We start from the raw sequence: 57671 nt of genomic DNA, 5'->3' as shown, positions 1-57671 counted from the left end.
AAGGACCCCTCACTGCCGGACACGCTCTACGTCACCGAGCTGGTCGCGCCCAACACGGTCAACACCATGCCGGAGGCCACGCTCCGTGCCGTCGGCGACCACGGCGAGATCACCGGTGACACGGTCCGCGCCTCCTACGCGGACGCGAAGGCCGTCCTGGACGCCGTCGGCAAGCTCGGCATCTCCTACGACGACGTCGTGCAGGTGCTGGAGGACGAGGGCGTCGAGAAGTTCGAGGCGTCCTGGAACGAGTTGCTCGCGTCCACCGAGGCGGAGCTCAAGCGCCTCACGCCGAAGGAGGCGTAAGCGAGTTGGAGTACGCAGCCAATCCGCTGCGTGACGCACTGGACCGGCGGCTCCCGCGCATCGCGGGGCCGTCGGGTCTGGTCATCTTCGGCGTCACGGGTGATTTGTCACGTAAAAAGCTGATGCCGGCCGTCTACGACCTCGCGAACCGGGGCCTGCTCCCGCCGGGCTTCTCCCTCGTGGGCTTCGCGCGCCGCGACTGGGAGCACGAGGACTTCACGCAGGTCGTGCACGACGCCGTGAAGGAGCACGCGCGTACGCCGTTCCGCGAGGAGGTCTGGCAGCAGCTCTCGCAGGGGATGCGCTTCGTGCCCGGCGTGTTCGACGACGACGACGCCTTCCAGACCCTCAAGGCCACGATCGAGGAGCTGGACAAGTCCCGCGGCACGGGCGGCAACTTCGCCTTCTACCTCTCCGTGCCTCCCAAGTTCTTCCCCACGGTCGTCTCCCAGCTGAAGAAGCACGGCCTCTCCGAGGGCGGGGAAGGGTCCTGGCGCAGGGCCGTCATCGAGAAGCCCTTCGGGCACGACCTGCGCAGCGCGCAGGAGCTCAACGCGGTCGTGCACGGCGTCTTCAAGCCGGACCAGGTCTTCCGCATCGACCACTACCTCGGCAAGGAGACCGTCCAGAACATCCTCGCGCTGCGGTTCGCCAACACGATGTTCGAACCGCTCTGGAACCGCAGCTACGTCGACCACGTGCAGATCACCATGGCCGAGGACATCGGCATCGGCGGCCGTGCCGGCTACTACGACGGCATCGGCTCGGCCCGTGACGTGATCCAGAACCACCTGCTGCAGCTTCTCGCCCTCACGGCCATGGAGGAGCCCGCGTCCTTCGGCGCCAAGGCGCTGGTGACGGAGAAGCTGAAGGTGCTCAACGCCGTCCGTCTCCCCCGCGAGCTGGGCAAGCACACGGTGCGCGGCCAGTACACGGCGAGCTGGCAGGGCGGCCAGAAGGTGCGCGGATACCTCGAGGAGGAGGGCATCGACCCCCACTCGAAGACCGACACCTACGCCGCCATGCGGCTGGAGATCGACAACCGCCGGTGGGCGGGGGTCCCGTTCTACCTGCGCACCGGCAAGCGGCTCGGACGGCGCGTCACCGAGATCGCCGTCGTCTTCCAGCGCGCGCCGCACTCCCCCTTCGACGCGACCGACACGCAGGAGCTCGGGCAGAACGCCCTGGTCATCCGCGTCCAGCCGGACGAGGGCATCACCATCCGCTTCGGCTCGAAGGTGCCCGGGACGCAGATGGAGATCCGGGACGTGACCATGGACTTCGCGTACGGCGAGTCCTTCACCGAGTCCAGCCCGGAGGCATACGAGCGGCTCCTCCTCGACGTCCTGCTCGGCGACGCGAACCTCTTCCCGCGCCACCAGGAGGTCGAGCGCTCCTGGGAGATCCTCGACCCCGTCGAACGCTACTGGGAGAAGCACGGCAAGCCCGAGGAGTACCTGGCCGGCACCTGGGGTCCCCAGGCCGCCGACGAGATGCTCGCACGCGACGGACGGAGCTGGCGCCGGCCATGAACATCGACCTCACGGACACCACCTCGTCCCAGATCAACACCACCCTGGTGAAGGCGCGGCGAGCGATCGGCTCGCCCGCCGTCGGCATGGTGCTGACCCTCGTCATCGTCACGGACGAGGGCAACCACTACGACGCTCTGAGGGCCGCCAGCGAGGCGTCCAAGGAGCATCCGTCGCGCATCCTCGTCGTCGTGCGCCGTCCCGGCCGCTCGCCCCGCGACCGCGCGATGGCCAGGCTCGACGCCGAGGTGCGGGTGGGCACCGACTCCGGCACGGGCGAGACCGTGCTGCTCCGGCTGCACGGCGAACTCGCGTCCCACGCCTACAGCGTCGTACTGCCGCTGCTGCTGCCGGACGCCCCCGTGGTCGTCTGGTGGCCCGAGGACCCGCCCGAGCACCCCTCGGAGGACATGCTCGGCACCCTCGGCCAGCGCCGCATCACGGACGCCGCGGCCGCAGAGGACCCGCTCGCCACCCTCGCCGAGCGCGGTGAGACGTACGCGCCGGGCGACACGGACCTCGCCTGGACCCGCCTGACGCCCTGGCGGAGCGTCCTCGCGGCCGGACTGGACCAGCAGTCCGCCAAGGTGGTCTCCGCCGTGGTGGAGGGCGAGAGCTACAACCCGTCGGCCGAGCTGCTGGCCTCGTGGCTGGCGGAGCGGCTCAAGGTGAAGGTCGAGCGGCAGGCCACGGAGGGGCCCGGCATCACGGCCGTGCGGATGCAGACCGCGCAGGGCGAGATCTGCCTGGACAGGGCGGACGGCTCCCTCGCCGAGCTCGCCGTCCCGGGCCAGCCCGACCGCCATGTGGCGCTGCACCGGCGCGGCACCGCCGAGCTGATCGCCGAGGAGCTGCGGCGCCTCGACCCGGACGAGGCGTACGCCTCAGCCGTCCAGTACGGGATCAGGAAGGGCGCCAAGGGCGGAGCCCGGGGTTCCGGGAACGGCGGCGGAGCCGACGCCCGTACGCGTACGGGCGCGAAGGCCGAAGCACAGCCGGAGAAGGACACGGCGAAGCAGACCGCCGCCGCCAAGAAGAGCGCCAAGGCGCCCGCGAAGAGGGCGGCGAAGAAGTGAGCGGCACGCGCGAGGTCGCGGTCCACGGCGGCAAGGAGGAGATGGCCCGTACGGCGGCCGCCGCGCTTGCCGCCCGCGTCGCGGAGGGGCAGCGTGTACGGGGCACCGCCTCCGTGGTGCTCACCGGCGGACGCAACGGCAACGCCCTGCTCGCCGCGCTCGCCGCGTCCGGCGTGGGCGACGCCGTCGACTTCTCCCGGCTCGAACTGTGGTGGGGCGACGAGCGGTTCCTGCCGGAGGGCGACCCCGAACGCAACGTGACGCAGGCACGGGAGGCGTTCCTCGACGCGGTTCCCGCCGATCCCGCGCGGGTCCACGCCATGCCGGCGGCCGGCGGGGAGCACGGTGACGACGTCGACGCCGCGGCCGAGGCGTACGCGGCGGAACTCGCCGCGGCGGCGCGGCCGGAGGGCCCCGGCGCGCTCGTCCCGTCGTTCGACGTGCTGCTGCTCGGCGTCGGACCGGACACGCACGTCGCCTCCCTCTTCCCGGGCCATGCCGGGGTGCGGGAGACGGAGCGCACGGTCGTCGGCGTGCGCGGCGCTCCGAAGCCGCCGCCGGAACGGATCTCCCTCACGATGCCCGCGATCCGCGCGGCACGCGAGGTATGGCTCCTCGCGGCCGGCGAGGACAAGGCGGAGGCCGTCGCCCGTCTCCTCGGCGGTACGGCACCGGACGAGGCCGACGCGCCGGCGGCCGGGGCCCGCGGACGCGAGCGCACACGCTGGCTCCTGGACGAGGCGGCGGCGTCGTTGCTGCCCCGCGAACTCCGCTCGGCCCGGGACTGAGCCCCGTCCCGCGCCCACCGGGGCTCCGCGCCGTCCGGCCGGAGCCCCGGAACCGCCCCACCCGCCCCCGTCACGCCCCGGTCGCGGTCACGGCCCCGGACGGGCCGGGCCCCCGGCCCTCTGGCGCACACGCAGGCGTCCGGAGGCACCCACGAAGAGGCAGCATGAACCCCGGCCTCCCCGACCTGGAACCGTCCGGGCCGACACGGGATCTGGCGGCGCGTCAGGTGCGCACGTTCAGCGTCCGCGCAACTGCCGGTAGCGGCTGACCAGTTGCCGGGTCGACGCGTCCAGCCCCTCGATCTCCTCCCCGCCGGTCAGGGCGGGTTCGAGGCGCTTCGCGAGGACCTTGCCCAGTTCGACGCCCCACTGGTCGAAGCTGTCGATGTTCCATACGGCGCCCTGTACGAACACCTTGTGCTCGTACAGCGCCACGAGCTGGCCGAGCACTGCGGGCGACAGCTCCGAGGCGAGGATCGTCGTCGTCGGACGGTTGCCGGGGAAGGTGCGGTGCGGCACCTGCTCCTCGGGGACGCCCTCGGCCCGTACCTCGTCCTCCGTCTTGCCGAAGGCGAGCGCCTGGCCCTGCGCGAAGAGGTTCGCCATCAACAGATCGTGCTGACCGGCCAGTTCGCCGAGCTCCTCCACCGGCCGGGCGATACCCACGAGGTCGGCCGGGATCAACTTCGTGCCCTGGTGCAGCAGTTGGTAGTAGGCGTGCTGCCCGTTCGTGCCGGGCGTGCCCCATACGACCGGCCCCGTCTGCCAGTTGACGGGGTCGCCCTCGCGCTGGGTGGACTTGCCGTTCGACTCCATGTCGAGCTGCTGGAGATAGGCGGTGAACTGGGAGAAGTAGTGGCTGTAAGGCAGTACCGCGTGGGACTGCGCGTCGAAGAAGCCGCCGTACCAGACGCCCAGCAGCCCCATCAGCATCGGCGCGTTCGCCTCGATCGGCGCGCAGCGGAAGTGCTCGTCGACGAGGTGGAAGCCGGCGAGCATCTCGTTGAAGTGGTCGGCGCCCACGGCGACCATGAGGGAGAGGCCGATGGCGGAGTCGTAGGAGTAGCGCCCTCCGACCCAGTCCCAGAACTCGAACATGTTCTCCGTGTCGATCCCGAACTCGGAGACCTTCGAGCCGTTGGTCGAGACCGCCACGAAGTGCTTGGCGACGGCTTCCTCCGCGCCGCCGAGCCCCGCGAGCAGCCAGTTGCGCGCTGCTGTCGCGTTGGTGATCGTCTCGATGGTGGTGAAGGTCTTCGAGGCCACGATGAAGAGCGTCTCGGCGGGGTCGAGATCGCGTACCGCCTCGTGCAGGTCCGCACCGTCCACGTTCGAGACGAAGCGGAAGGTCATGTCGCGCTTCGTGTACGGCCGGAGCGCCTCGAAGGCCATCTTCGGACCGAGGTCGGAGCCGCCGATGCCGATGTTGACGACGTTGCGGATCCGCTTGCCGGTGTGCCCCAGCCAGTGCCCGTCGCGGACCTTGGAGGAGAACACCCCCATCTTGATGAGGACGGAGTGCACCTTCGGCACGACGTTCTCGCCGTCCGTGGAGACGGCCGCCGAGGCCGGGGTGCGCAGCGCGGTGTGCAGCACGGCGCGGTCCTCGGTGACGTTGATCCGCTCACCGCGGAACATCGCGTCGCGCAGCGGTTCGACACCGGTCGCGGCGGCGAGCTCGCCGAGCAGCCGCAGCGTGTCGTCGGTGACCAGGTTCTTGGAGAAGTCAATGTGCAGGTCGCCCACCTGCACGCCGTACCGCTCGGCTCGGCGGACGTCCTTCGCGAACAGTTCGCGCAGGTGCGTGCCGCCGAACTCCTCTCGGTGCTCTGCCAGCGCGTGCCACTCGGGCAGTTGATCGAGCGGAGTGCGGGGTGCTGCGTTCATCTGCGATCGTCACCGTCTTCTCGTGATCTCTGGTTCATCTCGTGCGGAGCCCGCCGCACCAACCTAGATGACCGTCGGCCCGGCCGCGCGCACCGCATGGGCGGTGGCGGCCGGGCCGCACCCGGGCGTTGCCCAGGAGAAGACAGTGGGCCGGCGGACGACGGGATCGCCGCTCGGCAGTGAGGAGGCCGCGCAGCCGTGGGAGACGGAGCGGAGCGGCCTCGGACGGGACGTGTGACCCCGCCGGAACGTACCGGCGCCGGAGGATGCCGACCGTGAGGACGGGCCGACCCGGCAGCGTGTGTACGTCAGAGTTCGCCGCGGAGCTTGGCCAGCGCCTCGGCCAGGATCGCCTCGCCGTCCTCGTCGCTGCGCCGCTCCCGCACGTATGCCAGATGCGTCTTGTACGGCTCCGTGCGGGGCGGGTCCGGCGGGTTGTCCTGGTCCGTGCCGGCCGGGAATCCGCAGCGCGGGCAGTCCCAGGTGTCCGGGACCTGCGCGTCGCTGGCGAAGCTGGGCTGGGTCTCGTGCCCGTTGGAGCACCAGAAGGAGATGCGCAGGCGCGGGGCGGACTCGCCGCGCTCGGCCTCCCCCATCGGCCCCGCTCCGACCCGGCTTCCCCGGATCGCGTTGCCACTTGCCACGGTCGTAACTCCCTGCCTCACGGTGCTGCGGAGCATCGGTAACGAGCTCCGCTGCGGGGGCGCCCTAGTGTACGTAGGGCCCAACGCGCGTCCAGTGACCGGAGTTACTGCGTCGGTCCGGACGCGAGCCTCATGATAGGCCGGGCACGCCGACTTGCGGCGGTTCTTGCAAGGCCTGTGGCAGGTCCCGCCGCCCCGTGGACGGCGGGGTTCCGGCTACTCGCCGAAGGTCCCGATCAGGTCTCCAGCTTCATCAGCAGGCCGAGCACCACGATGATGGCGAACCAGATCAGACCCACCGCCACGGTGAGCCGCGACAGGTTGCGCTCGGCGACCGAGGAGCCGCCGACGGACGACTGCATGCCGCCGCCGAACATGTCGGAGAGGCCGCCGCCCTTCCCCTTGTGCATCAGGACCAGCAGCACCCCCAGTGCGCTGAAGACGATGAGGGCGATTGAGAACCCCATGATCACGGCTGGACCAACTCTCTCGGACAGTTCGGAAGACTTCTGCATCTCTGGACGGGCACCGGCCCGGCCCCCGACAGGGTACGACGGGCTGCCGCCCGCCGTCATGCGCCTGCCGCAGGGCCGGTGCCGGCACGGGCCCGCCGGGGCCCGTGCCGTACGGACCTACTGGTCGCGGAAGCGCACGATCTTGACGAACTCCTCCGCGTCGAGCGAGGCACCGCCCACCAGCGCACCGTCGATGTCGGGCTGCGCCATGATCTGTGCGACGTTGCCCGACTTCACGGAGCCGCCGTACTGGATGCGGACCTTGTCGGCCAGCTCCTGGTCGTACAGCTCGGCGAGACGTCCGCGGATTGCGCCGCAGACCTCCTGCGCGTCCTCGGCACCGCACGTCTTGCCCGTGCCGATGGCCCACACCGGCTCGTAGGCGATCACGATGGTGGCGGCCTGCTCGGCGGGGACGTCCTTGAGCGCGCCGTCGACCTGGGCGAGCGTGTGGGCGACGTGCTGGTCCGCCTCGCGGACGGAGAGCTCCTCGCCGACGCAGAGGATCGGCGTGAGGTCGTGCGCGAAGGCGGCCTTGACCTTGGCGTTGACGAGCGGCTCGTCCTCGCCGTGGTACTGGCGGCGCTCGGAGTGGCCGACGGTCACGTACGAGCAGTTCAGCTTGGCGAGGAAGGCACCGCAGATCTCACCGGTGTAGGCACCCGACTCGTGGGCCGAGAGGTCCTGGGCACCGTACTTGATCTTCAGCTTGTCGCCGTCGACGAGCGTCTGGACGGAGCGCAGGTCGGTGTAAGGCGGCAGGACGGCGACCTCGCAGGCCTCGAAGTCCTTGTCCGTCAGCGCGAAGGCGAGCTTCTGGACGTGGGCGATGGCCTCGAGGTGGTTGAGGTTCATCTTCCAGTTGCCCGCCATGAGCGGGGTGCGGGTGGTCACTTTCGGCGTCCTCCGGTGTTCGCTGCGCCGCGGTCGCGGCTCATGTCAAGGGCGCCCGCGCGGGGCGGAGTTGCGGAAACAGGGGCGGTCAGCGGGCCGGCCGCCGCACGCGCGGCCGCGGAGGCCGCCGCACGGTCGCCGGTCACGAGTCCTCCAGCGCTGCGAGGCCCGGCAGGGTCTTGCCTTCGAGGTACTCCAGGCTGGCACCGCCGCCGGTCGAGATGTGGCCGAACGCGTTCTCGTCGAAGCCGAGCAGCCGGACCGCCGCGGCGCTGTCGCCGCCGCCGACGACGGTGAAGGCGTCGCTGTCGAGCAGGCCCTTGGCCACGGCCCTGGTGCCCTCGGCGTAGTCGGGGTGCTCGAAGACGCCCATGGGGCCGTTCCAGAAGACGGTGGCGGCGTCGGCGAGCTTCGCGGCGTACAGCTCCTGGGTGCGGGGGCCGACGTCCAGGCCCATCAGCTCGGCCGGGATCGCGTCCACGGCGACCGTCCGCGGTGCGGCCGGCGCCTTGGTCTTCAGGTCGGGGAAGCTCTCGGCGGCCAGCACGTCGACGGGCAGCACGAACTCCACGCCGAGCTTCTCCGCCCGCTCCAGATAGCCCTGGACCACGGGAACCTGGTCCTCCTGGAGCAGCGAGCTGCCCACCTCGTGGCCCTGCGCCTTGAGGAAGGTGTAGGCCATGCCGCCGCCGATGAGGATGCGGTCGGCCTTCTCCAGCAGGTGGTCGATGACGCCGAGCTTGTCGGAGACCTTCGCACCGCCGAGCACGACCGCGTACGGGCGCCGGACGTCCTCGGTGAGCTTCTTCAGCACGCCGACCTCGGTGGCGATGAGGCCGCCCGCCGCGTGCGGAAGACGGGCGGGGAGGTCGTAGACGGACGCGTGCTTGCGGTGCACCGCGCCGAAGCCGTCGCCGACGTACAGGTCGGCCAGAGCGGCGAGTTCGTCGGCGAAGGCGCCGCGCTCCGCGTCGTCCTTGCTGGTCTCGCCCGCGTTGAACCGCAGGTTCTCCAGCAGCGTGACACTGCCGTCGGAGCCCGCCTCCACGGTGCCGCGCGCACTCTCCCCGACCGTGTCGGCGGCGAACGCGACGTCCGTGCCGAGGAGTTCACCGAGCCGCTTCGCGACCGGCGCCAGCGAGAACTGCGGGTCGGGCGCGCCCTTCGGGCGGCCGAGGTGCGAGGCGGCGACGACGCGGGCGCCCGCCTCGGAGAGCTTCCGGATGGTGGGGACGGCGGCGCGGATACGGCCGTCGTCCGTGATGGTGCCGCCGTCGAGCGGCACGTTGAGGTCGGCGCGGACGAAGACCCGCTTCCCGGCCACACCCTCGCCGACGAGTTCGTCGATCGTCTTCATGCTTGCTGGACTCCTTGGACTTCGGACCCTCATGACACCGCTCGGACGGCGTTCACGGCCTCCCACGGAACAGGGCCCGCCGGACGCGTCGTCGCGTCCTGCGAGCCCTGCCGCGGTATGCCATGCGCCGGACGCTCCGCCGTTGTGGCAGCGGTCAGAGCTTGTCGCCGACGAAGGTGGTCAGGTCGACCAGCCTGTTGGAGTAGCCCCACTCGTTGTCGTACCAGCCGACGATCTTCGCCTGCTTGCCCTGGACCATCGTCAGCGACGAGTCGAAGGTGCAGGACGCGGGCCAGTTGACGATGTCCGAGGAGACGATCGGGTCCTCGGTGTACTCCAGCACGCCCTTGAGCTGCCCCTCGGCGGCCTTCTGGAAGGCGGCGTTGATCTCGTCCTTGCTCACCTCGCGGTCCAGCTCGAGGACGAGGTCGGTGACGGAGCCCGTCGGGACGGGGACGCGCATGGCGATGCCGTCGAGCTTGCCCTTCAGCTGGGGCAGGACCAGGGCGGTGGCCTTGGCGGCGCCTGTCGAGGTCGGGATGATGTTCTCGGCGGCGGCGCGGGCGCGGCGCAGGTCCTTGTGCGGGAAGTCCAGGATGCGCTGGTCGTTGGTGTAGGCGTGGACGGTCGTCATCATGCCCTTGACGAGACCGAAGTTCTCGTCGATGACCTTCGCCATCGGCGCCACGCAGTTGGTGGTGCAGGAGGCGTTGGAGATGACGTGGTGCTTGCCGGCGTCGTACGCGTCCTCGTTGACGCCCATGACGACGGTGATGTCCTCCTCCTTGGCCGGAGCCGAGATGAGGACCTTCTTCGCGCCCGCGGCCAGGTGCTTCGCCGCGTCGTCACGCTTGGTGAAGATGCCGGTGGACTCGACGACGATGTCGGCGCCGAGCTCTCCCCAGGGAAGCTGGGCCGGGTCCTTCTCCTCCATCGTCCTGAAGGTCTGGTTGCCCACCGTGATCGTGTCGTCGGTGTGGCTGACCTCCTGCTTGAGGCGGCCCAGGATGCTGTCGTACTTCAGCAGGTGCACCAGAGTCGCGTTGTCGGTCAGGTCGTTGACACCGACGATCTCGATGTCCGCACCCTGCTCCAGCAATGCGCGGAAGTAGTTGCGGCCGATGCGGCCGAAGCCGTTGATGCCTACGCGGATCGTCACGAACCGATCTCCTCGTTGGTACGCCGGTACGGACACCGGCAAAAGCTGTATGGGATGTCCCCGACCGCTTCCGACCCTACCGCGCCACACTCTTTACGGTGACATCGGCCACCCGGGGCATCGTGGCCTGCGAGGCGCGGTAGGGAGCCGGGCCGGTCAGCCGACCATCTCCTCGGTGAGGCTGGTCTCCGTGCCGGGAATGCCCAGATCCTGCGCCCGCTTGTCGGCCATCGCCAGCAGCCTGCGGATACGGCCGGCCACGGCGTCCTTCGTCAGGGGCGGGTCGGCGAGCGCGCCCAGCTCCTCCAGCGACGCCTGCTTGTGGTCCATCCGCAGCCGCCCGGCCGCCGCCAGGTGCTCCGGCACGTCGTCGGCGAGGATCTCCAGGGCCCGCTGCACCCGCGCTCCCGCGGCGACGGCGGCGCGCGCCGAGCGGCGCAGGTTGGCGTCGTCGAAGTTGGCGAGGCGGTTGGCGGTGGCGCGCACCTCGCGGCGCATGCGCCGCTCCTCCCAGGCCAGGACGGACTCGTGGGCACCGAGGCGCGTCAGCAGGGCGCCGATGGCGTCGCCGTCCCGGACGACCACCCGGTCCACGCCGCGGACCTCGCGGGCCTTGGCGGCGATCTGCAGCCGCCGCGCCGCGCCCACCAGCGCGAGGGCCGCCTCGGGGCCGGGGCAGGTCACCTCGAGGGAGGACGAGCGGCCCGGCTCCGTCAGCGAACCGTGAGCGAGGAAGGCGCCGCGCCACGCGGCCTCCGCGTCGCAGGTCGCCCCCGAGACCACCTGCGGCGGGAGGCCGCGGATGGGCCGCCCGCGGCTGTCGACGAGGCCCGTCTGGCGCGCGAGCTGGTCCCCGCCCGCCACGACCCGTACGACGTACCGGCTGCCGCGCCGCAGACCACCCGGCGCCATCACCACCAGGTCCGAGCTGTGGCCGAAGATCTCCAGTACGTCCTTGCGGAGGCGGCGGGCGGCGATGCCCGTGTCCAGCTCCGCCTCGATCACGATCCGCCCGCTCACCAGGTGCAGGCCGCCCGCGAAGCGCAGGATCGACGAGACCTCGGACTTCCGGCAGCAGGTCCGGGTGACGGGGAGCCGGGAGATCTCGTCCTTCACCGCAGCCGTCATCGCCATGGGCCGATCCTTCCATGCATCCGAAAAATACGGTCATACGCGGCGGCCAGCAGCTCCGGGTCGTGCCTGGCGGTGGATCCCCCCGGGCTTTCGGCCTGGGCGGCCCCTCCGACTGCCGCGACGGCGGACAACTCAGCCGTCGCACCGAGCCGCTCGGCGGCTTTTCGCAGAGATTCCTGGTCAGGGACGGCGTCCTTGTCGGCCAGCACCACGTCGAAGGCGAGTTTAGGGGCGTGTCGGGCCAAAACCTCCAAATGACGCTGCGGGGAGAAGCCTTCAGTTTCGCCGGGCTGCGGCGCGAGATTCAGCGAGAGCACCCTGCGCGCCTTGGTGGCCGTGAGGGCGTCCAGCAGATCGGGCACCAGCAGATGCGGGATGACCGAGGAGAACCACGAGCCCGGGCCGAGCACGACCCAGTCCGCGTCCAGCACAGCCCTGACGGCCTCGGTGACGGCCGGCGGATCGTGCGGCACCAGGTGCACCTGCTGGACCTCGCCCGGGGTGAGGGCGACCGTCGCCTGGCCACGCACCGTCGACAGCTCGTCGGGGCGGCGCGGGTCGTGGCCCCTGACCAGGGCCTGCAGCTGGAGGGGGACGGCGGACATGGGCAGCACCCGCCCGTGCGCGCCGAGCAGCTTCCCCACGAGGTCCAGCGCCTGGACGTGGTCGCCCAGCTGCTCCCACAGTGCGACGATCAGCAGGTTGCCCACCGCGTGCCCGTGCAGGTCGCCGCGGCTGACGAAGCGGTGCTGGACGACCTCCGCCCAGGTGCGGCCCCACTCGTCGTCGCCGCAGAGCGCGGCGAGCGCCTTGCGCAGGTCGCCGGGGGGAAGGACGCCCAGTTCGTCGCGGAGCCGGCCGCTGGAACCGCCGTCGTCGGCGACCGTGACGACGGCGGTGAGGTCCCCGGTGATGCGGCGCAGCGCCGTCAGCGAGGCCGACAGGCCCGCTCCCCCGCCGAGCGCGACCACTTTCGGCTGGGTGTTGCGCCGCCCGGCCCGGGTGCCGGGCGGGCGCCGGAGCCGGATGGTGGTCCTACGAGCCATTCGCGCTTCTCACGTCCTCATTCACGTCCCATGTCCCGGTGCACCACGACGGTCTCCACCCCGGCGTCGGACAGGCGCCGCGCCAGCTTCTCCGAGACCGCCACGCTGCGGTGCTTGCCGCCCGTGCAGCCGACCGCGATCGTGACGTACCGCTTGCCCTCCCTGCGGTAGCCCGCGGCGATCAGCTGGAGCAGCTCGGCGTACCTGTCGAGGAACTCCTTCGCTCCCGGCTGGTTGAAGACGTAGTTGGCGACCTCCTCCGTCGTGCCGGTGAACGGGCGCAGCTCCGGCACCCAGTGGGGGTTGGGCAGGAACCGGCAGTCGGCGACGAGGTCGGCGTCAACCGGGAGCCCGTACTTGTACCCGAACGACATCACCGTCGCCCGCAGCTCCGGCTCCTCCTCGCCGGCGAACTGCGCGTCGAGCTTCGCCCGCAGCTCGTGGACGTTGAGGCCCGAGGTGTCGATGACGAGGTCCGCGTCGCCGCGCAGCTCCCGCAGCAGGTCCCGCTCGGCCGCGATGCCGTCGACGATGCGGCCGTCGCCCTGGAGGGGGTGGGGGCGGCGGACCGACTCGAAGCGGCGCACGAGCGCGTCGTCGCTCGCCTCCAGGTAGACGATGCGCCGCTTGACCTGCCGCTGCGCGAGGCCCGCCAGGGACTCCTTGAGGTTGTCGAAGAAGCGGCGGCCTCGGACGTCGACCACCACGGCGATGCGGGCCACGTTGCCCTGGGAGCGGGCGCCCAAGTCCACCATGGTGGGGATCAGCGCCGGCGGCAGGTTGTCCACGACGAACCAGCCCAGGTCCTCCAGGCACTTCGCGGCGGTGCTGCGGCCCGCGCCGGACATGCCGGAGATGATCACCAGTTCGGGGATGACGGCCTCGTCGGTTTCGGCCGCGAGTTCCTTGCCGACGGGCGGGTCGGCGGTTCTCGCGTCCTGCTCCGTGTCGCCGTGCCCGTCCGGCCGCTGCACCGGCCGGGCCGGTTCCGCCGCCAGGTCCTCGTGCTGCCGGTGTTCGCTGCTCATGTCACTCGCCCCCCGTCGTCACGGTGCTCACTCTTCTTCAACGATCTCACCGGTCGCGGTGTTCACCGCCGCCGCGGAGGGCTTCGTGCTGAGCGCCGCCGCGACGGTCTCCGCCGTCTTCCGGCCCACGCCCGGCACCTCGCAGATCTCCTCGACCGTGGCGGCCCGCAACCGCTTCAGGGAGCCGAAGTGCTTTATCAGCGCCTGCTTGCGGGACGCTCCCAGGCCCGGGACGGCGTCGAGCGGGCTCGCCTTCAGCGCCTTGGAGCGCTTGCTGCGCTGGTACCTGATCGCGAAGCGGTGCGCCTCGTCGCGCACGCGCTGGAGGAGGTAGAGGCCCTCGCTCGTACGGGGGAGCACGACGGGGTCGTCCTCACCCGGGACCCAGACCTCTTCGAGGCGCTTGGCGAGGCCGCAGACCGCGACGTCGTCGACGCCCAGCTCGTCCAGCGCGCTGCGGGCCGCCGCGACCTGGGGCTTTCCGCCGTCGACGACGATGAGCTGGGGCGGGTAGGCGAACTTCTTCGGCCTGCCGTCCTCGTCACGCGGCGCGCCGCCCTCGACCGCGCCCTCCGCCGGCTCGGGGCCCTCGCCCTCGGCGGCCTGGCCCCCGTCGCCGCCCCACTCGCCCGTACGGCGCTTCTCCTGCAGGTAGCGGCGGAAGCGGCGGCTGATGACCTCGTGCATGGAGCGCACGTCGTCCTGGCCGTCGACGGACCGGATCTGGAAGCGGCGGTACTCGCTTTTGCGGGCCAAGCCGTCCTCGAAGACGACCATGGACCCCACCACGTCGTCGCCCTGGAAGTGGGAGATGTCGAAGCACTCCACGCGCAGCGGCGCCGAGTCCAGGCCGAGCGCCTCGGCGATCTCCTCCAGGGCGCGCGAACGGGTCGTCAGGTCGGAGGCGCGCTTGGTCTTGTGCAGGGCCAGCGCCTGCTGGGCGTTGCGCCGCACCGTCTCCATCAGGGCGCGCTTGTCGCCCCGTTGGGGCACGCGCAGGCTGACGGCCGAACCGCGGCGCTCGCTCAGCCACTGCGTCACCGGGGCCGCCGGGTCGGGCAGCGCGGGGACCAGCACCTCCTTGGGGACCGCGTCGCCGCGCTCCTCGCCGTAGAGCTGCTGGAGGGCGTGCTCGACGAGTTCGGGGGTGCCGATCTCCTCGACCCTGTCCGTGACCCAGCCGCGCTGGCCGCGCACCCGGCCGCCCCGCACGTGGAAGATCTGGACCGCGGCCTCCAGCTCGTCCTCCGCGACAGCGATGAGGTCGGCGTCGGTGGCGTCGGTGAGGACGACGGCGCTCTTCTCCATGGCCCGCTTCAGCGCGTCCATGTCGTCCCGCAGGCGGGCCGCCCGCTCGTACTCCATCTCCTCGGCGGCCTGCTTCATCTCCCGCTCCAGGCGGCGCAGGTACGCGCCGGTGTGCCCGGCGACGAAGTCGCAGAACTCCTCGGCGAGTTGGCGGTGCTCCTCCGCCGAGACGCGCCCCACGCAGGGGGCGCTGCACTTGTCGATGTAGCCCAGCAGGCAGGGCCGGCCGATCTGCGCGGAGCGCTTGAAGACGCCGGCCGAGCAGGTGCGCACGGGGAAGGCCCGCAGCATGAGGTCGACGGTCTCGCGGATGGCCCAGGCGTGGGCGTACGGACCGAAGTAGCGCACGCCCTTCTTCTTGGGGCCGCGCATGACCTGGACGCGCGGGAACTCCTCGTTGAGCGTGACCGCGAGGGACGGATAGCTCTTGTCGTCGCGGTACTTGACGTTGAAACGCGGGTCGAACTCCTTGATCCAGGAGTACTCCAGCTGGAGTGCCTCGACCTCCGTGGAGACGACCGTCCACTCGACCGAGGCGGCGGTGGTGACCATCGTGCGCGTGCGCACATGGAGGTTCGCCAGGTCCTGGAAGTAGCTCGCGAGCCGCTGGCGGAGGCTCTTGGCCTTCCCTACGTAGATCACCCGGCCGTGCTCGTCGCGGAACCGGTAGACCCCCGGGGAATCGGGGACCTCACCCGGTTCGGGCCGGTAGCTGGAGGGGTCTGCCATGCCGCACACCCTACGTCCGTGCGGTGACATCCCCGTCGGCTACCGGCCCCCTCACCGGCCGCGCGTCACCAGCCGCGCTCGCGCCATTCGCCGATCTTCGGCCGCTCCGCACCGAGGGTGGTGTCGCCGCCGTGGCCCGGGTAGACCCAGGTCTCGTCCGGCAGTTGGCCGAAGAGCTTGGTCTCCACGTCGTGCAGCAGGCTCGCGAACGCCTCGGGATCGTCATGGGTGTTGCCGACACCGCCCGGGAAGAGGCAGTCCCCCGTGAAGAGATGGGGGTGTCCGTGCGGGTCGTCGTAGACGAGGGCGATGGAGCCGGGGGTGTGGCCGACGAGGTGCCGCGCCGTGAGTTCGTTCTGCCCGACCCGGACGGTGTCCCCGTCCTCCACGAGCACGTCCGTCTTCACGGGGATGCCCTCGGCGTCGAAGCGGCCCGCGTACGTGCGGGCGCCGGTGGACTCGACGACGGGAGCGAGTGCCTGCCAGTGGTCGCCGTGCCGGTGGGTCGTGACGACCGAGGCGATGCCGTCGGAGCCGATGAGCTCCAGCAGCGTCTCCGCTTCGTTGGCGGCGTCGATCAGCAGCTGCTCCCCCGTCTTCCTGCAGCGCAGCAGGTAGGCGTTGTTGTTCATGGGGCCGACAGCGACCTTGGAGATCATCAGGTCGGTCAGCTCGTGCACGTCCGCAGGTCCCCCGACCTGCACCTCTCCGGTGTAAGCCATGGCGCCACCCTAGACGAGTGGGCGCCCGGGTCCACCAGAGTGCGCAAGGCGGTTCCTGCGGCGGCCGCGTGACCGGCGCTTCGTCCCGTCGCGCTGTACCGGGTCCCGCTTGGTGACGTCGCGCTCGGTCGAGTGGAGTGCCTGTCCGGCCGTACATCCCTACAGTGCGACGCATGATCGTCGAACCGCTCGTGCTGACGGACGGCGCACTGCCCGGGGCGCTGCTCGGTGAGATCACCGGGCTCTACGCGTCCAACCGCGAGTTCCACCGCCTCAGCGGCGACTTCCCAGACCCGGACGACATCCGCCCGGGGCAGGTCGCCCGGTCGCTGATGGACGAACTGGCGCAGCCGCACGCCCGGGTGCTGCTCGCGCGATCCGGCGGACGGCTCACCGCGGTCGCCGCCACGCTCGCCCACCACCCGGACCCGGCCGACCCCGACCCGTGGATCGGGCTGCTGATGGTGCACGCGGAGGCCCAGCGGACGGGCGTCGGGCGGGAGTTGGCGGCGTACATCGAGGCCGGCTTCCGGCGTGAGGGCCGGGAGGGCGTGCGTCTGGCCGTGCTGGAGAACAACCCGGCGGCGCTCCGCTTCTGGACGGCGGCGGGCTACCTCGTGACGGGGCGGAGAGAGGACCGGGAGCTGCACAGGCCGTGTGCCGTGATGCGCAAAGCGCTGTGACGGCACAAGGCGCGCGGTGACGGCCACACCCGGGCCCGCGCGGCCCGCGGGCGGGACTGACCGCGCCCGCAGCCCCGTACCGCCGTACCGCTGCCCCGCCCCGGGACCGGCCGCTACAGCGAGGGCAGGACGGGCAGCGGTTCCGGCGCCGCGAGGCCGCTTCCCGTGCTGCGTCCCGTGAGCCAGCCGACCAGCGCGGTCGGGCTCCCCGCCACGACGAGCGAGCCGGAGCCGGTGCCCTCGGGTGCGCCGGTGTACCAGGTGCCGCCGTATTCGCTGCGCAGCACGAGGGTGAGGGGGACTCCCGGGTGGCCGAGGAAGCGGCGCGCCATGTTGTCCAGTTCCCGCTCGATGAAGGCGCCGGGCAGGTCGTCGAGGCCGTAGCCGATGCCGAGGTCGACGTGGTGCAGCTCGATCTCGATCCAGCGGCGGAAGGGCAGGGAATTCGCGAGGTCGGTCACACCGTTACGCATTTCGACGGTGCGCTCCCAGGCCGCTTCGCTCTGCGCGGCGAAGGCGCCGTCGAGGCGGAGCGCGGTGTCGCGCAGGTCCTCGTAGTGGTCGGCGGCGGAGCGGTGCGCGTCGCGCTCGATGTCGGCGTCCCGGACGTCGCCGCTGGCGTACATGGGGCGCGCCGCGAGGACGTTGAGCAGCGCGTCGGCGTTGCGGGCGAGGTGCGCGAGCACGTGTCCGCGGGTCCAGCCCGGCAGCAGTGAGGGCTTGACGGCGGTGGCGTCGTCCAGCTGTGCGACGGCGGCGAGGAGCCGGTCCGTGGCGTCTCTCACGGAGGCTGCGTCGGCGGCGGGACCGGGCGCGGGAGGAGAGGGGTTAGCGGGCTGCGTCATGATCCCAAAACTAGCCCCGCCACTCCTTCGGGTGGAAGACGGCACGAGAGGGCCGTATTCGAATGCACGTGCTATAAGCTCGACGGGCGGCAGCGCCACGGTCCGGGACACACTCGGTCCGCGCCGCCTCTACTCTTGTCCGGGGGGCTCCTGCGCAGCGGGGCACCCTGCTTCTCACACGAAAGGTGCCAACCGGCGTGGCCTCAGACCGTCTCATCGTCCGTGGCGCTCGCGAGCACAATCTCCGGAACGTCTCGATCGATCTTCCGCGCGACTCGCTGATCGTCTTCACCGGCCTGTCCGGGTCGGGCAAGTCGTCGCTCGCCTTCGACACCATCTTCGCGGAGGGGCAGCGCCGCTACGTGGAGTCGCTGTCCGCGTACGCACGGCAGTTCCTCGGGCAGATGGACAAGCCCGACGTCGACTTCATCGAGGGGCTCTCCCCCGCGGTCTCCATCGACCAGAAGTCGACGTCGCGCAACCCGCGTTCGACGGTGGGCACCATCACCGAGGTCTATGACTACCTCCGCCTGCTGTTCGCCCGCATCGGCAAGCCGCACTGCCCCGAGTGCGGCCGCCCCATCGCCCGCCAGTCGCCGCAGGCAATCGTGGACAGGGTGCTGGACCTGGAGCCGGGCAGCCGCTTCCAGGTGCTGTCGCCGCTGGTGCGCGAGCGCAAGGGCGAGTTCGTCGACCTCTTCAACGAGCTGCAGAGCAAGGGCTACAGCAGGGCGCGCGTCGACGGCCGGACGATCCAGCTCTCCGAACCGCCGAAGCTGAAGAAGCAGGAGAAGCACACCGTCGAGGTGGTCGTGGACCGCCTCACCGTCAAGGAGAGCGCGAAGCGCCGGCTCACGGACTCCGTCGAGACGGCGCTGGGCCTCTCGGGCGGCATGGTCATCCTGGACTTCGTCGACCTCGACGAGGACGACCCGCAGCGCGAGCGGATGTACTCCGAGCACCTGTACTGCCCGTACGACGACCTGTCGTTCGAGGAGCTGGAGCCGCGCACCTTCTCCTTCAACTCGCCGTTCGGCGCCTGCCCCGAGTGCACCGGCATCGGCACCCGCATGGAGGTCGACCCGGAGCTGATCGTCCCCGACGAGGACAAGTCGCTGGACGAGGGCGCGCTCCACCCCTGGTCGCACGGCCACACGCGCGACTACTTCGGACGTCTGATCGGCGCGCTCGCCGACGCACTCGGCTTCCGCACGGACATTCCGTGGGCGGGGCTTCCGCAGCGCGCCAAGAAGGCACTGCTGTACGGCCACCGGACGCAGATCGAGGTGCGCTACCGCAACCGGTACGGACGTGAACGGGCCTACACCACGGCCTTCGAGGGCGTCGTGCCGTTCGTCAAGCGCCGCCACCAGGAGGCGGAGACAGACAGCAGCCGGGAGCGCTTCGAGGGGTACATGCGCGAGGTCCCCTGCCCCACATGCGAGGGCACGCGGCTGAAGCCGATCGTGCTCGCGGTGACGATGCAGGGGAAGTCCATCGCGGAGATCTCGGCGATGTCGATCAGCGAGTGCGCCGAGTTCCTGCGCGAGCTGACGCTGAGCGACCGCGACAAGACCATCGCCGAGCGCGTCCTGAAGGAGGTCAACGAGCGGCTGCGGTTCCTGGTCGACGTCGGCCTCGACTACCTCTCGCTCAACCGCGCCGCCGGGACGCTCTCCGGCGGCGAGGCGCAGCGCATCCGCCTTGCCACACAGATCGGTTCGGGCCTGGTCGGCGTGCTGTACGTACTGGACGAGCCGTCCATCGGACTGCACCAGCGGGACAACCACCGGCTGATCGAGACGCTGGTGCGGCTGCGGGACCTGGGCAACACCCTGATCGTCGTCGAGCACGACGAGGACACGATCAAGGCGTCCGACTGGGTCGTCGACATCGGCCCCGGCGCGGGCGAGCACGGCGGCAAGGTCGTGCACAGCGGCCCGCTCAAGGAGCTGCTGGGGAACGCCGCTTCGGTGACCGGCGACTACCTGGCCGGCAAGAGGAGCATTCCCCTTCCGGACGTGCGGCGGCCCGCCGACCCCGAGCGTCAGCTGACGGTGCGCGGGGCGCGGGAGAACAACCTGAGGGACATCGACGCGTCGTTCCCCCTCGGTGTGCTGACGGCCGTGACGGGGGTCTCCGGATCCGGCAAGTCGACGCTCGTCAACGACATCCTCTACACCCACCTCGCGCGGGAGCTGAACAACGCCAAGTCGGTGCCGGGACGGCACGTCCGGGTGGACGGGGACGATCTGGTGGACAAGGTCGTGCACGTCGACCAGTCGCCGATCGGCCGCACGCCGCGCTCCAACCCGGCGACGTACACAGGGGTCTTCGACCACGTGCGCAGGCTCTTCGCCGAGACGACGGAGGCGAAGGTACGCGGCTACCAGCCGGGCCGGTTCTCCTTCAACGTCAAGGGCGGCCGGTGCGAGAACTGCTCCGGCGACGGCACCATCAAGATCGAGATGAACTTCCTGCCGGACGTGTTCGTGCCCTGCGAGGTCTGCCACGGCGCCCGGTACAACCGGGAGACCCTGGAGGTCCACTACAAGGGCAAGAACATCTCCGAGGTGCTCGACATGCCCATCGAGCAGGCCACGGAGTTCTTCGAGGCGGTGCCCGGCATCGCCCGTCACCTGCGGACGCTCAACGACGTCGGCCTGGGGTACGTGCGGCTCGGCCAGCCCGCGCCGACGCTCTCCGGCGGCGAGGCGCAGCGCGTGAAGCTGGCGAGCGAGCTGCAGAAGCGCTCCACGGGCCGCACGGTGTACGTGCTCGACGAGCCCACGACCGGCCTGCACTTCGAGGACATCCGCAAGCTCATCGCGGTGCTGGAGGGCCTGGTCGACAAGGGCAACACGGTGATCGTCATCGAGCACAACCTGGACGTCATCAAGACCGCTGACTGGGTCGTCGACATGGGGCCCGAGGGCGGCAACGGCGGCGGGCTGATCGTCGCGGAGGGAACGCCCGAGCAGGTCGCGGCCGTCCCCGCGAGCCACACGGGGAAGTTCCTGCGGGACGTGCTGGGCGAGCGGGTGAGCGACGCCGCGCCGCCGGCGCGCGGGCCGCGGGCCGGCGGCCGCGCCGCGGGCAAGGCGAAGACGAAGAAGGCGGCAGCGGGTACGAAGGCTGCGGGTACGAAGGCGAAGCGGGCGGCGAAGTAGCCGCCCGGGGCGGGCACTTCGCCGCTCGCCCCGGTGCGGGTCTCGCTCGGCGAAGCCTTGGAGTCCGGGCAACGGTTGGAGCCCCGGTACGGACCGCGTCCGTGCCGGGGCTCCACCACGTGTGCGATGCAGGTGTCGGCGTAATGCAGGTAGGGCGTAATGCGGGTGAGGGCGCGACCGGTGAGCCGTAGAGTCCGCGCATGCGTGCGGAGAGCTCTCTCGTGCCCGGCGCCCTCCTGATCAACGGCACCGTCGGCGTCGGCAAGACCTCGGTGGCCGGGGCGGTGGGCGGTCTCCTCACGGACGCCGGAATTCCCAACGCCGTCATCGACCTGGACTGGCTGCGTCAGTCGTGGCCGTCCCCTCCCGGAGACCGCTTCAACGTCACGATGATGCTGCGGAACCTGCGCAGCGTCGCCGGCAACAACCTCGCTGCCGGTGCGGCCCGGCTGGTGGTCGCCGGGGTGGTCGAGGACTCCGACGGCCGAAGGCAGTGCGGCGACGCGCTCGGCGTCGAGCTCACGGTGTGCCGGCTCCGGGCCGAACTGGCCACGGTCCGCAAGCGGCTGAGGCGCCGCCACGAGAACCAGCCCGACGCGTTGCGCTGGCACCTCGCCAGGGCCGGCGAACTGGACGGGATCCTCGACCGGGCGGGCGTCGACGACTTCACCGTCGACGCGACCACGCGCCCGGTCGGCGAGGTCGCCGCAGACGTGGTCGGGAAGGCCGGCTGGCTGTAACCCGGATCGCCGCGTCACGACCGGCCCCGGACGAGTTCGTGGACGTCCCCTGGGCCGGGGCAAGCTCCGCGGGCAGGGGCGGAGTTGACGGCCTGACGGCTCGTACCCGTCAAGATCACGCCGGGCCGGCCGACGGCCGGGACCGCCCGGGCGAATTCAACCTCCTTTTCATGCATGGCAGTTGAGTGCTGATTTCCGTGGATTGCGCCGCACCGTCTGGTGCAGTCCGGTATCCGCTGGGACTCTTCGCGACGGTGTGCGCAGATAGCGCACGAAACTCCCGTGTTTGTAGGGGTTGCTGTGATACGAGTTCACGTACACCGAAGAGTCCTCGCCCGGCCGCTGCTTCCCGCAGTGGCCGTTCTTTCTGTCCTGACGCTCTGTCAGGCGCCCGCCGCCGGAGCCGCTTCGGCGCCGCCGGGCTCCGTCCGGACGACCGCAGCGGTCCACTCCGCTCCGCTGCCTGCTGCCGCAGGCAGGGCCGGCGTGCCGGACGGCGACGGCATGGAGCTCTCGCGCACCAGCCGGCCGGTCGCCCCCGGGGCACGGTTGACGTCGTTCCAGCGGCTGGAGTCCGACAAGTGGCTGCGGGCCGACGCGCTCAGCGTCGAACTCGGCGGCAGCGGCGGAACGCAGGCCGACTACCTCTCCTCCGGTGAGGTCTCCACGCCGAAGACCGTCACCGAGCAGGTCAAGGACCACGATCCGGGGAAGGGGCGGCGCACCGTCGCCGCGTTCAACGCCGACTTCTTCGACATCGACGAGACAGGCGCACCGCTCGGCCCTGGTCTGCGCGAAGGACGCGCCACCCACTCCCCCGCCGCCGGCAACAGCGAATCCCTCGGCTTCGGCCCCGGCGCCGCGGGCCGGATCCTCGACCTCTACTTCGAGGGCTCCCTCAACCTCCCCGACGGCAAGGAGCCCCTGGCGGCGTACAACGCGGCCAATGTGCCCGAGAACGGCATCGGCGCCTACAACTCCCAGTGGGGCAGGGCCGATCGGGCGCTGACCACCGACAGCGACCCGGACGCCGCCGAGGTGACGCTCCGGCGGGGCCGGGTCACCGGTGTCGCGGACGAGCCCGGGGACGGCCCCGTCGAGAAAGGGACCACGGTTCTCGTCGGACGTGACGCAGGGGCGCAGAAGCTCTCCGCGCTGGAGAAAGGCGACAAGGTGGGGATCGAGTACCGCGTCCGCACGGACGACGGAAGTCCCGTGCCCCGTACGGCGGTCGGCGGCCGCGGTCTGCTCGTCGTGGACGGGCGTGCGCAGGACTGGGAGGGCAGGCCCAACAACGCGACGGCACCGCGCACCGCGGTCGGGTTCTCACGGGACGGCTCGACGATGCACGTGATGAGCGTCGACGGGCGCCAGGCAGCGTCCGGCGGCGTCACCCTCACCGAACTCGCCCTGATGATGCGGGATCTGGGCGCTTACAACGCCATCAACCTGGACGGCGGAGGCTCCGCCACCCTGCTGGCCCGCGAACCCGGCTCCGGAAGCCCCCAGTTGGAGAACGCCCCGTCGGACGGCGAGCAGCGCGAGGTCCCCAACGGGATCGCCGTGACCGCGCCGGAGGGCAGCGGCAGCCTCAAGGGCTTCTGGGTGGAGACGGCCGCCGACCCGGCGTCGGCACCCACTGCCGGCAACGTCCCCGGAGGACACCCGGAGCGCGTCTTCCCGGGCCTCACACGGAAGTTGACGGCTGCCGGGTACGACGAGACGTACGGCCCGGCCGAGGGCAGCCCCCGCTGGAAGGCGGCCCGTCCGGACGTCGGCAGGGTCGACGCCTCCGGTGTCTTCCGCGCCCGGCACGCCGGTACGACGGACGTGAACGCGTACGAGGGACGTGCCCGCGGTTCGACGCAGCTGACCGTCATCGGGGAGCTCGACCGCATCCGGCCCACCCGGGAGCGGGTCGGACTGGCGGGCGACCGGGCGCAGGGCTCCTTCGGCCTCGTCGGCTTCGACGCCGGAGGCACGAGCGCGCCCGTGGACCCGGCCGACGCCCGGCTGGAGTACGACCGTTCGCGCTTCGTCATCTCGCCGGACCCGGCTCGCGGCGGCTTCACCGTCAGGGCCCGGCCCGGGCAGGACTCGGCGTCGGACGTCGTCACGGTGAAGGTCAAGGGCCGGACCGCGCGTCTCGCCGTGACGGTGGGCCTGCGCGACCAGAAGGTCGCCGCCTTCGACGACGCCGCCGACTGGAAGTTCAGTGCCGCACGCGCGGAGGGCTCGCTGGCCGCCGACCCCGGAGGCCGCGAGGGCACAGGTCTGAAGATGACGTACGACTTCACCCGGTCGACGGCGACCCGCGCCGTCTACGCGGGCCCCCCGCAGGAGGTCCCCGTCTCGGGGCAGCCGCAGAGCTTCACCATGTGGATCAAGAGTGACGGGAAGGGAGCGTGGCCGTCGCTCCATCTCAAGGACGCGGCCGGCACCGATCAGGTGCTGCGCGGCGCGCACCTCACCGAGGAGGGCTGGCAGCAGGTCGTCTTCGAGGTCCCGGAGAGCGTCTCGTACCCGCTGCGGCTGCAGCGCTTCTACCTGGCGGAGACCCGGCCCGCCGAGCAGTACACCGGGGAGGTCGTCGTCGACGAGCTGGTGGCGCGTACGCCTCCCGACGTCGATCTGCCGGCCGCCTCCCGCCCGCAGGACCCGCTGATCTCCACGGCGTCGGACGTCGCGGGACGTGACTGGCGCTTCGCCGTGATGTCAGACGCCCAGTTCGTGGCGCGCGATCCGGACAGCGCCGTCGTACGTCAGGCACGGCGGACGCTCAGGGAGATCCGCGCGGCCGGCCCCGACTTCGTGCTCGTCAACGGCGACCTGGTCGACGAGGGCTCGGAGGAGGACCTGCGCTTCGCCCGCCAGGTGCTGACGGAGGAGCTGGGCGAGGACGTGAAGTGGATCTACGTGCCCGGCAACCACGAGGTGATGGGCGGGAGCGTCGGCAACTTCGTCAAGGAATTCGGCCCGGCACAGCGCACGTTCGACCACAGGGGCACGCGGTTCGTCACGCTGGACACGTCGTCCCTGACGCTGCGGGGCGGAGGGTTCGCCCAGATCCAGGAACTGCGGCGGCAGTTGGACGCCGCGGCGAAGGACCCGTCCGTCACGTCGGTGACCGTGGTGCAGCACGTCCCGCCGCGCGATCCGACGGGGCAGCAGGCGAGCCAGTTGACCGACCGCATGGAGGCCGACCTGCTGGAGAAGTGGCTCGGCGACTTCCGCACCCGCTCCGGCAAGGGGACCGCCTTCATCGGCTCGCACGTGGGCGTCTTCGACGCCTCCCGGATCGACGGCGTGCCCTACCTCGTCAACGGCAACTCCGGGAAGGCGCCGGCCGCTCCGCCCGGGGAGGGCGGCTTCACCGGGTGGTCGCTGCTCGGCGTCGACGAGGACGCGGCACGTTCCGGGGGGCCAGGGAGCTCACCGGACGACGACTGGATCGCGGCCCAGACGAGGGCCCACGTCGACAAGCTGACGATGCGGGCTCCCGATGAACTGAACGTGGGCGAGACAGGGCGGGCGTCGGCGTCGGTCGTCCAGGGGACGGGCGAAGCCGCCCGCGAGGTACCGGTCGGCTGGCCCCTCAGCGCGGACTGGTCCGGTTCCGGCGGTCTCTGCGTCCGGGACGACGGGCCGCCGCGGCGTGGCGGGAAGCGCTGCGCTGCCTCGTACGACCCGCGCTCCGGCACGCTGACCGCGCTGCGGCCCGGCACCGTCGAGCTGCGGGTGACGGTCAACGGCGAGCGCACGGAGAGGAAGGTGAAGCTGGTCCGGTAGGCCGCCGGGGCGGGCGCCCCTGACCGGCCAGGAAGCGGGAATGCCCGGACGGCACCCGGTCCGGTCACCTGCCGTCCCCCTGCGGAGCGTCGCGGCTTCGCAGGGGGACGGCCGGGCCTCAGACCCCCGCGTCCTCCTTGCCGCCCTGGCCGCCGCCCGGCCCCTTGCCGCCCTTGCCTTCGCGCTCCGCCTTGCGGGACGCGGCGAGGCTCGTGACGGTGGTGACCACCAGCACGGCGCAGATGACGCCCAGGGACACCGGAATGCTGATCTCCGGCACGTGCACCCCGGCCTCGTGCAGGGCGTGCAGCACCAGCTTGACGCCGATGAAGCCGAGGATGACGGACAGGCCGTACGACAGGTGCACGAGCTTCCGCAGCAGCCCGCCGATGAGGAAGTACAGCTGGCGCAGACCCATCAGGGCGAAGGCGTTGGCCGTGAAGACGATGTACGGGTCCTCGGTCAGGCCGAAGATCGCGGGGATGGAGTCGAGCGCGAACAGCACGTCCGTCGAGCCGATTGCCAGCATCACGATCAGCATCGGCGTCATCAGCCGCTTGCCGTTCTCGACGACGAACAGCTTCGTGCCGTGGTACTCCTCCGTCGACGGGAAGCGCCGCTCGACCATCTTCAGGAAGCGGTTCTCCTCGTACTCCTCCTCGTCGTGGTCCTGCCGCGCATCCTTGATCAGCTTCCAGGCCGTCCAGATGAGGAAGGCGCCGAAGATGAAGAAGACCCACGAGAAGGTCGAGATGACCGCCGCACCCGCCGCGATGAAGACGGCCCGGAGGACGAGCGCGATCAGCACGCCCACCATGAGGACGCGCTGCTGGTAGACCGACGGCACGGCGAACTTCGCCATGATCAGGACGAAGACGAAGAGGTTGTCGACGCTGAGCGACTTCTCCGTGACGTAACCGGCGGTGAACTCGCCCGCCGACTCCGCGTCCGCGAACAGAAAGAGGCCGACCGCGAAGAGCGCTGCCAGCACGATCCAGACCGCGGTCCACACCCCGGCCTCCTTGAGGGAGACCTCGTGGGGTTTGCGCCCGCCGACGAAGAAGTCGACGGCGATCAGGGCGCACATTCCGACGATCGTCAGAACCCAGACGTTCAGGGAGACATCCATCTACGCATCCTCCGGCTCGCGTACTCGCATCGGCCGGAGGTCTCTTCCGCCCGGCGTGCTGCGGCGCCGTTGCGCTCACTGCTGTGCCGGGCCGGCGCCCCGGGACCGGTCACATCCGGTCCGTATTGACGAGCACGCCGCAAAGGATGGCGGGAATACTCCCCTCCGCAAAAGAAGAGTAAAGCAGCACCCCAAGAAGCGTAAAGAACGACTGGTCGGTGCACTTATCGGACCCGACTGCGCCCGGCCCTCACCGCCACACCCTCAGCCGCCGCCGTACGTCCTGCGTGCCTGCACCACCTGCTGGAGCACCTGCGTCAGCACCCTGCTCCTGCGCGGCACCAGCGGCGGCTCGTACGTCCAGTGATGGCCCACCCACGGGTCGGCCAGATGATCGTCGGGGACAGGGGTGATGCGCAGCAGAGCCCGCCACAGAGGGCTCAGCACCGGCCCGTACGAACGTGCGTCCTCCCGGTCGGCGACCATCAGCAGGTTGACGCCGACGGACGGGCCCTCGTCGGCGAGGTACCGCAGCTGGTTGACCGCGCGGTCGTCGAAACCGTGCGGGAAGTCGTGGACGACGAGGAGCTGTTCGGCCGTGTCGAGATCGGGCGGCAGCGCGTCGGTGGCGCCGCTGCGCACGGCCATCTGCACCAGATCGACGCGCTGGGTCAGCCTCTCGAGCGTCGCGCTCACGCCCGCAGCGCCCGCTGCCGGCTGTTCCGGCAGCGCGCCCGTCTCCAGCAGCGGTGCCAGCGCTTCCGCCGCCGAGCCCGCGGGGTCGATCACGTTGAGCGTGAAGTCGTCGACCGGGTAGACCGCCGCGAGCCGTGCGGCGATCGCCGTGGCCGTCTCGGCCGCCATGTGCCGCAGTTCGTCGGCGTCCACGAGCGCGGACGCCCCGGAGCCCTGATGTCCGCAGTCGATCCACAGGCCCCGCTCCAGCGGCAGCCTGACCAGCATGGGGATGCGCAGGCCCACTCCCTCCGGCAGGCTGAGGTCGCCCAGCCGGACCGCCATCGGAGTCTCCATCGGGCTGGAGTAGCCGTGCCAGACGGGGTTGTCCCAACGGGCGAACGCCGGGGGAAGGGCGGGCTCCACGACGTCCGACTCCGCTTTGAGCTGCGCCAGGTCGCGGTCGAGTACGCCGCGCGCCCGTTCCACGAGCTGGGCGTGCTTCTCCCGTGCCTCGGTGCGTGCCGTGTCGGCGGCCTGGCCGAGACGGGTGCGGGGGTCGCCGAGGACCTTCTCCAGCTCCTGCTCCATGCGCGACTCGGCGAAGTCGACCGCCGAGCGGTACGCGGCGACGCTCCGGGCGAAGTCCTCGAACATGTCCCAGATCTGGTTGTACAGGCGCTCGTCCATGCTCCAGCCGGAGGCGTCGCCCGCGACGGGTTCGTACGCGCCGTCCTCCCCCGGCGGCGGAGCAGGAGAGGGCGCGGAGGCGCGCCCGGGGTGCTGGTAGTCGATCCGGCCGCCCCCGGCCGCGGAGCCTCCCGGCGCGGGCGACGCCTGAGCACCCGGCTGCCCGTGCGCCTGAGGGGCGAAGTCCCCGGACGCGGACGCGGACGCGTCCGTACCGGAGTTGCCCGGCCCGGTGGCGGCGCCGGCTCCCGCTGCCCCCTGGGCACCACCGACGGTGGCCTCGCGGCGGGCCCTGTCCTCCTCGGTACGGGGCGGCGGCGCTGCGACCGACCGCACCATCCCGGCAGCGACCGCGTCGGTGATCGTCGTGGCCAGCTCCTCCGCCGCGGGCAGCCCCTGGTCGGCGAGCATCGCCGCCAGCCCTCCGGCGTACCCCTGCCCGACTGCACGGACCTTCCAGCTGTCGTGCCTGCGGTACAGCTCCAGGGCCACCACAGCGGACTCCGCACCGAGGCCCGTCGCCCTGTAGGAGGCGACCTCCGTCCCGTCGAGTCCGGTGACGGCGACGAACGGGGCCGCCACAGCACCGAAGTTCAGCGGGCCGCCCACCCCGACGGGCAGCGCGAGGAGCACGTTGACCCGGTGGACCCCGGCGGGCAGCGCGTCGAGGTCGACCGCGAGACGGTGGTCCGCGGCCGCCTGCCGCGAGACCTCCAGGCCGGGGAGGGTGGGCTGCGCGGGGTGAGCTATCCAAGCCGGCTCGCGCATCCGGCCGTTCTCGTCGTTGAGCGTCGCCCCCGCGACGACGGGCCCGGCCGCGGACACCCGGATCTCCAGTCGGGCCCCTGGCAGCGGGTGGTTCTGCCCCCGGACCAGCTCGACAGCCATACTTCGTGCTCCCCCTCGCCGCGCCGCCCCGAGCGGGGCGGCGCGCTTCCTCACTGCTCGTCTGACGCCCTTCGCGCGGTGCACGGGCTCACTGCCGTGCACCCCGCACACCGGTCAGAGGTGCGGCACCATCGCCGGCATCAGGTCCTGGAACGTACGGCCGTTGGTCGGTGCGCCCACGGCGGTCATCTGCCAGCCGTCGCCCTGGCGGTGGACCTTCGCCATGATCTGCGCGGTGTACTGGCCCCCGCCGGTCAGCGTGTAGCGCGCCAGTTCCTGGCCGTTGGTCTCGTCGACGAGGCGGCAGAAGGCGTTCTCCACCTCTTCGAAGGTCTGCCCCGTGAAGGAGTTGACGGTGAAGACGATCTGGTCGATGTGGACGGGGACGCGCTGCAGATCCACCATGATCGCCTCGTCGTCCCCGCCCTGCCCCGCGCCGCCGACCAGGTTGTCGCCGGTGTGCTTGACGGAGCCGTCGTCACTGACGAGGTGGCGGAAGAAGACGACGTCCACCGGCTGCTTGTCCGCGAAGAGAACCGCGGAGGCGTCGAGGTCGATCTCCTTGCTGCGCTTGCCGAACAGACCGCGCCGGGGGGCCGCCTTCCAGCCGAGACCCATCCGCACCGCCGACAGCGTGCCTCCGTCGCTCTTCTGCAGACTGATGGCCTGTCCCTTGGACAAGTTCACCGACACGTGCGTTCCCCTCTCGACTTTCCGCGGCCGTCCTCCACTCCCGGCGGCCGTCACTCTCCAGAACCCTACGCATCGGCGCGAAGGGGCCGGTCAGGGCGACCGCCTTTGTGTCGCTCTTGCAACACTCCGCCCGATCGCCGTGCACCACTGGCCACCGGTGGCTACTTCAGCCCCGCCTCCTTCATCTGCCGCAGCTCCTTCTTCAACTCCGAGACCTCGTCCCGCAGTCGGGCCGCGACCTCGAACTGCAGCTCCGCGGCGGCGGCCCGCATCCGTTCCGTCATCTGCTCGATGGTCTCGGCCAGTTCGGCTGCCGGACGGTCCGTCAGCACCTCCGTGCCGCCGCGCTGCTTGGCGCTGGACGGCTTGACCGGGGTGGGCGCCTTGCCCTTGCCGGCGCGCTCGCCCGCGCCGCCCTTCCTCTCCTGCCGGAATCCGGAACCCAGCAGCTGCTCGGTGTCGATGTCCTCGCGCGCGATGTCCGCGACGATGTCGCCGATCTTCTTCCGCAGCGGTTCCGGGTCGATGCCCCGCTCCTTGTTGTAGGCGATCTGCTTCTCGCGGCGGCGGTTGGTCTCGTCGATGGCCTTCTCCATCGCCGGGGTGACCTTGTCCGCGTACATGTGCACCTGGCCGGAGACGTTCCGCGCGGCGCGGCCGATCGTCTGGATCAGGGAGGTGCCCGAACGCAGGAAGCCCTCCTTGTCGGCGTCGAGGATCGCGACGAGCGACACCTCCGGCAGGTCCAGGCCCTCACGCAGCAGGTTGATGCCGACCAGTACGTCGTACTCGCCCGCGCGCAGCTCCCGCAGCAGCTCCACGCGGCGCAGCGTGTCGACGTCGCTGTGGAGGTAGCGGACCTGGATGCCCAGCTCCAGGAAGTACTCCGTGAGGTCCTCCGCCATCTTCTTGGTGAGCGTGGTGACCAGCACGCGCTCGTCCTTCTCCGCGCGCGTGCGGATCTCGTGCACCAGATCGTCGATCTGCCCCTCGGTGGACTTGACCACGACCTCCGGGTCCACCAGCCCGGTCGGGCGGATCACCTGCTCCACGTAGCCGTCGCCCCGGGAGAGCTCGTACGCGCCCGGAGTCGCCGAGAGGTAGACGGTCTGGCCGATGCGCTCCAGGAACTCCTCCCACTTCAGCGGCCTGTTGTCGATCGCGGAGGGCAGCCGGAAGCCGTGGTCGACGAGGGTGCGCTTGCGCGCGGCGTCCCCCTCGTACATCGCGCCGATCTGGGGGACCGTCTGGTGCGACTCGTCGATCACGAGCAGGAAGTCGTCGGGGAAGAAGTCGAGCAGGGTGTGCGGCGCGGTGCCCGGGTCGCGGCCGTCGATGTGGCGCGAGTAGTTCTCGATGCCCGAGCAGGTGCCGATCTGGCGCATCATCTCGATGTCGTACGTGGTGCGCATCCTCAGCCGCTGGGCCTCCAGCAGCTTGTTCTGCTTCTCCAGCAGCGCGAGCTGCTCCTCCAGCTCGGCCTCGATGCCGGCGATGGCCCGCTCCATGCGCTCCGGCCCCGCCACGTAGTGGGAGGCGGGGAAGACGTAGAGCTGCTCGTCGTCCGAGATGACCTCGCCGGTGACGGGGTGGAGCGTGGAGAGGGCCTCGATCTCGTCGCCGAACATCTCGATGCGCACGGCGAGCTCCTCGTACACCGGGAAGATCTCGATCGTGTCGCCCCGGACCCGGAAGGTGCCGCGCGTGAAGGACATGTCGTTCCGCGTGTACTGCACGTCCACGAAGCGGCGCAGCAGGTCGTCCCTGTCGATCTCGTCGCCCACCTTCAGCGGGACCATGCGGTCCACGTACTCCTGCGGCGTGCCAAGGCCGTAGATGCAGGAGACGGAGGCCACGACGACGACGTCGCGCCGGGTGAGGAGCGAGTTCGTCGAGCTGTGGCGCAGCCGCTCGACCTCCTCGTTGATCGAGGAGTCCTTCTCGATGTAGGTGTCCGTCTGGGGGACGTACGCCTCGGGCTGGTAGTAGTCGTAGTACGAGACGAAGTACTCCACCGCGTTGTTCGGGAGGAGCTCCCGGAACTCGTTCGCCAGCTGCGCGGCCAGGGTCTTGTTGGGCGCCATCACCAGCGTCGGCCGCTGGAGCTTCTCGATCATCCACGCCGTCGTGGCGGACTTGCCGGTTCCCGTCGCGCCGAGGAGCACGACGTCCTTCTCGCCCCCGCTGACACGCTGCGCCAGATCGGCGATGGCGGTCGGCTGGTCGCCACTGGGCTGGTAGGGGCTGACGACCTCGAAGGGCGCCACGGTGCGTTCGATCTGGGTCTGGGGCCGCATGTTCCCCACCGTACGACCCGCCGCTGACATCGGACTCCGGCCGCCGAACGCGAAGCGTCGCGACACGTTCACACTCAAGACATTCCGCTTCTGCTTCCGTGTATCGCACAACGGGAACGCTTCTAGCTGACAGTGTTCGCACGAACGCGAGGAGTCCCGAATGTCGATGCGCCGTGCCGTAGCCACCGCCACTGGTGTGCTCCTGGGAATGGCCGCGCTCTCGCTCACCGCGACCCCGGCCCACGCTGCCCCCAAGCGGAAGAAGGCCGATGCACCACCCGTGACGGTCGCCCACCGCGGGGCCTCCGGTTACGCCCCGGAGAACACCCTCGCCGCGGTCGAGAAGGCCGACAAGCTCGGCTTCGACTGGGTGGAGAACGACGTACAGCGCACCAAGGACGGCGAACTCGTCGTCATGCACGACACCACGCTGGCCCGTACGACCAACGTGGAGAAGCTCTTCCCCGACCGCTCCCCGTGGAACATCCGCGACTTCACCGCCAAGGAGATCGGCAGACTGGACGCCGGAAGCTGGTTCAGCGACGACTACAAGGGTGAAAAGGTCCCGACGCTCAAGAAGTACCTGAAGGCGATCACGGGCAACCACCAGCGGCTCCTGCTGGAGCTGAAGTCGCCGGAGCTCTATCCGGGCATCGAACTGCAGACCCTCAAGGAGCTGTCCGAGAACGGCTGGCTGGACAGCAAGCACACCAAGGACAAGCTCGTCATCCAGAGCTTCAACGCCGCGTCGGTCAAGACGACGCACGACCTGCACCCGGCCCTCAAGACGGGCTTCCTCGGCAATCCGAAGGTCTCGGAGCTCGACACGTACGCGAAGTTCACCGACCAGATCAACCCGACCTACTCCGCCGCGACGAAGGACTACGTGAAGGCCGTCCACGCGAGGAAGGGCGCGCGCGGCGACCGGATGGAGGTCTTCACCTGGACGGTGAACGACGGATCGACGGCGCGCACGGTGGACAAGGCCGGCGTCGACGGGATCATCTCCAACTACCCGGACGTGGTACGGGAAGCCACACGCGGCTGAACGTTTCCTCATACGAGCCGATCCTCGGATCAAGACGGCTCTGACTCCCGCTCCCCCGCGCACTCTCTCCCCCGGCCCCGATGAGGGACGAACCCAACCCCCCACACCACAGTTCGGCACCCGGGCACCCGTGCATCCACGTCCAGTGACACGAGTGCAGGCCAGGGGAACCTCGCAGAACTCCCGACTCCCGCTCACAGCGGCCTCGGCCACTGCTGCCGTCGCACCGTGCCCGCACGGCGACGGCCGTTGTCAGTGGGCGCCTCTAGGGTGCCCGCATGAACGAGACACAGGCGAGCACGGTGGTCCGCACCTGGTCCTGGACGGTGCGGGACACCCCTGTCGGCCCCCTGCTGCTCGCCGCGACGGACGAGGGCCTCGTCAACGTCGTCTTCCACGCCGGGCAGGCGACCGTGGACCGGGCCCTCGCGCAGCTCGAGGGCCGCCTCCATTCGCCTCCCGTCCACGTCGGCGACGCCCTCTCCGGGGAGCGCGAGTCGCTGCCCCACCCCGCCCTCGGCCTCGCGGCCGCGGAGCTCGCCTCCTACTTCAGGGGTGAGCTGCACTCCTTCACCGTCCCGCTCGACTGGTCGCTCACCGGCGGCTTCAACGAACGGGTGCTGAGGGAGCTGGCCGCCTCCGTTCCGTACGGAGTCAGCGCCGGCTACCAGGACCTCGCCAGGAGGGTGGGCGAACCCGGGGCCGCCCGCGCCGTGGGCGTGGCCATGGGTTCGAACCCGCTGCCCGTCGTCGTGGCCTGCCACCGCGTGGTCGAGAGCGGGGGCGGGCTGGGCGGCTTCGGCGGCGGCACGGAGACCAAGCGCGCGCTGCTCGCCCTGGAAGGGCTGCTTCCGCGGCCGCTGTTCTGACGCGTCTGCCCCTCTCCTGCGGGGAGGGGCCCGGATCGACCGTGAAAGGGGGAGCTGACCGGCGGAAGAGGGGCGCGATACGCCGTAGGCGTACAGCCCTGCCGCTGGCAGACTGCCGCTCGTGACCGACATCGACAAAGACGCCGACGCACCTGACAGTGCCGTCGGCACTCCGGGCCTCGCACCCGGCGCACCGCCGCGCGGAGGGGAGCTCGCCGCGCTGCGGCGCCGCACCACTGCCGTGCTGGTGAGCGGGCAGATGCTCGGCGGCCTCGGCGTGACGACGGCGGTGACTCTGACCGCGGTCCTGGCCGAGGACATCAGCGGCTCGGAGGCGCTGGCGGGGCTGGCGTCGACCGCCGCGGTCGTCGGCTCCGCCCTGCTGGCGCTGCCGCTGGCGTCACTGATGATCGCCCGGGGGCGGCGCGTCGGCCTGTCGGTCGCGTACCTCATCGGCGCCGTGGGCGGCACGGTCGTCGTGGTGGGAGCGGCGATGGGCAGCTTCGCGCTGCTGCTGGCCGGTATGACGGTCTTCGGCGCGTCCAACTGCGCCAATCTGCAGGCGCGTTACGCCGCAGCGGACCTCGCCGAGCCCGGGCAGCGGGCCCGCGCGATCTCCTTCGTGGTCTGGGCCACCACCATCGGGGCCGTCCTCGGCCCCAACATCGCCTCCCCTGCGGGGCGATCCGTCGCCGGACTGGGAATCCCGGCCTCCGCGGGAGGTTTCGTCTGGGCGACCGCCGTCTTCCTGATCACCGCGGCGCTGGTGCACCTGCTGCTGCGTCCCGACCCGTTGCTGACGGCCCGCGCGATCGAGGACGCGGACCGGGCGACGCGCGGGCAGGGAACGGACGGCACGGGAGCGGCCTCCGTCGACTCCGGGACCGGCGGGACCGGTATCACCGAAAAAGACATACCGGGCGGGCCCGGTAGAGAGAGCAGTGGGGGCGGCGGGCGAACGAGCGCCTCCGAGCAGTCGCTGCGCGCGGGGCTGCGCGCCGTCGCCGCCTCGGCCCGCGCGCGCCTCGCGCTGACGGCCATCGCCGTCTCGCACACCGCCATGGTCACCGTCATGGTGATGACGCCCGTCGATCTCGGCCACCACGGCGCGGGCATCCAGTTGATCGGGCTGGTCATCAGCGCCCACATCGTCGGGATGTACGCCTTCTCCCCCGTCATGGGGTGGCTCGCCGACCGGTTCGGGCGGCTCGGCGTCATCCTGCTGGCCGTCGCGCTGATCGGCTGCGCCTCGGCGCTGGCCGGGACGGCGGACGGCGACCACGTCCAGTCGATGGCGGGCCTGTTCCTGCTGGGGCTGGGCTGGTCCGCGGGCCTGGTCTCCGGGTCGGCGCTGCTCACCGACTCGGTGCCGCAGCCCGCCCGTCCCTCGGTCCAGGGGCTCTCCGACCTGATCATGAACGCGTCGGCGGGCGTGGGCGGGGCCCTGTCCGGGCTGGTCGTCTCCCTCGCCGGCTACGGCTGGCTCACCGCGCTGGCCGCCTCGCTGCTGCTGCCGGTCGCCGCACTGACGGTGCTGGACCTGGCCCGGCATCGGTGAGCGCCGCAGCGGACGGCGGCCTCCAAATCCCCGTATGGCGCTGACCGAGTCACCGCGAATAGAGCTCGAAGGCCACGCACTCCCTGCCGCCGAACCTGTCCGCCGCCAGTCGGACGCTCCACTCGACGAACGAGCGGGCGTAGTCCTCCACGGGTTCGTCGCTGAGCGCCGAGATGTAGGCGCGGTGCTCAGCGAGCGACGCCGTAGCCGTCCGTACGGCCTCCTCCCCGACCGGGACGGCGTGCGTGGGCTCCGGGGAGCCCGCGACAGCGACCCAGCGCACCCCGTCCCAGGGCTCCAGCTCACCGCCTTCCAGCTGGTCCGGGAAGATCCAGCGGTTGCCCGCGTCTCCGACGGCGTCCAGCACGGACCGCCCCAGCGCGCGGTGGTCGGGGGTGTTCCAGGCCCGGCCGCCCCAGGTGTCGTGGTGGTTGAGGGTGACGACCAGTTCGGGGCGGTGCCTGCGCAGCGCGGCCGCGATGTCCCGGCGCAGGGCCACGCCCTCTTCGATCACGCCGTCGCGGTGGTCCAGGAACTCCAGCGTGGAGACGCCGACCGTGCGGGTGCTCGCGCGCTGCTCCTGCTCGCGTACCCGGGCGCTCTCCCCCGGTTCGAGGTCGTCGATGCCGGCTTCGCCCCGCGTGGCCAGCAGGTAGCCGACCTCCTTGCCCTCGGCGATCCACTCCACGACGGCGGCCGCGGCCCCGTACTCCATGTCGTCCGGGTGCGCGACGACGGCCAGTGCACGCTGCCAGTCCCCCGGCATCGGCTCCAACTGCTGTTCGGTGCCCGTGGTCGCCATCGCCTCGCCCGCCTTCCGCTCGTGGACTTGCCGTCTCGAGGTCTGCCGCGGAAGCGGGTGGCGTCACCCGCGTTCGAACGGCGTCCATTCCAGCTTCTCGCCGGCCGCCTCTCCTCGACGTGTTCCCCACTTGCGCCGCCCGTCCTGCTCCATCATCGGGTCGAGGCTCACGAAGAGCGCGATGAGCGTCAGCAGCAGCATCGGCCCGACCAGCACAGGAGTGAGGACGCCCAGCGCCGACGGGGCTCCCGCGCCGCCGGAGTCGCTGTAGAGGTGCACGGTCATCGCGTTCATGGCCGTGTAGTGCATGCCCGTGAAGGCCAGCCCCATGATCAGGGCGGAGCCGACGGACGTACTGAGGTGCTTCGCCCTGGCCGCGCACCACATCGCGATGACGGTCACGGCGACGGCGATACCCGCTGAGATCGCCACGAGGCGGGTGTCGTACCGCATGACCCCGGCGATCTGCATGCCCGTCATCCCCCAGAAGTGGGTGGAGGCGACGCCGAGACCGAGGATGATCCCTCCGACGGGGACCGAGAACCAGTTCGGCAGCCTGCTCCCCACGAGGAAGAGCGCGGCAGCGGAGACGAGCACGGCGAGGCCCAGAGTCTCCAGGGTCCTCACCATGTCGTACTGGATCGGGACGCCCACGCTGAATCCCGCCATCGCCACGAAGTGCATGGTGAAGATGCCGAAGCCGATGGCCACGGAACCGATGACGAGCCATCCCCCTCGTCGCCCTCCGGCTGCGGCGCGGGCCCGCATGGCGCACCTGAGCCCCACGGCGCTGCCCAGTGTGGCCATGGCGTACGCGGCTGCGGGTGTGATCAGCCCATAGGTGAAGCTGTTCGCCGGCACTGAAGCGGCACTGAGCATCGTCATCCCCACTCAGGAAGCGAGCGTGATCACCAAAACGTCACTTGACGAACACACATACGGGCGACCCATGTTAAGTAGCCGTACGCCTGTCCGCCCCCGTTTTCCCGCAGCCCGCAGCCGTGGAGCCCGCCGTCGCACGGGAATCCGGTGCGCGGGGCGGCCCCGGCACGTGACAGGGCGTCACAGGACGCCGGCGGCAACCCGTCTCACCGCCACCCGGCTCACCGCCACCCGTAGACCTGCTGCAAGCGGTGCACCACCCTGTTGAACCTCGCCCGGTCCAGCGCGCACGCCTCACGCCGCATCCCCGCCGGATGCACGCGCAGCACCCGGTCCGTCCCGACCCACGAGTCCCGTCCGCTGCGGTCCCACGGGCCGGCGCCCAGGGGCAGCCACCCGTCGTCCCCGGCCCGCTCGCGGGACGTCAGCTGGACGCCCAGCACGGTGCCGCGGTCCTCCCGGGCCACTATCAGCACGGGACGGTCCTTGCCCCGTCCGTCGCTCTCCTCGTAGGGAACCCACGTCCACACGATCTCGCCCGGGTCCGGGTCGCCGTCCGGGTCGGGGGCGTAGAGGGTGCGCACCCGGCCCACACGCCGTGGGTCGACCTCGACGGTGGCGGTGGGACCGCTGCTGCCGGGCAGTTCGCGGTCGGCGTGAAACTCGCTGGGACTGTTCATGCGGGGAACCTACCGGGGGCCGCGAGGACTTCGCAGTCCGGTCGGCGGCTGAGGGACGGGACGGGCCCGCCGGCGCCGGCGGCGCGGCAGGAAGGCGATGAGATCCTGTCCGCAGTCCAGCGGCGATGAGGAGTGCGTGATGGTGCGGGTGCTCGTAGTGCAGAACACTCCCCGAGGGGGCCCGGGACGGCTCGGCGAGTGGCTGGCCGAACACGGACTCGGCCTGGACGTCGTGCACGCCTACGACGGGAGTCCGCTGCCGCCGGACCTCGGCGGCCATCACGCGCTTCTCTTCCTCGGCGGCGGCTACATGCCCGACGCCGACGAGCGGGCCCCCTGGCTCGCACCCGGCCGGGCGCTGGTCGCGGAGGCCCTCCGCACGGGCGTGCCGGTCCTGGGGGTCTGCCTGGGTGCGCAGCTGCTCGCCCACGTCGCGGGCGGGACGGTGCAGGCCGAGCACGGAGAGCCCGAGTCGGGCAGCACTCCTGTGACTCTGCGAGCGGAGGCGGCAGGCGATCCGCTGTTCCAGGGGCTGCCCGCCGAGCTCAACGCGATCGAGCACCGCGTCGACGCGATCACCGAACTGCCGCCGGGCGCCGTCTGGCTGGCGCAGAGCGAGCGCTGTCCGGTGCAGGCGTTCCGGACCGGGGACCACGCGTGGGGCGTCCAGTTCCACCCGGAGGCCACTCCGGAGCACATCAGCCAGTGGGACGGGGAGGCGCTTCGCCGGCAGGGCTTCGACCAGGCCGAGCTGGTGCGTACCGCCCAGCTCGACGAGCCCGCCTCGACGGCCGCCTGGTACGAACTGGCGCGCCGCTTCGCGGTCTTCGTCGAATCGGCCGCGGGCGCGCGGGGCGCGGGCGCGGGCGCGGGTGCGGGACACGGCGGCAGGACGGACGCCGCGCCGGCATGAACGTACCCGCGTGAACGCGCGGGCGGGGGCGCGACGTGGACCCCCGGCCGCCCCCGGAGACCACGGCCCGGGCCGCTCTCGCCGAACTTCCCGTGCGGCACCCGGCGGTCGTCGCAGCGGGCCCGTGAACGAGGGGTGGCCCCGGCGCACCGCGCCGGGGCCACCCCTGTGTCCGTCCCTGCTGTTACTTGAGCCCGAGGAGCTGCTCCAGCGGGTCGATCGCGAAGTACACGAGGAAGAGCATCGCGGTGCCCCACAGCAGCCAGTGCACCTCGCGCGCCTTGCCCATGGCGGCCTTGATGACGACGTAGGCGATGAAGCCCGCGCCGATGCCGTTGGTGATCGAGTACGTGAACGGCATGACGGCGATGGTGAGGAACGCCGGGATGGCGATCTCGTAGCGCTCCCAGTCGATGTGCTTGACCTGCGTCATCATCAGGAAGCCCACCGCGACGAGGGCGGGGGACGCGGCCTGGAGCGGCACGATCGTCAGCACAGGGGTGAGGAAGAGCGCGAGGGCGAACAGGCCGCCGGTGATGAGGTTGGCGAAGCCGGTCCGGGCACCTTCACCGACGCCCGCGGCGGACTCGATGTACGTGGTGGCCGACGACGAGGCCGAGGCACCGCCCGCGACGGCTGCCGCACCGTCGATCAGCAGGACGCGGCCCAGGCCGGGGACCTGGCCGCGCTCGTCGAGGAGCCCCGCCTCGGCGGTGACGCCGACGACCGTGCCCATCGTGTCGAAGAAGTCGGACAGGATGAGCGTGAAGATCAGCAGGACGACGGTCAGGATGCTGACTTGGCCGAACGCGCCCATCACGTCGAACTTGCCCAGAAGCCCGAAGTCGGGGGCCGCCACGGGGTTGCTGGGCAGGTCCGGGGAGGTCAGGCCCCAGTTCTTGACGGTGGCGAGCTGGTTGATGACGACGGCGACGACGGTCATCAGGGCGATGCTGATGAGGATGGCGCCGTTCACCTTGCGCGTGAGGAGGACGACCGTCAGCAGCACGCCGAGGCAGAAGACCAGCATGGGCCAGCCCGTGAGGGTGCCGGTGCCGAGCTGGACGGGGACCGTGGTCTTCGCGGCGTCCGGGATACGGGTGACGAACCCGGCGTCCACGAAACCGATCAGGGCGATGAACAGGCCGATGCCCACACTGATCGCTTGTTTGAGCGGCTGCGGGATGGCGTGCATGATCGCTTCGCGCAGACCGGTCAGCACCAGGATGGAGATCAGCACACCCTCGATGACGATGAGGCCCATCGCGTCGTCCCAGCTCATCAGCGGGGCGACCTGCACGGCGACGATCGCGTTGATGCCGAGACCGGCGGCCAGGGCGAGCGGCAGGTTGCCGCCCACGCCCATGATCAGGGTCATCACTGCGGCCACGAGGGCGGTGGCGGTGGCCAGTTGCGTGGCGTCCAGCTGCTCGCCGAACTTGTCCTTGGCGCTGCCGAGGATGATCGGATTGAGTACGAGGATGTACGCCATGGTGAAGAATGTGGCGAACCCGCCGCGTATCTCCCGGCCGTATGTCGAGCCGCGTTCGCTGATGCGGAAGAACCGGTCGAACGCGCCGCCGGTTCTGGTGGGCGGCGCCCCTGCCGGGCTCGTCGTGCTGGTCTGCATGACTGCGTCTCCTGGACCTACAGGTAAGTGGGGAAAGCGGCAGTGCCGTCGGGAGCGTGCGACGTGTAGTGGTGCGAACACGCATGCGGCACCGTGCGAGGCGGATCATACGCGGCAGTGCGGTTTAAACAATTAGTTGGCCGCATCCCGTGGTTGGGGACCTCTCGCTACTCCTGTGGCTTCCTACAGAATCAGCCTCGACCTATCGAGCTAAACCGGGATGCAGACGACAGCGGGCATGGAGTTGCTCCACGTAACTCCTTACTCTCTGCCCGTGCATAGACCGCTCCCCTTCAACGCGCGCGCCGCCCGTATTCTGCGCGAGAAGCTCGGGATGGCCCCCGGACACGTCGCCTACGGCATGCGGGCCTCGTACGGCATGACGCACATCACCCCTGACCACATCACCGCATGGGAACGCGGCGCCGCACTGCCCACCGCCAACGAACTGACCGCGCTGGCCGGGGCGTTGTGGTGCGCGCCCGGCGAGCTGATGGGCCCGCCCCGCACCCTCCTCGAACACCGCCTGGCACGCGGGAGGTCCGCCGAGGACGTCGCCCGCCTGGTCGGCATCGACCTCAACGCCTACCGGCACATGGAGGAGACGGGGCGATGGGAGGGCGACAAGCGCCAGTCGGCCAACCTCAGCAGCGTCCTCGAACTTCCCGTGCGCGACTTCGTCGCCATCACCGGACACGAGGAGGAGCTGACCCGCCTGCTCACCGAGGCGGTCTCGACCCGCTGGCAGGCCCACGTGCGCTCCATCTCCAAGCTGACCGGGATCGACAAGCGTGAACTGCAGGGCCCCCTGCGGGACATGCAGAACGAGTACCAGACGCTGATGGCCGCCACCCTCGGGCGGAACACCAGCACCGCGGCAGCGGACGTCGTACGCCAGTACCTCGAAGACGTCCTCGAGCACTTCTGGTCGCGGCTCCCCGAGCGCTGACCCCGCCCCGTCCGCACCGCCGCCCCCACGTCCGTCCGTCCAGGCCCGCCAGCGTCAGCCGTCGCGGCCGTTCCACGCGGGCCGCCGCAGATCGTCGGCGCGTACGAAGACGTCGGCGGCCTCCCGCGGGTCCGCCTCCTGCTCGTACCGGGCGAAGGCGGGGAGCCTCCACCGCTCGTCCGGCTCCGACTGCCTCTCCAGTGCCCCGGCGGACAGCCCGAGGTGCACGGACAGGTCGAAGGGGAACCACCGGCCGAGCAGGGAACGGCCCGTGCAGGAGCATCACTCCGCCCGGCGGGAGGGGTACCCGCGCGCTGCGGGTGGGCCGGTCGGCGGCAGAGGTGCGCAGATCGGGCAGGACGAGGCCGTCGCCGCCCGGCTCCAGCGGATCGAAGACCTCCCGCCACAGCGCTCCGGTGTCGTACCAGAGGTCGTAGTACGCGTCGGGGTCCCGTTTGCCGAACTCGTAGCGCAGCGAGGCGGCTCGCAGGAAGCCGTCCGCCGAGACGACGTGAACGGGCCTGCCGCGTACACGCAGCGCCTCGGCGAGCCGCCCGGCCAGCACACCCGGACGTGCGGGCGGCGCTCCGTCGACGCCGACGCGGAGCCACGGCCGCTCCTCCCCCTCGGACAGGGCCCGTGCCGGAAGGTCCGCGATGCGGTCGGCGAGTTCCGCGGTCAGCCGCTCCCAGGTGATCGGTTCGAGTCGCACACGTCCATCGTCGCGTCCGCGGCTGCGGTCCGGGCGCCTGCCGCCGTACCCGGGCCGCACCGTGCGCGGAGCCTCCCCGGCGGCACGCCGCCCCCGGTTTCCCTATCCTGGAGCGGAGTGATCCACGGCGTCGGCTGGCTGACCACCGGAGGTGCCCGGCCCATGAACCGCAAGCGCGTGATCGTCTCCGGCGCGGTACAGGGCGTCTTCTTCCGCGACACGTGCCGCCGCGAGGCGGCTTCCCAGGGCGTCGGCGGCTGGGTCCGCAACCTCCCGGACGGCACCGTGGAGGCGGCGTTCGAAGGCGCGGCGGACGCGGTCGGGAAGCTCGTCGACTGGGCGCACGACGGGCCGCCCGCCGCGCGGGTGGACCAGGTGCTGGTACACGACGAGGAACCCGAGGGCCTCTCCGGATTCGAGGTCCGCCCCACTCCGCCCCCCGACGCCGTGCGGCACGATCACGCTCCGCCCGGCTCGCCCCCGCCGCAAGCGGGGCCGTGACACGGCCCGGGGGCCGGCCGCCGCGCGCGGACGCCCCTGTGCCGTCCCGTCCGGGGCTCCGGTTGCGGTTCGCCCCGGAGCTGCGTTTCCTCCTGGCCGTACGGCACCGCCGCGAGGACGAGGTCCTGGTGCCGCATGACGACACGTTCACGCTCGGCCACGTCGTGCAGTCCCTCGGCGTCCCGCTCACGGAGGTGGGCGAGCTGACCGCAGGGGGCCGGACCGTCCGGCCGTCGCATCGTCCGCGTGGCGAGGAGGCAGTGAGCGTCTCGCCCGTACGCCGCCCGCAGGACCCGCAGTCCGTTCCGCACGGCGCCCCGCCGTCCTTCGTGCTCGACGTCCATCTGGGCGCGCTGGCCCGGCGACTGCGGTTGCTCGGGCTGGACGCCGCGTACCGCAACGACATGTCCGACCAGGCGCTCGTGGAACAGGCGGGTGCCGAGCACCGGTTGCTGCTCACCCAGGACCGCGGGCTGCTGCAGCGGAGAGCTCTGTGGCTGGGCGCGTACGTGCGGGGCGCGCGGCCGGACGCCCAGCTCCTCGACGTCCTGGACAGGTTCGCGCCACCGCTCGCCCCGTGGACGCGCTGCATGGCGTGCAACGGGCCGCTCACGCCCGTCCCGAAGGGGGAGATCGCCGGGCAGCTTCCACCGGGGACGCGGCGTACGTACCGGACGTTCGTGCGCTGCCGTGACTGCGGGCGCCTCTACTGGCGCGGCGCCCACAGCGGAAGGCTGGAGGAGACCGTCGCCGCGGCGCGCGCGGCGGTGTCGGACGCGGCGCGGAGCACGTCCCGGGACACTCCGCGCGGTGGACCCGCCGTTCCGTGACGGCATCCGGGGCCCGGTGCGAACACCCGCATCAACTGACTTACGTAATAAGCATGTTGATCCTGTTCACGGTCCTCCCGTGACTATCCGGGTGTTACGTCCGGCTGATTCCTTCCGATACGAATCGGCGAAGAACCGTCCCGAGTGGGGCCTGTGTGCTGCACGATGCCGTATGGCCGCGACGGGTGCGGCCTTGACTCCACATGGGAGCTCCGATGAGAAGACGGGTCATAGCCGTGCACGGCGCAGCCGCAGTGGTGCTCGCCGGTGTGCTCACGGCGATCCCGGTGACGGCGAACGCCGGGGCCGGGCAGCAGGACGGCGCAGGCGCCGCCGGTGCCGTGGGCGCCGCGCTCAAGTGGAAGGACTGCGCCACGGAGAACTATCCGGAGTTGCAGTGCGCCACGCTCCGCGTACCGCTCGACCACTCGAAGCCGGGCGGCAAGAAGATCTCCCTCGCGCTGTCGCGCGTCGAGCACACAGCGGCGAAGTCGCAGGGCCCGCTGCTGGTCAACCCCGGCGGGCCGGGCGGCAGCGGACTGAGCCTCGCCGGCTTCGTCGCCGGTTCGCTGCCGGAGAAGGTGGCCGCGCAGTACGACGTCATCGGGTTCGACCCGCGCGGCGTCGGCAAGAGCGAACCCGCCCTGGACTGCGAACCGGGGTACTTCGACCCCGTGCGCCCCGACAGCGTGCCGCGCAGTGCGAAGGACGAGCGGGCGAACGTCAAGCGGGCCGAGGGCTTCGCCGACGCCTGCGGCAAGAAGTACGGCAAGCTGCTGCGCCACATCGACACGGTGAGCGCCGCCGAGGACATGGAATCGATCCGGCGCGCCCTCGGCAGCAAGAAGATCAACTACTTCGGCTACTCGTACGGCACCTACCTCGGGGCGGTGTACGCGAAGCTGCACCCCGAGCGGGTGCGCCGCGCGGTGCTGGACAGCGTCGTCGACCCCGACGGGGTCTGGTACGACAACAACATCGCCCAGGACCACGCCTTCGACGCCCGGCACAAGGCGTTCGCCGCGTGGGTAGCCGAACACGACGCGACGTACGGCCTCGGCACCGATCCGGCCGCCGTGGAGAAGGCCTGGTACAAGATGCGCGAGGCGGTGCGCGAGAAGCCCGCGGGCGGCAAGGTCGGCCCCGCCGAACTGGAGGACACCTTCCTGCCCGGCGGGTACTACAACGGCTACTGGCCGGACCTCGCCTCGGCCTTCGCCGCGTTCGTGAAGAAGGACGACGCGGAGCCGCTGACCGAGGCGTACGACGCCTTCGCCGCCATCGACGCCGGCGGAGACAACGGATACTCGGTCTACACCGCGGTGCAGTGCCGCGACACCTCCTGGCCGCGCGACTGGGGCACCTGGCGCCGCGACATGGCCGAGGCCCACGCCAAGTCGCCCTTCATGACCTGGAACAACGCCTGGTACAACGCGCCTTGCGCGTTCTGGCCGACCGATTCGCTGAAGGCGCCCGGGGTTTCGAACAAGAAGCTGCCGCCGGTGCTGCTCTTCCAGGCCACCGAGGACGCGGCCACGCCGTACGGCGGCGCCGTCTCCATGCACCGCAAGCTGCGCGGCTCCAGCCTCGTCGTCGAGGAGGGCGGCGGCAACCACGGCATCACGCTCGGCGGCAGCGAATGCCTGGACGGTCACCTGTCGAAGTACCTCTCGACGGGCGAGGTTCCGCGCGGCAAGGGCAGCGGGGACGCGGACGCGGTCTGTGCCGCCCTTCCCGACCCGGAGCCGGTGAGCCCGGAGGCCGCCGAGTCGGCCGTGCCGACCCCGTACGGTCCGGACAGCGGACGCCCGGCTGACCGCAGCGGCGCGGCACTGCACGAGCTGGTCGGCTTCCGGAGGTGAGTGCGTGAGTGCTCCGGGAGCGGCCCTGCTCCCGGAGCACTCCCGCCCCGGCGGCGAATAACGGGAATGCGAATCCCCGTCGGCGCGAATCACACTCGCGCACGCTCGATTTCAGCGGACGGATTGTGAAACGTCCCTGGAACCGGCCACGTTGACGCGAATTCGTTTCCGGCATGCCGGACGTTGTGGCGCCTCCGTACGCGACGGGCGCAGGTCTTGTGATGGCCACAGAGTCACGCCGGGGATTTCATAGGCTCTCCGGGTGCCGACTACATGCGAGTTATCCGCGGATGCCGGTCAGCGAATTCGATTCGCCCTGCTCGGGCCGCTCCAGGCGTGGCGCGGGGACGTCAGCCTGGAACTCGGACCGGTCCGTGAACAGGCTCTCCTGACCGCCCTGCTGCTCCGGCCCGGCAGAACCGTCAGCCGGCAGCAATTGCTCGACGGGGGATGGGGTTCGGAACCCCCGGGCACCGGCGACAAAGTGATCCCCGTCTACGTCCACCGATTACGCCGCCGTCTTGACGCCGGTACGAAAGGCCCGGCGGATTCCGTGATCGGAACCGTCCGCGGCGGCTACCGGTTCGCCCCGCGGAGCGCGTCCGTGGACGTGCAGCGATGCGAGGAGTTCGCCGCCGAGGCCCGTTCGGCGAAGGATTCCGGAGATCTGGACGCCGCGGTGGACGCGTGGTCCGAGGCGCTGGGACTCTTCCGGGGCGAGCCTCTGACCGGAATCCCCGGGCCCTTCGCGGAAGGGGAGCGGCTGCGGCTGGCGGAGCGGCGGCTGACGCTGGTGCAGGAGAAGGCCCACTGCCAGCTCCGGCTGGGACGGCACTCCGAGGCCCTCGGCGAACTGTTCTCCCTGACGACGACCCACCCGTACAACGAGGCGCTGGCCGCGCTGCTCATGCGTGCCCTCCATGCCGGCAACCGGCAGGCCGACGCGCTCGGCGTCTACTCCACGATGCGCCGGCGGCTGCTGGACGACCAGGGGGTGGACCCCGGGGCCGAGTTGCGCCGGGTCCACGAGGCCGTCCTCCGGGGCGACGACGACTTCCTGCTCGGCCCCGTGACGCCCCGTGGAAGGACGGCGCGACGTCCGGTCGCGACGGGCCGCTCGACGGAACGCCCGGTCGGCGCCGGGCAGCCGGGCGGCAGCCGTCAGCGCCGGGTACGCCACGAACTGCCCGTCGAGGCAGGCAGCTTCACCGGCCGGGACCGGGAGGTCGCCCTTCTCTCCGCGCCCGCGGACGGGCAGGGGGTCACCGTCCGCGCGGTGGACGGCATGGCCGGAGTGGGGAAGACCGCCCTCGTGGTGCGGGCGGCCCGGGCGCTGCGGGACCGGTACCCCGACGGCTGCCTGTTCCTGGAGCTGCACGGGCACCGGAAGGACCACGAGACGGCGACCAGGCAGCGGGTGCTGCGCCGGCTCCTGCGCGCCGTGGGTGCCGGCGAGGGTGAGGACTCCGGAGATCTGGACGAGCTGGCCGCGTCGTGGCGGGCGGCGACCGCCTCCCTCCGGCTGCTCCTCGTACTCGACGACGCCGCGAGCGCCGAGCAGGTGCGGCCGCTGCTGCCGGCGGGGGCCGGCAGCCTGGTGATGGTCACGAGCCGCAGGCGGCTGACGGGGCTGGACGCGGACCGCAGGGTCTCGCTTTCACCTCTCGGTATCGACCAGGCAGCGGGGCTGCTGGCCCGCATCGTCGGCGGCGACGGATCCGACCGCGAGCGTCTGGCCGTACGGGAACTGGCCGTGCTGTGCGGCCGGCTCCCGCTGGCGCTGCGCATCATCGGGGCCCGGATACAGGACCGCCCGCTGTGGGAGGTCGAGGCCCTGGCGGCCCGCCTGGCGGACGACGAGCGCCGGCTCGACGAGCTCGCGGTCGAGGACCGCAGCGTCGAAGCGGCGTTCCACGTCTCGTACGACCAGCTCCCGGACGCGGAGCGGCGCGCCTTCCGGGCCCTGGGCCTTTCTCCTACGGTGCGGCTGGACCGGCTGACGCTGGCCGCGCTGCTCGGCTTGGTACCGGGCGACGCCGAACGCCGCCTGGAGAGCCTGGCCGACGCGGGCCTGGCGCAGCGCGTGACGGCCGACCGCTACCGGCTGCACGATCTGGCGGCGGTCTTCGCCCGGCGCCTCGCCGCCGCGGCGCCGGGCGAGGTCGCGGCAGGACAGGAAGGCGTCTTCAGGCTGTACGCGACCGCCGCCGAGTGCGCCAGCGACTGGAGCTCCTCCTTCTCAGCCGGACCGCAGGAGACCGGGCCCTTCACCGACTGGGAGGAAGCCACGGCCTGGCTGGACGCCGCGGGCGGTGAACTCGTCGACGTCGTCAGCCGGGCGGTCGCCGTCGGGCACCTGGACGAGGCGTGCCGGATCGCCGAGGGCCTGGTCGACTACCTCACGCGGCAGGGACGGTTCCACGAGTGCCGCATCGCGTTGGAGTCGCTGCTGCCCGTCGCCGGCCAGGCGTCCGGCGGACGTACGGTCTCCGCGCTGCGCACCAGCCTGGGCATCATGTACGGGCTGCAGGGCCGGTACCAGCAGGCCCGCGCCTGCTTCACGGAAGCTCTGGACATCAGCCGCCGGGCAGGCGACCCGCACGAGCAGGCCAGAGCCGCGGCCGGGCTGGGGACGTTCGCCAACCTGGAGGGGCGGATCGCCGAGTCCATGGCGCACTTCGCCCAAGTGGCCGGACTGCTGGAGAAGTTCGAGCACGACGGCTGGCTTACGGGCTCCGTCATGACTCGCGTCGGCGACATGCACCACCAGCTCGGGGAGTACGGCAAGGCGTACGACCGCTACACGGAGGCGATCGCCCTCGCCGAGAGGACGGGCAGCCCGCGGCTGCACGGCAAGACGCTGCTCCGCCTCGGCCTTCTGCAACTCGACCTCGGGCAGCCGGCCGACGCCGTCGGAACACTGGGAAAGGCCGAGGACCTGGCCAGGCGTCTCGGCGACGTACCGCTCTACTCAGCGGTCCTCGGAAAGCTGTCCTCCGCAGAAGCGGACCTCGGCAACCACCGGGCTGCCGCGGAGCTCCGGCGACGGTCACGCGCCGTACTGGACGAGGAGACCGGCACAGCTCCGGAGATCGCGGTACGGCGCCGGCTGATCTGGCACGGCGTCGGGACGGAGGAACTGGACGGCGCCCGCGACTTCTTCGAGCGGGGGACCAGTCTCCCCGCCGCCGGCGCGAACCGGGCGAGACTCTCCCGCGCACTGGACGGACTCGGGCGGCGGCGGAAGCCGGACGGGAACGGCGCGTAGGTGCGCGGCGGGCGCAGCGGGGCCCGGCCGGAGCGTGTCCGGCCGGGCCGCTGTCCCCCTCAGGACGCTGAGAATGCCGCCTTCATGGAGCCGCCGTCAGGCAGCCGCGCAGGGGCGGCCGTTCGCCGGGGCCCGACGTGCCCCAGCCGTTTGGATCTTCGCGGGCTCGCGACGCCCAGCACGCCCGGTACGAGGGCGATCCTCCGCCTGGCATCCGGACGCACCGGACGCCACTCGCCCAACCACGAAGATCCAGACGACGCACCCTAGCGGGGGCTTCCGTCGGCGTTCCGCCACTGGACGCCGTTGGCCGGGGCGTCGGCGAGGGTCTGAGCGATGGCGTTCCCGGCCTCCGTGTACTTCGGGTGCAGGGTGATGTAGCCGGTCGCCTTCAGCAGCGACGCGTCGCAGATCGGGTCGCCTTCGATGCAGTACCGCGTGACCGGGATGCCGTTGAAGTCGTGCGGTCCGGCGCCGGGAGAGGTGAAGCCCGGCACGCCCCACCCCCTCGGGATGTTGGCCGTGAGCCCGGTGCCGGGCTGCATCGGGTCGGCGTAGAGCTTGCCGTCGACCTTGGAACGCGGAATGCCGGTGTCCTCGTTGGCGATCGTCTTGAGCACTTCGTCCGCGATCTGGGCGCCCTGGGAGTAGCCGGTGATCGTGATCCGGGCGTCCGGGTGCGCTCGGTGCGTCTCCTTGGCGACCCGCAGCGCCTCCTTGTACCCCTGCTGCACACTGGAGTCGTAGCTCGGTGCGGTGAGGGCGTCGGGATGGGGCTCGAGGCCGTCGAGCAGCGGCCCGCTCGGACCGATGAACGGGCCCGCGGTGGCCGGGTAGCACACCGGGATCGCGGAGGAGCCGAGGTCGAGGGCCTCGTTCGCGGCGTCGTAGGAGAAGGTGCAGTGAGGCGCCGGCGGTGTCGCGCCGGTTCCGCCGATCTGAACGTAGTAGCGCTCTGCGTCGGCTGCTTGGGCGGCGGAGGGGAAGGCGAGTGCCGTCCCGGCCGCCAACGCCGCTGTCACGGCCGCGATGCGCACAGCCCGTGCCGTCCTGCTGGTCTTCGGCATTGCCTGATCTCCCCCTGTGGTGGTACGTCCGTCAGCGAACACACCTGACGCTAGGGACGGCTCCTCACATCGTGATGACATCCCGATGACTGCGCAGGCCGGCGGGCGTGCGCGCCCGGCAACAGCCCGGGCGGCGGGGGCACTTGGGGCGGCGCGGCCGCGCCGTGTACCGCCCGGTCAGCCGCCTTCCAGCAAGGAGGTGAGGGCCGCGACGGGATCGGCCTCCGACGGCCCTTCCGGCCACCAGTCGTCCCCGTGCCCGTGCTCGCCGCCCGGTCCCGGCCGGCGCTCGTTGCGGTACGGGTACCAGCGGCCGTCCCTTCCGTAGCGCAACTGGCAGGAGCGGGTGGGGTCGGTGAGACGGTTGCGGTCGATCGACATGCGGGGCAGACCGGCCGCCGCGAACGCACCTCGCGCCCTGTCGAAGTCGCCCGCCGGCGGGTTCCAGGCGGACTCCAGCAAGGCGGGCCCCTCCGCGCCCTGCCGCCACGCGGCGGCGGCCCGTGCCAGGCTGACGGGCGTGTGGCCGGTGCCCCGGGCGAGCTGCGCGAAGCGGGCCGAGAGCGTGCCGCGGCCGGTGAGTGCGGGGTGCGTGGCAGCCAGGCGGACCGCGTCACGCTCCAGCGGCGGCGGCCGGAGGGAGCCGGGGTCGGTCAGCGCCAGACAGGCGCGTTCGATCGCGCCGGCGGCAAGGAAGGAGAGCGCCGACGGGTCCTGGGCGCCCGGCAGTTCGGGCAGAACCGGTGGCTTCCCCGGCGAGGGAGGGGGCGGAAGGGGCTCCGGGAGCGGCGGGCGTACGGAGGTGGCGAGCGCTTCCCTGGCAAGCACACCGGTGGTCTGTCCGGGGCTCTGTGCGGACGTGCTGCCTCTGTCGCCGTCAGATGTCGCTCCGCCAGATCCTGCTGAGTTCGCTGCGTCGGGGTTCGACGCATCGTTCGACGCTTCGGAGTTCGACGCTGCGTTCCGCCGGGCGAGTTCGTCCAGCAGCTCCTCCTCGCCGCGGCCCCGCACGAGGAGCAGCACGAACGGATCGGCGTCGAGGAAGCGGGCCGCCTGGTAGCAGAGGGCCGCCGCGTGCTTGCAGGGACGGCCGGCGTCCGGGCAGGAGCAGGACGGGTCGACCTCGCCCGGCCCGGGCAGCAGCCGCACTCCGGCGCCGGCCGCCGGCTCGGCGAGGTCGCGGGGCATCTCCCTGTCCAGCAGAGCGGCGATGTGGTCCGGGCGGGCGGTGACCGCGTCCAGGAACGCGTCCCACTGCCGGGCGGTGAGGACCGGCAGCCGGACAGCCGTCCGGTACGGGCGGGGGCGGCTGCCGTGCACCTGCGCCGCGATTCGGCCCGGTGCGACGGTGATCGTGCCGACATGGCCGCCGCGAGCGTAAGTGCGGCCCCGCGACAGGCGGCCCGGCTCCAGCGACGACTCCTCCAGCGCTTCCACCCACGCGTTGCCCCACCACGTCTCCGCGAACGGGCCGCGGGCCCCGGGCCGGGGCGGCAGCGGTGCGAGGGCGCGGGTGCGCCGGCCCGGCACCGCCCCGGAGCGGCCGGCCCCGGCATCCTCGCGCAGGTCTCGCACGCCCCGCCGATTCCGCGCGTCCCGCAGCTCAGGCGGGTGGCCCGGCTCTCGCGGGCGGGCGCTGCCGCCGGGCGGCCGTCCGGCGCTCATGCGGTCCGCCTCAGCCTGACGAGGTCGGCGAGTTCCGCGTCGCTCAGCTCGGACAGCGCACCCTCACCGCCGCCGAGCACCGCGTCCGCCAGCTCCTTCTTGGACTCAAGCAGCAGGGCGATGCGCTCCTCGACGGTGCCCTCCGTCACGAGCCGGTGGACCTGCACGGGCTGGGTCTGCCCGATGCGGTACGCACGGTCGGTCGCCTGGTCTTCGACGGCCGGGTTCCACCACCGGTCGTAGTGCACCACGTGCGAGGCGCGGGTGAGGTTCAGGCCCGTCCCCGCTGCCTTCAGCGACAGCAGGAACACCGGGCACAGGCCTTCCTGGAAGCGGCGCACCATCTCCTCCCGGCGCGGCACGGGCGTACCACCGTGCAGCAGCTGCACGGGTACGCCGCGACGGCGGAGGTGACGCTCGATGATGCGCGCCATGGCGACGTACTGCGTGAAGACGAGCACCGCGCCGTCCTCGGCGAGGATCGTGTCCAGCAGTTCGTCCAGCAACTCCAGCTTGCCCGAACGGTTCTTCCGGGCCGCCTGCTCCTCACCGCCCGGAGGTCCCGCCGCTTCCTTGAGGTACTGCGCCGGGTGGTTGCAGATCTGCTTCAGGGCCGTCAGGAGCTTCATGACCAGCCCCCGGCGTGCGATGCCCTCGGCCGCCTCGATCTGGGCGAGCGTCTCCCGTACGACCGCCGCGTACAGGCCCGCCTGTTCGCGTGCCAGCGCCACGGGATGGTCGGTCTCGGTCTTGGGCGGGAGTTCGGGGACGATGCCCGGGTCGGACTTCCTGCGCCGCAGCAGGAACGGCCGCACCAGCCGCGCGAGCCGTTCCGTCGCCTCCTGGTCCTCGCCGCCTTCGACGGCCCTCGCGTGGCGAGACCTGAAGGCGGTGAGCGGGCCGAGCAGTCCCGGCGTGGTCCAGTCGAGGACGGCCCAGAGCTCGGAGAGGTTGTTCTCGACGGGTGTGCCGGTGAGCGCCACGCGGGCGGGCGCGCGGAGGGTGCGCAGCGCGGCGGCCGTGGCGGAACGGGGGTTCTTCACGTGCTGCGCCTCGTCCGCGACGACCAACCCCCAGCGGTGCCCGGCGAGTTCGGCGGCGCTGGAGCGCATCGTGCCGTAGGTGGTGAGCACGAACCCGCCCGTCTCCCCCACGTCTTCGAGGCTCCGGTCGCTGCCGTGGAAGCGCCGCACCGCGACACCGGGCGCGAAGCGTTCGATCTCACGCTGCCAGTTGCCGAGCAGCGAGGCGGGGCAGACGACGAGCGTCGGCGCCGGATTCGCTCGGCGCAGATGGAGCGCGATCAGGGTGACGGTCTTGCCCAGGCCCATGTCGTCGGCCAGGCAGCCGCCCAGCCCGAGCGAGGTCATCATCTCCAGCCAGGCCAGGCCCTTCAGCTGGTACTCCCGCAGTTCGGCGTGGAGCCCTTCCGGCGGGGACGGCAGGGGAAGCCGCCCCGTCAGGCGGCCCCGGAGCGCCGCGAGAGCACCGGCCGGCACCGCCTCGACGGTCTCGCCGTCGATCTCGACGGTGCCGGAGAGCGCCGCCGACAGGGCGTCGAGCGGGGCCAGCAGGCCGAGTTGGCGTTTGCGCGCCTTGCGGATGAGGGCGGGGTCGACCAGCACCCACTGGCCGCGCAGCCGGACGACGGGACGGTGCGCCTCTGCGAGCGCGTCCATCTCGGACTCGGTCAGCTGCTCGCCGCCGAGGGCCAACTGCCAGCGGAAGTCGAGGAGTTCGTCCGACTCGAAGAAGCCGAACCCGTCGGCCGCCGAACCGGGCGCGGGGCGGATCACCGCGGTGGCCTTCAGCTCGCGCGCCAGGTCACGCGGCCAGTGCACCGCGACCCCCGCCGCGGCGAGCCGCGTCGCCGCACGGCCCAGCAGGTCGGCCACCTCCTCCTCGGACAGCGGCAGTACGTCCGGCACGGGCCGCTCCAGCAGCCGCCCCAGCGGGGGCCAGACTCGTGCGGCGCGGCGCACCGCCAGCAGTGTGTCCATGCGGGACCGCGGCCCGAAGTCACTCGCTCCGGACCAGAGTTCGGCGGCGTCCGCGACGAGGGTGGGCTCGGCGAGGCTGTGCACCTGCACGACGGCGGCGGATCTGCGCTCCTGCCCGGTGAGCCCCGGCGCCTCCCCGTCAGTGCCTCCGGCGGCCACGCCGCCCACACCCGCGCTCCCGTCCGGGTCGGCGTCGAAGACGTCGTGCGCCGCCAGGTCGAGGCGCAGCGAGATCCGCACCCCCTCGTCCATGCCCGCCGCAACCTCGGCCGCCCACTCGCGCGCGTGAGGGAGCCGCTGCGGGGCCCGGGCGGCGAAGGGCCTGCCGGCGGCGTGGGGCGCGGCAGGGGTGCGGGGCAGGGTGTCGGCGACCGCGTCGAGGAAGGCGCGCAGCAGCGGGAGGGGGTCGGGGAGCCGCAGCGGGCTGCTGCCGGGGACGGGCACGGCGTGGGCCTCGGCGGGCATGGCCGCGGCGATCGCGCGGAGGTGCGCGGTGTCGCCGGCGTCGAGGGGCCCGGCCCGCCACTCGTCGACGTCCCCGTCGGACAGGCCCGGCAGGATCCGGCCCCGGGCGAGCAAGTGCAGCGCGTGCTGGGCCGCGGCGCCCCAGCACGCCGTGGCGGGATGCGCGCCGCGTACGTGCCGGGCGCGCAGCAGCAGCGGCAGCACGGCGGACACGGGGAGGGTCACCGACGGGACCGTACGGACGCGGGCGCCCCTGCCGTGCCGGCGGGCGACCGTCATGGCCGAGGAGGCCCCGCTCCCGGCAGCCGCCTCGTGCCTGGCCGAGTCCGGGCCGGGGAACTCCGCCGCGTGCGGGGCGAGTTCGGGCAGCGGTCCGCCGTCCGGACGCCAGAAGGCGAGCCTGCCCTCTCGCGAAGGCCGCCCCGGGAGGAAGACGCCAGCGCACCGCGCGAGCCCGTCCTCCGGGAGCAGCTCCATGCGCGTCACCGTCTCCGCTCCTCGTACCGGCCCGGGACGTGGCCGCGCCGTCGTGCTGTGCCGGGCGACCGTGCGCTCCCCTGCGGCGCACGGTCCCCTGCCGGACCCGGCCGAGTCTAGGCGGGACCGCCGACAATGCTCCCGCACGTCTCTGACCAGCAGGTACCGCCGGAAAAGGGGAGGCGCGGACGCTCACCGTGTTGCTACGGTCACCCCATGCCGACAAGCGACGACCGGGGACGGGCGCCCGTGACGCCCGACGACGTGCGGCAGTCCGTGGGGCTCGCCTCGGCGGCCCTGACCGCGGCGGCGTCCGCGGACTGGCGGGTGCGTGCGGGCTCCCTGGAGTGGAGTTGCCGGGACACCGTCGAGCATCTCGCCGACGACTACTTCGGCTACGCGGCCCAACTGGGCCCGCGGAAGCCGCCGTTGAGTTCGGGCGTTCCCTTCGCCTACACGTCACGGGAGGCCGGCGGCCCGGCCAACACCGTCCTCGCGGACGTCGAAGCGGGCAACGCGGGGCTCGTCCAGGTGCTGGAGGCGTGCGGCGCCATGCTGGAGGCGGTGGTCCGCACGGCTCCGGCGGACGTACGCGCCTGGCATCCCTACGGCGTCTCGGACCCGGAAGGGTTCGCGGCGATGGGCATCGTGGAGACCCTCGTGCACCTGCACGACGTGGCGCAGGGCCTCGGATTCCCCTGGGACCCTCCTGCCGGACTGTGCGAGCGGGTCCTGCACCGCCTCTTCCGTGACGTGCGCACTGACGCCGCCCCGTGGCCCTCGCTGCTGTGGGCGACGGGCCGTACGGAGCTGCCGGGCCTCCCCCGCCGCACGTCATGGCGCTGGGACAGCACCCTGCTCCCGGCAGACGCGCCCCTCCCCCAGGCCCGGCGAGGCGAAGCCCCCGCCCCGGGCTGACGTCCGCGCGTCACGGTGCGGTGCGGCGGCAGCCGGACGGTGCGGCAACGGCCCACCGCCGTCCCCCGCCGCACGGCAAGATGGTGGGATGCAGCCGACGCCGACGCCGCCAGCGCTCCTCCTCGACGTGGACGGCCCGCTCAACCCCTTCGCCAACCGGTGGCGCAGACGCCTGCGCTGGCGCCCCCGCGGCTACACCGCCCACCGCTGCAAACCGGACGACTGGATCGCACGGCACGCCCCTCTGCCCGAGGAGGAGGTGGCACCGCTGCGCGTCTGGCTCAACCCCGCACACGGACCCCAACTGACCGCTCTGCCTTACGACTTGGTCTGGGCGACGACGTGGATGCACGGCGCCAACAAGCACATCGGACCGGTGATCGGCCTCCCGCACCTGCCCGTCATCGAGTGGGGCGAACTCTTCAAGCCCGGTCCCGACGGCGCCCATTGGAAGGTGCCCCAGATCGTCGCGTGGGCGCGTGGACGCCCCTTCGCCTGGGTCGACGACGGGATCACGGCGCACGACCAGCGCTACGTCGCCGCTCACCATGACGGCCCGGCGCTGCTGCACTGGGTGGACCCGGCCCGCGGGCTGCGCGCCCCGGACTTCGCCGTCCTGCGCGAGTGGGCGGCAAAGCAGGCCCGCTGACACCCGCCGGGCGGGTGCCCCTTCCGGGCAGACCCGCGGAGACCCTGAGGCGGGCTCAGAGCACCCAGGTCACGTAGAGGCTCACGGCCGCTCCCCCGGCGCCGCCGGCCAGCATGTACTTCAGCACCCGCGCGGCCCTGGTCCCTCGGATTCTGGTGCCGACGGCGGCGGCCTGGCCTTTGCCCGGGAATATCCCGGTCGCGGCGAAGGGGATGCCCAGAGCGGCGACGATCCAGGCGAAGAAGAAGAGCGCGATCCAGCGGGCGCTCTCCCCGACACCGTTGGGAAGGTAGCCCCGTCCGGTCTGCTGTACGGCGATCTTCTGCCCGTCCCTCAGAGCCCGGGGCACCACCGCGTCCGGCACGGCGCGGGTGCCGTCGTCCGGGCGGAAGGTGCCGGAGCAGACGGTCTTGTCGCTGTTGCGCCCCGACCCGTGCTCCGTCCAGCACCGCTCCACGGTGACGGTGCCGGGCCGTCCGGCCAGACCGGCCGTGTGGGCGATGTTGTAGGCGGCTATGCCGACGCAGACCGCTGCGAGAACGAAGAACAGCCCGCCGAAGACCCGCCCCTTCCAGCTGGGAGCCGGGAGCGGCGCGAACGTCCCCCCACCGCCCAGCTCCAGTTCCGGCCCCGCTGCTCCCGTACCGCCGAAGAACCGCCCCATGCCCTGCCCCCCTGCTACCACGTCCGTACGGCGCCGCGCCTTCTGCACTCCCCGCCACCGGTCCTGCCCGGCGGCCGTCCGAGCGGACGCGCAGTGCGGGCCCGCTCACGCCACCGCCCGGACACCCTAGTCACAGGGTGCCCGGGCGCCGTAAGGAGGGAGCCGGTCAGGTTCGAGCAGTCCCCCGGCCGGGCCGGACCGCGGGAGGCCGCCGGCGCGCCGGCAGCGGCTCAGGTGGGCTGCGGGGGATCGAAAGCGGCCGCCTCGACGAAGTCGGGCCGCGGGTCGAGCGCCGCGGCGAGCCGGAAGTGCCGGCGGGCCTCGTCGGCACGGTTGGCACGCTGGAGCGTGCGGCCCAGCGCGAAGTGGGCGAAGGCGTTGTCGGGCTCGCGCTCCAGAACGGTCTGGAACTCCATTTCCGCCGGGCGCAGTTGTGCCCCGAGGAAGAAGGCGCGGGCCCGCAGCAGCCGTGCCGCGGTGTTCTCCGGATGCGCTGCGACGACCGTGTCGAGCAGTTTGAGCGCACCTCGCGGGTCGCGGGCGTCGAGCAGCTGCTCGGCGGCGCGGAACTCGATGACCAGGGTCTCGGGGGTGGCCTCGGACACGTTGGCTGCCTCCTCACCGGTGCCGGTGACAGTTGCGGCTCACGGGCGCGGGAACGCCCCCGTCCCCTTCACGTATTCCCTGCCGCAACCGTGCGCACTCTGCTCCCACCGGAGCGGGCTACGTCAGGAGCGCGCCGCCGCCGCCCGCCTGCGCAGCTCCTCCCACACCTCACGGACCCGGGCCTCCAGGTCCGCGAGCGTGCCGTCGTTGTCGATCACGATGTCGGCGACGGCGAGCCGCTCGGCGCGCGTCGCCTGTGCCGCCATCCGGGCGGCGGCCTCCTCCCGGGACATGCCGCGGACGCGCGTCAGCCGCTCGAGCTGCGTCCCCGGCGAGGCGTCGACGACCACGACGAGGTCGTAGAGGGGGGCGAGCCCGTTCTCCGCGATCAGCGGTACGTCGTGGACGACCACGGCGGGGCTCTCTTCCCCTCCGGCCCGCTCCTCCTCGACCGCCGCCCGCTCCAGCTCCGCGGAGCGCTCGCCGACGAGGGGGTGGACGATGGCGTTCAGCGCGGCCAGCCGGTCGGAGTCGGCGAAGACGACCGATCCGAGCCTCTGGCGGTCGAGGGTGCCCTCAGGCGTGAGGATTCCGGCTCCGAACTCCTGGACCACGGCGGCGAGCCCGGGCGTTCCCGGCTCCACGACCTCGCGGGCGATCTTGTCAGCGTCGACGATCACGGCGCCGTAGGAGTCGAGCAGCCGTGAGACCTCGCTCTTGCCCGCGCCGATTCCGCCCGTCAGTCCGACCTTCAGCATGCGTGCCACGCTATACGCTGCTTGCCGGCCTCCCGGTGCCGGCCGGGGAGAGGCGGGACCAGTGTCAGCGGCCCGCGCCGGCACCGCCCGCGCTTCCGCCTTCGCCCTCACGCTCGGCGAGGAAGCGCTCGAAGACCGCCCCCAGCTCGTCGGCCGACGGCAGTTCACTCGGCT

At 71.7% G+C, this 57671-nt stretch carries 46 protein-coding genes and 2 pseudogenes (2 of these 48 running past the window's edge); 20 read left to right on the top strand and 28 right to left on the bottom strand.

Annotation, left to right across the window (positions count from 1 at the left end; genetic code table 11):
• The 4 genes in view from tal to pgl are tightly spaced (at most 5 nt apart) and all read left to right on the top strand, a layout consistent with a single transcriptional unit that may run on beyond the window.
• Positions 1 to 306, top strand: the 3' end of a protein-coding gene (tal, locus tag IEY56_RS16545; RefSeq protein ID WP_189037959.1) for a transaldolase. Its footprint begins 837 nt before the window's first position; the window shows 306 of its 1143 coding nt (coding positions 838-1143); the start codon falls outside the window, past its left edge; its stop codon occupies positions 304 to 306.
• 5 nt (positions 307 to 311) lie between these two features.
• Positions 312 to 1838 carry a glucose-6-phosphate dehydrogenase gene (zwf, locus tag IEY56_RS16540; protein ID WP_045864280.1) on the top strand — a complete coding sequence of 509 codons (1527 nt, stop codon included), beginning with the start codon at positions 312 to 314 and terminating at the stop codon, positions 1836 to 1838.
• Entirely contained in the window at positions 1835 to 2914 is a 1080-nt protein-coding gene (opcA, locus tag IEY56_RS16535; protein ID WP_189037958.1) for a glucose-6-phosphate dehydrogenase assembly protein OpcA, read from the top strand. Before zwf ends, opcA begins: the two co-directional genes overlap by 4 nt.
• Positions 2911 to 3702, top strand: coding sequence for a 6-phosphogluconolactonase (gene pgl / locus IEY56_RS16530; RefSeq protein WP_189037957.1), 792 nt, complete (start codon positions 2911 to 2913; stop codon positions 3700 to 3702). The genes opcA and pgl overlap by 4 nt, the downstream gene beginning before the upstream one ends.
• A gap of 237 nt (positions 3703 to 3939) precedes the next feature.
• Here the strand turns inward: pgl and pgi are convergent, their stop codons facing one another.
• The 11 genes from pgi to IEY56_RS16470 all read right to left on the bottom strand — a co-directional run bounded on the left by pgi (position 3940) and on the right by IEY56_RS16470 (position 16125).
• Positions 3940 to 5589, bottom strand: a complete 1650-nt coding sequence (gene pgi, locus IEY56_RS16525) for a glucose-6-phosphate isomerase (RefSeq protein WP_189037956.1) — start codon at positions 5587 to 5589, stop codon at positions 3940 to 3942.
• Positions 5590 to 5897: 308 nt separating this feature from the next.
• Entirely contained in the window at positions 5898 to 6233 is a 336-nt protein-coding gene (locus tag IEY56_RS16515; protein WP_074467830.1) for an RNA polymerase-binding protein RbpA, read from the bottom strand.
• 236 nt (positions 6234 to 6469) lie between these two features.
• Entirely contained in the window at positions 6470 to 6700 is a 231-nt protein-coding gene (gene secG, locus IEY56_RS16510; RefSeq protein ID WP_045864430.1) for a preprotein translocase subunit SecG, read from the bottom strand.
• Positions 6701 to 6865: 165 nt separating this feature from the next.
• Positions 6866 to 7642, bottom strand: a complete 777-nt coding sequence (gene tpiA, locus IEY56_RS16505) for a triose-phosphate isomerase (protein ID WP_189037954.1) — start codon at positions 7640 to 7642, stop codon at positions 6866 to 6868.
• 142 nt (positions 7643 to 7784) lie between these two features.
• Positions 7785 to 8999 carry a phosphoglycerate kinase gene (locus IEY56_RS16500; RefSeq protein ID WP_189037953.1) on the bottom strand — a complete coding sequence of 405 codons (1215 nt, stop codon included), beginning with the start codon at positions 8997 to 8999 and terminating at the stop codon, positions 7785 to 7787.
• A gap of 154 nt (positions 9000 to 9153) precedes the next feature.
• Positions 9154 to 10158 carry a type I glyceraldehyde-3-phosphate dehydrogenase gene (gene gap, locus IEY56_RS16495; RefSeq protein ID WP_189037952.1) on the bottom strand — a complete coding sequence of 335 codons (1005 nt, stop codon included), beginning with the start codon at positions 10156 to 10158 and terminating at the stop codon, positions 9154 to 9156.
• Between the two features lie 156 nt (positions 10159 to 10314).
• Positions 10315 to 11292 carry a DNA-binding protein WhiA gene (gene whiA / locus IEY56_RS16490; RefSeq protein WP_045864271.1) on the bottom strand — a complete coding sequence of 326 codons (978 nt, stop codon included), beginning with the start codon at positions 11290 to 11292 and terminating at the stop codon, positions 10315 to 10317.
• On the bottom strand, positions 11283 to 12338 hold the full coding sequence (locus IEY56_RS16485) for a gluconeogenesis factor YvcK family protein (protein ID WP_189037951.1): 1056 nt from the start codon (positions 12336 to 12338) through the stop codon (positions 11283 to 11285). Before IEY56_RS16485 ends, whiA begins: the two co-directional genes overlap by 10 nt.
• Before the next feature lie 17 nt (positions 12339 to 12355).
• Positions 12356 to 13366, bottom strand: coding sequence for an RNase adapter RapZ (rapZ, locus tag IEY56_RS16480; protein ID WP_229711947.1), 1011 nt, complete (start codon positions 13364 to 13366; stop codon positions 12356 to 12358).
• Positions 13367 to 13393: 27 nt separating this feature from the next.
• Positions 13394 to 15403, bottom strand: coding sequence for an excinuclease ABC subunit UvrC (gene uvrC, locus IEY56_RS16475; RefSeq protein WP_189037950.1), 2010 nt, complete (start codon positions 15401 to 15403; stop codon positions 13394 to 13396).
• Between the two features lie 65 nt (positions 15404 to 15468).
• Positions 15469 to 16125, bottom strand: a complete 657-nt coding sequence (locus tag IEY56_RS16470; protein ID WP_189037949.1) for an MBL fold metallo-hydrolase — start codon at positions 16123 to 16125, stop codon at positions 15469 to 15471.
• Positions 16126 to 16298: 173 nt separating this feature from the next.
• Here IEY56_RS16470 and IEY56_RS16465 point away from each other — a divergent pair, with 173 nt between their 5' ends.
• A complete protein-coding gene (locus IEY56_RS16465) occupies positions 16299 to 16808 on the top strand; it encodes a GNAT family N-acetyltransferase (RefSeq protein WP_189037948.1) in 510 nt (169 codons plus the stop codon).
• Positions 16809 to 16921: 113 nt separating this feature from the next.
• On the opposite strand, the gene IEY56_RS16460 is transcribed toward IEY56_RS16465, so the two are convergent.
• Positions 16922 to 17653 (bottom strand): maleylpyruvate isomerase family mycothiol-dependent enzyme, encoded by a 732-nt coding sequence (locus IEY56_RS16460; RefSeq protein WP_189037947.1) that lies wholly within the window; start codon positions 17651 to 17653, stop codon positions 16922 to 16924.
• Between the two features lie 197 nt (positions 17654 to 17850).
• Here IEY56_RS16460 and uvrA point away from each other — a divergent pair, with 197 nt between their 5' ends.
• The 3 genes from uvrA (at position 17851) to IEY56_RS16445 (ending at position 25352) form a co-directional block, all read left to right on the top strand.
• Positions 17851 to 20823, top strand: coding sequence for an excinuclease ABC subunit UvrA (uvrA, locus tag IEY56_RS16455; RefSeq protein ID WP_229711946.1), 2973 nt, complete (start codon positions 17851 to 17853; stop codon positions 20821 to 20823).
• Positions 20824 to 21023: 200 nt separating this feature from the next.
• The gene (locus IEY56_RS16450; protein ID WP_189037945.1) at positions 21024 to 21563 is read left to right on the top strand and encodes a hypothetical protein; all 540 of its coding nucleotides are present in this window, start codon (positions 21024 to 21026) and stop codon (positions 21561 to 21563) included.
• 504 nt (positions 21564 to 22067) lie between these two features.
• The gene (locus IEY56_RS16445; RefSeq protein ID WP_189038063.1) at positions 22068 to 25352 is read left to right on the top strand and encodes a phosphodiester glycosidase family protein; all 3285 of its coding nucleotides are present in this window, start codon (positions 22068 to 22070) and stop codon (positions 25350 to 25352) included.
• A 118-nt stretch (positions 25353 to 25470) separates the two neighbouring features.
• Here IEY56_RS16445 and IEY56_RS16440 read toward each other — a convergent pair whose 3' ends face one another.
• The 4 genes from IEY56_RS16440 to uvrB form a co-directional block, all read right to left on the bottom strand.
• Positions 25471 to 26481, bottom strand: coding sequence for a TerC family protein (locus tag IEY56_RS16440; protein ID WP_189037944.1), 1011 nt, complete (start codon positions 26479 to 26481; stop codon positions 25471 to 25473).
• 264 nt (positions 26482 to 26745) lie between these two features.
• Positions 26746 to 28734: a TerD family protein gene (locus IEY56_RS16435; protein WP_189037943.1), complete on the bottom strand. Its 1989-nt coding sequence runs from the start codon at positions 28732 to 28734 to the stop codon at positions 26746 to 26748.
• Between the two features lie 114 nt (positions 28735 to 28848).
• The gene (locus IEY56_RS16430; RefSeq protein ID WP_189037942.1) at positions 28849 to 29427 is read right to left on the bottom strand and encodes a TerD family protein; all 579 of its coding nucleotides are present in this window, start codon (positions 29425 to 29427) and stop codon (positions 28849 to 28851) included.
• Between the two features lie 161 nt (positions 29428 to 29588).
• Positions 29589 to 31724, bottom strand: a complete 2136-nt coding sequence (uvrB, locus tag IEY56_RS16425; RefSeq protein WP_189037941.1) for an excinuclease ABC subunit UvrB — start codon at positions 31722 to 31724, stop codon at positions 29589 to 29591.
• 160 nt (positions 31725 to 31884) lie between these two features.
• Here uvrB and IEY56_RS16420 point away from each other — a divergent pair, with 160 nt between their 5' ends.
• From IEY56_RS16420 to IEY56_RS16410, 3 genes are all read left to right on the top strand, one after another.
• Positions 31885 to 32772, top strand: coding sequence for a glycerophosphodiester phosphodiesterase (locus IEY56_RS16420; RefSeq protein ID WP_189037940.1), 888 nt, complete (start codon positions 31885 to 31887; stop codon positions 32770 to 32772).
• 278 nt (positions 32773 to 33050) lie between these two features.
• Positions 33051 to 33641 (top strand): methylated-DNA--[protein]-cysteine S-methyltransferase, encoded by a 591-nt coding sequence (locus tag IEY56_RS16415; protein WP_189037939.1) that lies wholly within the window; start codon positions 33051 to 33053, stop codon positions 33639 to 33641.
• 130 nt (positions 33642 to 33771) lie between these two features.
• Positions 33772 to 35199 (top strand): MFS transporter, encoded by a 1428-nt coding sequence (locus tag IEY56_RS16410; RefSeq protein WP_373292106.1) that lies wholly within the window; start codon positions 33772 to 33774, stop codon positions 35197 to 35199.
• A 49-nt stretch (positions 35200 to 35248) separates the two neighbouring features.
• Here the strand turns inward: IEY56_RS16410 and IEY56_RS16405 are convergent, their stop codons facing one another.
• The 3 genes from IEY56_RS16405 to IEY56_RS16395 form a co-directional block, all read right to left on the bottom strand.
• Entirely contained in the window at positions 35249 to 36001 is a 753-nt protein-coding gene (locus tag IEY56_RS16405; RefSeq protein ID WP_189037938.1) for a PIG-L deacetylase family protein, read from the bottom strand.
• Between the two features lie 63 nt (positions 36002 to 36064).
• Positions 36065 to 36886 (bottom strand): MHYT domain-containing protein, encoded by an 822-nt coding sequence (locus IEY56_RS16400; protein ID WP_229711945.1) that lies wholly within the window; start codon positions 36884 to 36886, stop codon positions 36065 to 36067.
• A 218-nt stretch (positions 36887 to 37104) separates the two neighbouring features.
• Complete coding sequence (locus tag IEY56_RS16395; RefSeq protein ID WP_189037937.1) at positions 37105 to 37563, bottom strand: type II toxin-antitoxin system PemK/MazF family toxin; 459 nt, start codon at positions 37561 to 37563, stop codon at positions 37105 to 37107.
• Between the two features lie 139 nt (positions 37564 to 37702).
• Between IEY56_RS16395 and IEY56_RS16390 the strand changes: the two genes are divergently transcribed.
• Positions 37703 to 38476, top strand: coding sequence for a type 1 glutamine amidotransferase (locus IEY56_RS16390; RefSeq protein ID WP_189038060.1), 774 nt, complete (start codon positions 37703 to 37705; stop codon positions 38474 to 38476).
• A gap of 184 nt (positions 38477 to 38660) precedes the next feature.
• On the opposite strand, the gene IEY56_RS16385 is transcribed toward IEY56_RS16390, so the two are convergent.
• Positions 38661 to 40106, bottom strand: coding sequence for an NCS2 family permease (locus IEY56_RS16385; RefSeq protein ID WP_189037936.1), 1446 nt, complete (start codon positions 40104 to 40106; stop codon positions 38661 to 38663).
• Positions 40107 to 40380: 274 nt separating this feature from the next.
• Between IEY56_RS16385 and IEY56_RS16380 the strand changes: the two genes are divergently transcribed.
• Complete coding sequence (locus tag IEY56_RS16380) at positions 40381 to 41055, top strand: helix-turn-helix domain-containing protein (RefSeq protein ID WP_229711944.1); 675 nt, start codon at positions 40381 to 40383, stop codon at positions 41053 to 41055.
• A 54-nt stretch (positions 41056 to 41109) separates the two neighbouring features.
• Here the strand turns inward: IEY56_RS16380 and IEY56_RS16375 are convergent.
• Positions 41110 to 41767, bottom strand: a pseudogene (locus IEY56_RS16375) (nucleoside/nucleotide kinase family protein).
• A gap of 162 nt (positions 41768 to 41929) precedes the next feature.
• Here IEY56_RS16375 and IEY56_RS16370 point away from each other — a divergent pair.
• From IEY56_RS16370 to IEY56_RS16355, 5 genes and pseudogenes are all read left to right on the top strand, one after another.
• Entirely contained in the window at positions 41930 to 42268 is a 339-nt protein-coding gene (locus tag IEY56_RS16370; protein ID WP_189038058.1) for an acylphosphatase, read from the top strand.
• A gap of 38 nt (positions 42269 to 42306) precedes the next feature.
• Positions 42307 to 43098, top strand: a complete 792-nt coding sequence (locus IEY56_RS16365; RefSeq protein ID WP_189037935.1) for a Mut7-C RNAse domain-containing protein — start codon at positions 42307 to 42309, stop codon at positions 43096 to 43098.
• A gap of 215 nt (positions 43099 to 43313) precedes the next feature.
• The gene (locus IEY56_RS16360) at positions 43314 to 44960 is read left to right on the top strand and encodes an alpha/beta hydrolase (protein WP_189037934.1); all 1647 of its coding nucleotides are present in this window, start codon (positions 43314 to 43316) and stop codon (positions 44958 to 44960) included.
• Between the two features lie 262 nt (positions 44961 to 45222).
• Positions 45223 to 45534: pseudogene (locus IEY56_RS29090) on the top strand (winged helix-turn-helix domain-containing protein); the annotation flags it as partial.
• Positions 45535 to 45564: 30 nt separating this feature from the next.
• A complete protein-coding gene (locus tag IEY56_RS16355) occupies positions 45565 to 48228 on the top strand; it encodes an ATP-binding protein (RefSeq protein WP_373292105.1) in 2664 nt (887 codons plus the stop codon).
• Between the two features lie 266 nt (positions 48229 to 48494).
• Here IEY56_RS16355 and IEY56_RS16350 read toward each other — a convergent pair whose 3' ends face one another.
• From IEY56_RS16350 to IEY56_RS16340, 3 genes are all read right to left on the bottom strand, one after another.
• A complete protein-coding gene (locus IEY56_RS16350) occupies positions 48495 to 49295 on the bottom strand; it encodes a cutinase family protein (protein WP_189037932.1) in 801 nt (266 codons plus the stop codon).
• Positions 49296 to 49472: 177 nt separating this feature from the next.
• Positions 49473 to 50870: an SWIM zinc finger family protein gene (locus tag IEY56_RS16345; protein WP_229711943.1), complete on the bottom strand. Its 1398-nt coding sequence runs from the start codon at positions 50868 to 50870 to the stop codon at positions 49473 to 49475.
• Between the two features lie 86 nt (positions 50871 to 50956).
• Positions 50957 to 53902, bottom strand: a complete 2946-nt coding sequence (locus IEY56_RS16340; RefSeq protein ID WP_189038057.1) for an SCO1167/SCO6262 family helicase — start codon at positions 53900 to 53902, stop codon at positions 50957 to 50959.
• Between the two features lie 216 nt (positions 53903 to 54118).
• On the opposite strand from IEY56_RS16340, the gene IEY56_RS16335 reads away from it, so the two are divergent.
• Positions 54119 to 54820 carry a maleylpyruvate isomerase mycothiol-dependent enzyme family protein gene (locus tag IEY56_RS16335; protein ID WP_189037930.1) on the top strand — a complete coding sequence of 234 codons (702 nt, stop codon included), beginning with the start codon at positions 54119 to 54121 and terminating at the stop codon, positions 54818 to 54820.
• A gap of 88 nt (positions 54821 to 54908) precedes the next feature.
• On the top strand, positions 54909 to 55469 hold the full coding sequence (locus IEY56_RS16330; RefSeq protein ID WP_189037929.1) for a hypothetical protein: 561 nt from the start codon (positions 54909 to 54911) through the stop codon (positions 55467 to 55469).
• A gap of 55 nt (positions 55470 to 55524) precedes the next feature.
• On the opposite strand, the gene IEY56_RS16325 is transcribed toward IEY56_RS16330, so the two are convergent.
• The 4 genes from IEY56_RS16325 to IEY56_RS16310 form a co-directional block, all read right to left on the bottom strand.
• The gene (locus IEY56_RS16325) at positions 55525 to 56133 is read right to left on the bottom strand and encodes a hypothetical protein (RefSeq protein ID WP_189037928.1); all 609 of its coding nucleotides are present in this window, start codon (positions 56131 to 56133) and stop codon (positions 55525 to 55527) included.
• 230 nt (positions 56134 to 56363) lie between these two features.
• Positions 56364 to 56738 carry a tetratricopeptide repeat protein gene (locus IEY56_RS16320; protein ID WP_045864242.1) on the bottom strand — a complete coding sequence of 125 codons (375 nt, stop codon included), beginning with the start codon at positions 56736 to 56738 and terminating at the stop codon, positions 56364 to 56366.
• Between the two features lie 123 nt (positions 56739 to 56861).
• Positions 56862 to 57497, bottom strand: a complete 636-nt coding sequence (gene coaE / locus IEY56_RS16315) for a dephospho-CoA kinase (protein WP_189037927.1) — start codon at positions 57495 to 57497, stop codon at positions 56862 to 56864.
• 64 nt (positions 57498 to 57561) lie between these two features.
• Positions 57562 to 57671, bottom strand: the 3' end of a protein-coding gene (locus IEY56_RS16310) for a PAC2 family protein (RefSeq protein WP_189037926.1). Its footprint extends 844 nt past the window's final position; the window shows 110 of its 954 coding nt (coding positions 845-954); its start codon lies beyond the right edge, outside the window — the gene reads right to left on this strand; the stop codon is at positions 57562 to 57564.

Origin of the sequence: Streptomyces daqingensis, from assembly GCF_014645895.1 — a bacterium.
GTDB classification, from domain to species: domain Bacteria; phylum Actinomycetota; class Actinomycetes; order Streptomycetales; family Streptomycetaceae; genus Streptomyces; species Streptomyces daqingensis.
This window is presented reverse-complemented; position numbering and strand designations above follow the sequence as displayed.

Bases quoted from the DNA above. Each gene is read 5' to 3' on its own strand.
- IEY56_RS16405 (WP_189037938.1), bottom strand. From the start codon at position 36,001: ATGGCGACCACGGGCACCGAACAGCAGTTGGAGCCGATGCCGGGGGAC.
- IEY56_RS16360 (WP_189037934.1), top strand. From the start codon at position 43,314: ATGAGAAGACGGGTCATAGCCGTGCACGGCGCAGCCGCAGTGGTGCTC.
- IEY56_RS16470 (WP_189037949.1), bottom strand. From the start codon at position 16,125: ATGGCTTACACCGGAGAGGTGCAGGTCGGGGGACCTGCGGACGTGCAC.
- IEY56_RS16435 (WP_189037943.1), bottom strand. From the start codon at position 28,734: ATGGCTGTCGAGCTGGTCCGGGGGCAGAACCACCCGCTGCCAGGGGCC.
- opcA (WP_189037958.1), top strand. From the start codon at position 1,835: ATGAACATCGACCTCACGGACACCACCTCGTCCCAGATCAACACCACC.
- IEY56_RS16500 (WP_189037953.1), bottom strand. From the start codon at position 8,999: ATGAAGACGATCGACGAACTCGTCGGCGAGGGTGTGGCCGGGAAGCGG.
- IEY56_RS16340 (WP_189038057.1), bottom strand. From the start codon at position 53,902: ATGGAGCTGCTCCCGGAGGACGGGCTCGCGCGGTGCGCTGGCGTCTTC.
- IEY56_RS16445 (WP_189038063.1), top strand. From the start codon at position 22,068: ATGGAGCTCTCGCGCACCAGCCGGCCGGTCGCCCCCGGGGCACGGTTG.
- IEY56_RS16485 (WP_189037951.1), bottom strand. From the start codon at position 12,338: ATGGCTCGTAGGACCACCATCCGGCTCCGGCGCCCGCCCGGCACCCGG.
- IEY56_RS16400 (WP_229711945.1), bottom strand. From the start codon at position 36,886: ATGACGATGCTCAGTGCCGCTTCAGTGCCGGCGAACAGCTTCACCTAT.
- pgi (WP_189037956.1), bottom strand. From the start codon at position 5,589: ATGAACGCAGCACCCCGCACTCCGCTCGATCAACTGCCCGAGTGGCAC.
- IEY56_RS16420 (WP_189037940.1), top strand. From the start codon at position 31,885: ATGTCGATGCGCCGTGCCGTAGCCACCGCCACTGGTGTGCTCCTGGGA.
- uvrB (WP_189037941.1), bottom strand. From the start codon at position 31,724: ATGCGGCCCCAGACCCAGATCGAACGCACCGTGGCGCCCTTCGAGGTC.
- IEY56_RS16465 (WP_189037948.1), top strand. From the start codon at position 16,299: ATGATCGTCGAACCGCTCGTGCTGACGGACGGCGCACTGCCCGGGGCG.
- IEY56_RS16395 (WP_189037937.1), bottom strand. From the start codon at position 37,563: ATGAACAGTCCCAGCGAGTTTCACGCCGACCGCGAACTGCCCGGCAGC.
- IEY56_RS16350 (WP_189037932.1), bottom strand. From the start codon at position 49,295: ATGCCGAAGACCAGCAGGACGGCACGGGCTGTGCGCATCGCGGCCGTG.
- rapZ (WP_229711947.1), bottom strand. From the start codon at position 13,366: ATGAGCAGCGAACACCGGCAGCACGAGGACCTGGCGGCGGAACCGGCC.
- IEY56_RS16335 (WP_189037930.1), top strand. From the start codon at position 54,119: ATGCCGACAAGCGACGACCGGGGACGGGCGCCCGTGACGCCCGACGAC.
- IEY56_RS16370 (WP_189038058.1), top strand. From the start codon at position 41,930: ATGAACCGCAAGCGCGTGATCGTCTCCGGCGCGGTACAGGGCGTCTTC.
- IEY56_RS16450 (WP_189037945.1), top strand. From the start codon at position 21,024: ATGCGTGCGGAGAGCTCTCTCGTGCCCGGCGCCCTCCTGATCAACGGC.
- secG (WP_045864430.1), bottom strand. From the start codon at position 6,700: ATGGGGTTCTCAATCGCCCTCATCGTCTTCAGCGCACTGGGGGTGCTG.
- IEY56_RS16440 (WP_189037944.1), bottom strand. From the start codon at position 26,481: ATGGATGTCTCCCTGAACGTCTGGGTTCTGACGATCGTCGGAATGTGC.
- IEY56_RS16390 (WP_189038060.1), top strand. From the start codon at position 37,703: ATGGTGCGGGTGCTCGTAGTGCAGAACACTCCCCGAGGGGGCCCGGGA.
- whiA (WP_045864271.1), bottom strand. From the start codon at position 11,292: ATGGCGATGACGGCTGCGGTGAAGGACGAGATCTCCCGGCTCCCCGTC.
- IEY56_RS16415 (WP_189037939.1), top strand. From the start codon at position 33,051: ATGAACGAGACACAGGCGAGCACGGTGGTCCGCACCTGGTCCTGGACG.
- uvrC (WP_189037950.1), bottom strand. From the start codon at position 15,403: ATGGCAGACCCCTCCAGCTACCGGCCCGAACCGGGTGAGGTCCCCGAT.
- coaE (WP_189037927.1), bottom strand. From the start codon at position 57,497: ATGCTGAAGGTCGGACTGACGGGCGGAATCGGCGCGGGCAAGAGCGAG.
- IEY56_RS16325 (WP_189037928.1), bottom strand. From the start codon at position 56,133: ATGGGGCGGTTCTTCGGCGGTACGGGAGCAGCGGGGCCGGAACTGGAG.
- IEY56_RS16460 (WP_189037947.1), bottom strand. From the start codon at position 17,653: ATGACGCAGCCCGCTAACCCCTCTCCTCCCGCGCCCGGTCCCGCCGCC.
- IEY56_RS16385 (WP_189037936.1), bottom strand. From the start codon at position 40,106: ATGCAGACCAGCACGACGAGCCCGGCAGGGGCGCCGCCCACCAGAACC.
- IEY56_RS16330 (WP_189037929.1), top strand. From the start codon at position 54,909: ATGCAGCCGACGCCGACGCCGCCAGCGCTCCTCCTCGACGTGGACGGC.